The sequence below is a fragment of the Buchnera aphidicola (Aphis nerii) genome (genome assembly GCF_005083105.1).
GTDB lineage: Bacteria > Pseudomonadota > Gammaproteobacteria > Enterobacterales > Enterobacteriaceae > Buchnera > Buchnera aphidicola_AS.
The window spans coordinates 1-57671 of the sequence record NZ_CP034885.1; the positions used below are offsets into that span (position 1 = coordinate 1).

A 57671-nucleotide genomic window follows, 5' to 3' on the forward strand; every position below is an offset into this window, starting at 1 on the left:
GTTCTTTTATTATCAATGCTGCACATGACTTATCCACAGATTTTGTGTTTACTAATAATAATAATATATTATTATATATATATATATATTATTTTTTTATTAAACATATTAATAATTAATCTTTAATAAATTTTTATGTTTTGTTATTTACATGTGTTATCTTGATTAAAATATTAATACTGTATAAAATAATTTTAACATTTAAAGGGTTTTGATATGTTGCAGTCAAATTGTAAAAATTTTGATGTGATTATTATTGGAGGAGGACATGCTGGAACTGAAGCTGCATCAGCTTCTTCAAGAATGGGATGTAAAACATTATTATTAACTAAAAATATAACAGATATTGGTGTTTTATCTTGTAATCCAGCTATTGGAGGAATTGGAAAAAGTCATTTGGTTAAAGAGATAGATGCGTTAGGTGGTATCATGGCTCGAGCAATTGATCATTCAGGTATTCAGTTTCGAATTTTAAATAGTAAAAAGGGTCCTGCAGTAAGATCTACTCGAGCGCAAGCTGACAGAATACTTTATTCTAAAAATGTAAAAAAATTGTTAGATAAAGAGAATAATTTATCAATTATAGGAGAAGAAATAAAAGATTTAATTGTTAAAAATTATACAGTTATTGGTGTATTAACACAAACTGAAATAAGTTTTTATGCTAAATCAGTAGTTTTATGTACAGGTACTTTTTTAGGAGGTAAGATACATATAGGTTTAGATAGTTATACTGCTGGTAGAAGAGGTGAAAAAGCTTCGTTAGATTTAGCATATCGTTTAAGAGAGTTGCCTTTGCGCGTTAATCGATTAAAAACAGGAACTCCTCCTAGAATTGATATTCATACTATTAATTTCAAAGATTTATTAATACAAAACGGAGATCTTCCTACTCCAGTTTTTTCTTTTATAGGGAAATCTTCGGATCATCCTCGTCAAATACCATGTTACATTACGCATACAAATGAAAAAACACATCAAATAATACGTGATAATTTAAATCAAAGTCCTATATATCAAGGAATAATAACTGGTTTAGGACCTCGATATTGTCCTTCTATTGAAGATAAAATAATGCGTTTCCCTAATAAGACTTCGCATCAAATTTTTTTAGAACCAGAAGGTCTATCTACTTTTAAAGTGTATCCTAATGGGATTTCAACTAGTTTACCAATAAAAATTCAAGAAAAAATAGTTAAATCTATTAAAGGTTTAGAAAATTCTAAAATTGTTGATCCAGGATATGCAATAGAATATGATTTTTTTGATCCCAAAGATTTAAATTTAACATTAGAGAGCAAATGGATTAAAGGACTTTTTTTGGCAGGTCAAATCAATGGTACTACTGGATATGAAGAAGCAGCTTCTCAGGGGCTATTAGCCGGTTTAAATGCTGCACTTTATGCATTAGGTCGGCAACAGTGGTTTCCTAGGCGTGATCAAGCTTATTTAGGTGTTCTTATAGATGATCTTACTACACAAGGAACTCAGGAACCATATCGAATGTTTACTTCACGTGCTGAGCATCGATTAATTTTACGAGAAGATAATGCTGATATACGACTTACTGAAATTGGTTATAAATTTGGTTTAATAGATGGTTTTCGATGGTCTTTCTATAATGAAAAATTATTAAAAATTAATTCTGAAATAAAATATTTAAAAAAAACAAAAATATATCCTACATCTTTTCAATCTGATCTTTTAAATAGTTTTTTTAATATTTTATTAACTAAGGAAATAAATATTTTTAATTTATTAAAACGTCCAGAAATAACTTTTAAAAATTTATCTTATTTAAATATTTTTCATTCACAAACATCTAATTTAGAAGTTATTAATCATATAGAAAATGAAATAAAATATGAAGGTTATATTAAACGACAATTAGAAGAAATTAGTAGGCATTTAAAGAATGAAAATACTTTTTTATCCTCTAAATATGATTATACACAAGTAAAGGGTTTATCTAACGAAGCAATTTCTAAGTTAAATGATTATAAACCAGTTTCTGTTGGACAAGCATCGCGTATTTCTGGTATTACACCAGCATCTATATCTGTTTTATTGATACATTTAAAAAAAGAAGCGCAAAAAAAACTTATGCTATAAAAGTTTACTGTCTCATTTAAAATATAATATAATTAAATTTTTTAATATTTAAACTATTTTAATAGTTTTATTTATTAGTTAATTTTTTATAGTTTTGTGTTTTTGTATGAAATTTAATATAAAATATAATGAGAAGAAATTATGTTTTTAGAACAAATATCCAATCCTAAAAAATATATCAGTCATCATTTACATCATTTGCAAATAGATTTATTTAATTTTAATTTTATTAAACCTAATCATATTTCTTCGTATTTTTGGATTTTAAACATTGATTCGATAATGTGTTCTTTTATATTAGGATTTTTTTTTACAAGTATATTTTATATAGTAGCAAAAAAAGTTACGATTGGTGTTCCAAATAAATTACAAGCTTGTATTGAAATCATTTTTGAATTTATATCATCTAATGTAAAAACTATGTTTCATGGTAAAAGTCAACTTATTGCTCCATTATCATTGACAATTTTTATATGGGTTTTCTTAATGAATCTTATGGATTTAATTCCAATTGATTTTATACCGTTATTTTTTGAAACTTTTTTTCAAATACCAGCAATGCGTATTGTTCCATCTGCTGATGTAAATATTACTTTATCCATGTCATTAGGTGTATTTGTTTTAATTTTATTTTATAGTTTAAAAATGAAAGGATATGCTGGTTTTTTTAAAGAACTAACTTTACAGCCTTTTAATCATCCTGTATTTTTTATTTTTAATTTTTTATTGGAATTTGTTTCTTTATTATCTAAACCTATTTCCTTAGGATTGAGACTTTTTGGTAATATGTATTCTGGTGAAATGATTTTTATTTTAATTGCAGGTTTATTACCATGGTGGTCTCAGTGTTTTCTAAGTGTTCCGTGGGCTATTTTCCATATTTTAATAATTTCTTTACAAGCTTTTATTTTTATGGTGTTGACAATTGTTTATTTATCAATAGCTTCGCAATCTCATTGAGATAAAATTTAACTATAATTCTATTCAAAAACGGGGTTTATGATGGATAATGTAAATGTTGATATGTTGTATATAGCAGTAGCTATTATGGTCGGATTAGCTGCAATTGGTGCTGCAATTGGTATTGGTATTTTAGGGAGTAAATTTTTAGAAGGAGTTGCAAGACAACCTGATTTAGTTCCCTTATTAAGAACACAGTTTTTTGTTGTAATGGGATTAGTTGATGCAATTCCTATGATTGCTGTAGGTTTAGGTTTATACATGCTTTTTGCTATTTCTTAATTTTTTATTGGTTTGAAACAATATTTTTAATTTAAATAATCAGCAAAATCTTTACGTTTCTAAATGGCGTAAAGATTCATTGTTATTTTGATATAAGGTGCGTAATTGTGAATCTTAATGCAACAATTTTTGGACAAGCAATTTCATTTTTTTTATTTGTTTGGTTTTGTATGAAATATATATGGCCCCCAATTATCGCTGCTATAGAAACAAGACAAAAAAAAATTGAAGATACTTTGAGTGCTTCAAAAAAAATTGAACAAGAATATCTTATTATTCAAAAAAAAATGAATGAAACAATTAAAGATGCAAAAGAAAAGGCTTCTTTTATTTTAAATGAAGCTAATCGACAAAAATTATTAATTTTAGAAGATGCAAAAAGTAAGGCTATTAAAGAAACTGAAAAAATGTTATTAAATAGTCAGATAGAAATTGATATGCAATTTGTACGTGCTCGTGAAACTTTACATAAAGAAATTGTAGATTTGTCTATTTTAATGGCAGAAAAAATTATTAAACAAAATATTCAAGAAAATAAAAATAAATTTTTTATAAATAATATCATTACTTCATTATCAGATATAAAAAAATCTATCTAGAGGTAATATTGAATGTCATTTAATACTATTGCTAGACCTTATGCAAAAGCTATTTTTGAAATAGCAATAAAAAATAATTCAATTGAAAAATGGAAAAAAATATTAATTTTAATTAATGATATAGTTGCGATTAAAAACATTCAAAAATTTTTATCTGGATCTTTGTCTCCTAATTATTTATCGTCTTTTTTTATCTCAGTTATTGGCGAACATCTTGATGAATATTCAAAAAATTTAATAAAATTATTAGCTTATAATCGACGATTTAAAATATTTAATAACATATTAAAACAGTTTCTTAAATTAGAAGCTTCTTATCATAATATTATTACTATTGAATTAATATCTGCATTTGCTTTAAAAGACAACCAAATTATTAAAATACGTACTATTTTAGAACAAATTTTATCTACTAAAGTTAGACTTATATGTAAAATAGAAAATGATATAATTGATGGTTTACTTATAAAAATAAATAATCAAATTTTTGATTTCTCTATGCGAAATAATTTAAAACAATTATCTTCAGCATTAAATTTTTAAGAGAATAATATATGCAATTAAATTCAACAGAAATCAGTCAATTAATTAAAGAAAGAATTACTCAATTTGAGGTATTTAATCAATCTTATAATGAAGGTACTATTATTTCTGTCAATGATGGTATCATAAAGATTTATGGTCTTTCTGAAGTAATGTTAGGAGAAATGATTTTATTACCTAATAATGAATATGCCATTGCACTTAATATAGAAAGAGACACAGTTGCTGGTGTCGTTATGGGACCTTATATTAATATTACTGAAGGTATGAAAGTAAGATGTACAGGAAAGATTATAGAAGTTCCTGTTGGCATAAATTTTTTAGGTCGAGTTGTTAATGCGTTAGGTGAACCGATTGATGGTAAAGGATTAATAAAATATGATAATTTTTTACCGGTAGAAGCTAATGCTCCAGGAGTTATTGAACGTAAATCAATTGATCAACCAATACAAACAGGGTATAAGTCTATTGATGCCATGATACCTATTGGCAGAGGACAACGTGAATTAATTATTGGTGATCGACAAACAGGTAAAACTGCACTTGCAATAGATACTATTATCAATCAAAAAAAATCTGGTATTCGATGTATTTATGTAGCGATAGGACAAAAAATGTCTACCGTTATGAATGTTGTAAAAAAATTAGAAGAATATCATGCTTTATTAAATACTATTATTGTTGTTGCTTCTGCTTCTGAGGCTGCTGCTTTGCAATATTTGTCACCGTATGCAGGTTGTGCTATGGGAGAATTTTTCCGAGATCAAGGCCAAGATGCTTTAATTGTTTATGATGATCTTTCTAAACATGCAGTTGCTTATCGTCAAATTTCTTTATTATTACGACGACCTCCTGGAAGAGAAGCTTTTCCTGGAGATATATTTTATTTACATTCTCGTTTATTAGAAAGATCTGCTCGCGTTTCTAAGGAGTATATTGAATCTATTACTAAAGGCAAAGTAACTGGTAAAACAGGATCACTTACTGCTTTACCTATTATTGAAACACAGTCTGGAGATGTTTCTGCATATGTTCCAACTAATGTTATTTCTATCACTGATGGTCAAATATTTTTAGAATCGAATTTATTCAACTCAGGTGTTCGACCTGCTGTAAATGCTGGTATCTCTGTTTCTCGTGTTGGTAGTGCTGCTCAAACTAATATTATTAAAAAGTTATCTTCTGGAATTCGTACTGCATTAGCACAATACCATGAACTTGCAGCATTTTCACAATTTGCATCGGATTTAGATCCAGCAACACAAAAACAGTTATTTTATGGTCAAAAAATTACAGAATTACTTAAACAGAAACAATATAGTCCTTTTAGTATAGCTGAACAAGGATTAATGTTTTTTATTTCATCAAATCATTTTCTTGATGATATTTCTGTTGATAAGATAGCTCAGTTTGAAAAAAATATTTTAGCATATGCATATAATAATTATTTGAATTTAATGATAGAAATAAATGAAAATGGAGAATTTAATAAAAAAGTAGAAGATCAATTTATTGAATTAATAAAAAAATTTAAAAACTCTTAAGTTTATATAAAAATTTATTTTAAATAGAAATATAACTATAAAATGAGAAAATACTAGTGGGTATAAAAGAAATACAAAATCAAATAACTAGTGTTATAAGCACAAAAAAAATTACTAAAGCTATGGAAATGGTAGCTATTTCTAAAATGCGCAAGACAGAAGAACGGATGCGTCTAGGAAGACCTTATTGTGAAATTATTAAAAAAGTCATTCAACATGTTGTAAAAGGTAGTGTAGAATACAAACATTGTTATTTAGAAAATCGAGATATTAAACGAATTGGTATAATTATTATTTCAACTGATCGTGGTTTATGTGGCAGTTTAAATACTAATCTTTTTAAACAAGTACTATTAAAAATGAAAGAATTTATGTATATTAATGTTCCTTGTGATTTAATATTATTTGGTTTAAAAAGTTTATCTGTATTTAAATTATATGGAAGTTCTATTCTTTCAAAAGTAACTAATATAGGAGAAAATCCTGATTTATCGAGATTAATTGGATCTATACAAATTATTTTAGAAAAATATCAAAATAACAAGATTGACAAAATATTTATTGCTTATAATAAATTTCATAATAAAATGTCTCAATATCCAATAATTAATCAACTTCTTCCTTTATCTCCTGAAAAAAATACTTTAAATAAAGAAAAATGGGATTATTTATATGAACCAGAATCTAAATTAATTTTAGATACATTGTTTGATAGATATATTGAATCTCAAATTTATCAAAGTGTTTTAGAAAATATTGCAAGTGAACAAGCAGCTCGTATGGTGGCTATGAAAACAGCGACAGATAACAGCGGTAGTCGTATTAAAGAATTACAATTAATTTATAATAAAGTTCGTCAAGCAAATATTACTCAGGAGTTGACTGAAATTATTGCTGGAGCTTCAGCAGTATCAGTAGATTAAAAATTAGTTAGAGGTATGAAATGATTACTACTGGAAAAATTATTCAAATTATTGGTGCTATAGTAGATGTAGAATTTGAGCAAAATGCGGTACCAAAAATATACAATGCTTTGGAAGTAAAAAATCAAAATATAACACTTATTTTAGAAGTCCAACAACAATTAGGATCTGGTGTAGTTAGAACTATTGCCATGGGATCTACAGATGGATTAAAAAGAGGTTTAATTGTTATTGATCTCGGACATTATATTAAAGTACCTGTAGGGCAAGCTACATTAGGTCGAATCATAAATGTATTAGGTCAAACAATAGATAACAAAGGACCTTTAAAAAATATAGATGGTTCTAAAATAGAGAATTGGGAAATTCATAGATCACCGCCTAGTTATCAAGAACAAGATACTTCTCAAGAAATCTTAGAAACAGGCATTAAAGTTATTGATTTAATTTGTCCTTTTGCAAAGGGTGGTAAAGTTGGTTTATTTGGTGGTGCAGGTGTTGGAAAAACAGTAAATATGATGGAATTAATTAGAAATATTGCAATAGAACATTCTGGTTATTCAGTTTTTACTGGAGTTGGTGAAAGAACTAGAGAAGGAAATGATTTTTATTACGAAATGAAAGATTCCAAAGTATTAGATAAAGTATCACTGGTATATGGTCAAATGAATGAACCACCAGGAAATCGATTACGTGTTGCTTTTACAGGATTAACTATTGCAGAAAAGTTTCGCGATGAAGGTAAAAATGTTTTATTATTTATTGATAATATATATCGTTATACTTTAGCGGGAACAGAAGTATCAGCATTACTTGGAAGAATGCCTTCTGCTGTAGGATATCAACCTACTTTATCTGAAGAAATGGGTTTATTGCAAGAAAGAATTACATCAACTAAAAAAGGTTCAATTACTTCTGTTCAAGCAGTTTACGTTCCTGCAGATGATTTGACTGATCCATCACCTGCCACAACATTTGCACATTTAGATTCAACCGTAACACTAAGCCGTCAAATCGCATCTTTAGGTATTTACCCAGCTATTGATCCTTTAAACTCTACAAGTCGTCAATTAGACCCCAATATTATTGGAGAAGAACATTATAATACAGCACGTGGAGTTCAGTCAATATTACAAAGATATCAAGAACTTAAAGATATTATTGCAATATTAGGAATGGATGAACTTTCAGAAGAAGATAAAAAATTAGTTTCGAGAGCCCGAAAAATACAGAGATTTTTATCGCAACCATTTTTTGTAGCAGAAGTATTCACTGGTTTTCCAGGAAAATATGTGTCTTTAAAAGATAACATTCGTGCTTTTAAAGGAATAATAGAAGGTGAATTTGATGACTTACCAGAACAAGCATTTTATATGGTAGGTTCAATTGAAGAAGTTCAAGAAAAATCAAAAACATTATAAATTACAATAAATATTTTGGATATATCTATGGATTTTTATTTAGATATCGTAAGTTTTGAAAAACGTATTTTTTCTGGTTTAGTTGAAAAAATACGAGTTTCTGGTAGTGAAGGAGAAATGGGAATTTATCCCGGTCATACACAATTATTGAGTATAATTAAACCAGGAATAGTATATATATTTCATCAAAATAAAACAGAAGAATGTCTCTATATATCAGGAGGAATTTTAGAAGTTCAACCTTCTATTATTTCTATATTAGCAGATATTGCTATTCGAGGTGTAGATTTAGATCGAAAACGTATTTTAGAAGCAAAAAAACAAGCTGAAGAATTTTTTAAATATAAAGATAAAAAAATAAAACAAGATGATGTTTTATTAAAAATATCAAAAGAAATTGCAAAACTTCGTGTTCTTGAAATAATGGATAAATTTAAATAATAGAATGCGATATATATTCGCGGCTGGTTTTTCCTGCCGCAATTGATTATAAAAAATATAAACATTGTAAAATAGTAAAAAAATATGTATTAGAATTTTTTAAATATCTATATTTTCAGCTTTTAATGCATTTTTTTCTATAAATTTCCGTCTAGGTTCAACTGCATCGCCCATTAATGTGTTAAACAAGTCGTTTGCTGAAATTGCATCATTTATTGTCACTTGTAACATATTTCTTGTCTCAGGGTTCATTGTTGTTTTCCATAGTTGATCTGGATTCATTTCTCCAAGTCCTTTATAGCGTTGTACAAATAAATCATTTTGAGATTCATTAATTAGCCATTTTATGGTATTTTTTATATCATTTATTATATATTTTTTATCTCCTTTTTCTATAAAGTTATTATTTTTTTGAAATTTTTTAAATTTTTCTCCTAATTTAACAATAGAAATATATTCTTTACTTTTTATAAATTGATCTGTAAATTCATATCTATTATAATATTCATATCTAGACGAAGTTATAATTGGTTCAAATATATTTTCATTTTCTTTTTTGTTAATTTTTGATAGATAAAACGTATTGTTTTTATCTTTTTCATTTAGTTTTTTTGTTAATGTTTCTATCCATATAATAACTTTTTCTTCATTTTTTAAGTTATTTAAATATGGTTGATAAATTAATTCATTTAATATTATTTCAGGAAAGTGGTTTTGATTTTTTTTTATATTAATTTGAATTTTATTAAATTCAGAAATTATTTGTTTAAATATTTTTGTGTTGTTTTCAATGTCATTGTTTTGTTTATTTTTTACAACAAGGTTTTTTAAAGCTATTTTAATTTTATATTTTTTCATTTCTTCATCGTTTTTAATATATTTTTCTTTTTTACCAATTTTAATTTTATATAAAGGTGGTTGAGCAATATAAATATATCCTTTTTCAATTAGTTCAGGTAATTGACGGTAAAAAAATGTTAGTAACAATGTTCGAATATGTGCACCATCAACATCTGCATCAGTCATTATAATAATGTGATTATATCTTAATTTTTCTAAGTTATATTCATTTTTTCCAATTCCACACCCCAAAGCTGTAATTAAAGCTGCTATTTCTTGAGATAAGATTATTTTATCAAATTTTGATTTTTGTACGTTTAATATTTTCCCTTTAAGAGGTAAAATTGCTTGATTTTTTCTATTTCGTCCTTGTTTAGCAGATCCTCCAGCAGAATCTCCTTCTACTAAATAAATTTCTGATATTGTAGGATCATTTTCTTGACAATCAGCTAATTTTCCAGGTAATCCTCCTAAATCTAGTATTCCTTTTTTTTTGTTGATTTCTCTTGCGCGTCTTGCTGCTTCTCTTGTTTTTGCTGTATTTATGATTTTGTGAATTATAGCTTTTGCATCAATTGGATTTTCTAAAAGATATTCAACAAGATGTTCATTAATTAATGATTCTATTACTGATTTTGCTTCAGATGATACTAATTTATCTTTTGTTTGTGAAGAAAACTTTGGATCAGGCAATTTAATTGATATAACAGCTGTTAGTCCTTCTCTTGTATCTTCTCCTGTAATAATAGTTTTATGTTTTTTATTGTATCCTTCACGTTCAATATGTAAGTTTAATGTACGTGTAACTCCAGATCTAAAACCAGCTAAATGGGTGCCGCCATCTTTTTGAGGTATATTATTTGTAAAACAATATATATTTTCTTTATGTGATTCATTCCATTGTATAGATACTTCTAATTCAATATTATTTTTAGTTGATTTAAAATAGAATATATTTGAATGAATTACTGTTTTATTTTTATTTAAAAATTTAATAAAAGCTTTTATTCCGCCTTTATAATGATAGTAATTTTCAATATTATTTCTATTGTCTTTTAAGTAAATGGAAATATTAGAGTTAAGAAAAGATAATTCACGTAAACGTTGAGATAAAATTTCATATTGAAATTTTGTTTTATTTGTAAAAGTTTGATAACTAGGCCAAAATCTAATATATGTTCCTGTTTTATTTGTTTTTCCAATTATTAATAAAGGTGATTCTGGTATGCCATTTTTGTATATTTGTTTATATTGTTTTTGATTTTTATGTATTATTAATTCTAATTTTTCTGATAAAGCGTTCACAACTGAAATTCCTACACCATGTAATCCACCTGATATTTTATATGAAGAATTATCAAATTTACCACCTGAATGTAATACTGTCATAATAACTTCTGCAGCTGAAATTTTTTCCTCATTATGTATATCTGTTGGAATTCCTCTTCCATCATCTTCTATTGAAACAGAATTGTCTTTATGAATAATAACTATAATTTCCTTGCAAAATCCTGCTAGTGCTTCATCAATGGAATTGTCTACAATTTCGAAAACCATATGGTGTAATCCACTTCCATCATCAGTATCTCCAATATACATTCCAGGTCTTTTTCTTACTGCATCTAATCCTCGTAAAATTTGAATATTCGAAGAATTATATGTGTCATTCATAATTATTCCTATTTGTTATTTTTTAAATTTTTTATAAATTAACTATTTTTTATTTATTTTTTTATATTTATATATTTTTATAAATTAACGTTTTAATAACATTATAACGTAAACAGTTGGAGAATTATTTTCTGATTCAATTTGTATTGAAGATTGATTTTTATTGAGAAATAATAAAATATTTTTAGTATTAATCGCATTAAGAACATCTAATATATAATAAGCATTAATTGATATATTTATTGTATTACCAAAATATTCAACATTGAATCTATCTTCTGCAGTTTCGTCTTCTTGATTATCAGATATTGTCTTAATTTCACCATTATGAATATTTATTTCAATTCCAGAAAATTTTTCATGCGATAAAATAGAAGTTCGTAATAATGATTTTTTTAGTAAATCATTATTAATAACAATAGGTTTTTTCGGATTTTTTAACAAAACACTATTATAATCAGGATATTTTCCTTCAATTAATTGTGTAGTAAAAATTAAATTATTTATATGTATTCTAATATTATAAGTACCAATTAAAATATGTAATAATGTATCTTTTATGTTTAGTAATCTTAATATTTCTATTATTCCTTTATTTGGAATAATGATTGAAAAAGGATTAATTTTTTTGTTTAAAGAAATATATGATGTTGCTAATCTATATCCATCAGTTGCAACATTTCTTAGATAATTTTCTTTTTTTTCAAATAACATACCATTAAGATAATAACGAACATCTTGTTTACCCATAGCAAATTCAGTTTTTATTATCATATTTTTCAAAGTATCTGATGATATATGAAAATCAGAAATATAATTGAAATCTTGATGATTTGGAAAACTTTCAGCTGGTAATGTTACTAATGTATAATTGCTTTTTTCAGAATAAATATATATTTTATTATTTTTTAATTCTATTTGGATATACGATGTTTTTGGTAAATTTTGACAAATATTTAGCATTTTTCTACCTGAAATAGTTATCTTTCCTGGTATATATTTTGTTTCAATTTTAATTTTAGCAATTATTTCAATTTCTAAATTTGTCGTAGTTAAAGATAATATATCTTTTTTAATTTTTATAAGAATATTTTCTAAAATAGGGGCTGAAGTATTTTTAACTAATAGTCGACTAATTTTTTTTAAGTTTTCAATTAAAATATTATTTTGAATGATAAATTTCATATATTTACACTGATAGAGTCCTAATTAAATTTGAAAAGTCTTCTTTAATATCGTTGCTTTCTTCTCGTAATTGTTCAATTTTACGGCAAGCATGTAATACTGTAGTATGATCTCGTCCGCTAAATGCATCTCCAATTTCTGGTAAACTATGATTAGTTAATTCTTTTGCCATAGCCATAGCCATCTGTCTTGGTCTTGCTACTGATCGAGATCGTCTTCTAGATAATAAGTCTGAAACTTTGATTTTATAATATTCTGCAACTGTTTTTTGGATATTATGAATTGTAATAAGTTTTTCTTGTAAAGCTAATATATCTCTAAGTGCTTCTCGTACAAATTCAATTGTAATAGTTTTATCACTGAAATTAGCATTAGCGATAATTCTATTTAAAGCTCCTTCTAATTCACGAACATTAGAACATAAACGTTTTGCAATAAAAAAAGCGACTTCATCAGGTAATATAATATTTTTTTCATCAGCTTTTTTTATTAATATAGCCACACGTGTTTCTAATTCCGGTGGATCTATAGCTACAGTTAAACCCCATCCAAATCTTGATTTTAATCGATCTTCAACTCCATTTATTTCTTTTGGATAACGGTCTGAAGTTAAAATAATTTGTTGATTTCCTTCTAAAAGTGAATTAAATGTATGAAAAAATTCTTCTTGAGAACGTTCTTTATGTCCAAAAAACTGAATATCATCAATTAATAATGCATCAACTGAACGATAGTGTAGTTTAAATTTTTCAATGGCGTTATTTTGCAATGCTTTTACCATATCTTGTACAAAACGTTCAGAATGCATATAAATTATTTTCATATTATGTTTATATGTTAATATTTCATTTCCAATTGCGTGTAGTAAATGTGTTTTGCCTAATCCTGTACCTCCATATAAGAAAAGTGGATTATAAGAATTACCAGGATTATTAGCAACTTGAGAAGCAGCTGCTCGTGCTAATTGATTAGATTTTCCTTCTATAAAATTTTCAAATTTGTTCTTTTTATTAATATTTGAACGATAATATAATTTGTTTAAAATAGGTATTTTATTAGATTTCTGTTTGATATTTATTTTCTTTATGTTATTTAAATTATTTTTTTTAAATTTTTTTTCTTTTGAAGTTTGATATACTTTGAATGTTACCAATGGTGTATTTAGTCCACAAAAATCTTTTAGTATATTTTTAAAAGTAATTAAATATCTATCTTTTATCCATTCTAATATGAATTGATTTGGAGCATATATTTCTAAAACGTTATTATTTAATTTGGCTTTTAGAGAGCGTATCCACATGCTAAATTCTGCACATGGTAACTCATCCTGTAACCGGTCAAGACACTGTTTCCAAAGACAAAGTGACACGATAGACTCCAAGCAAATAAAATTAATATTTAAATGTTTTATTTGTATATAAAAAAAATATATTTTTTGCATTACAAGTTATACTATTTAAAATAGTTCATCATAACGAAAGGGTTTAATTTAATTTGGATATTTTACATACAATAGTTTTTATGTATATTTTGTTTTTATAAATAATAATTTACTTGTATACTCAAAATAAAACATCAAAATACTATTAATATATTTCGATTTTTAAAAAAATAATAAGGTAAAGAACTTATTTAAAAACAATTTTAATTTTTAAAAAATATTACCTTATGTTTTATACTTAGATCATCATCCTATCTTAATTAATTTTTTTTAGGTAAATATTAAAATGAAACGTACTTTTCAACCATCAATACTAAAACGTAATCGTTCACATGGATTTAGAACTCGTATGTCAACTAAAAATGGTCGTTATATTTTATCACGGCGACGTGCTAAATTAAGAGCACGCTTGAGTGTTTCTAGTAAATAACAGGTTAAATATAGTGTTAAATTATTTTTTTAAAAAAAAATCAAGATTATTGAAATCTATAAATTTTAAATATGTTTTTAAAAAATATTATATTCAAAAAAAAGTTGAAATAGTTGTTTTAGGACGTCCTAATTTATTAGGATACCCCAGACTGGGTATTAGCATATCGAGAAAAAATATAAAATATGCATACAAGCGTAATATAATTAAAAGATTAATTCGAGAAACTTTTCGTTTATTACAACATAAATTGATTTCCATGGATTTTATAGTAATAGCTAAAAAAAATATTATTTTTTTAAGTAATAAAAATATAATTAATATATTGGAGAATTTATGGTTAAATTATCATCAATAATTATATGCTGTTTAAGTTTTTTTATTTTAATTTATCAGTATTGTATTAGTCCCTTTATGCGATCAAATTGTCGATTTTATCCTACTTGTTCAACATATATGCTATTATCTTTACGTAGATTTGGTGTAATTAAAGGTATAATATTAACAATTGTTCGTTTATTGAAATGTCATCCATTTCATTTAGGTGGATGTGATTTAATACCTTTAAATACAAAAGATAAAAGCGAATATTAATTATGGAAGTACAGCGTAATTTTTTTATTTTTGCATTTTTATTTATTTCTTTTTTAGTATGGCAGGCGTGGAAAAATCAATCATTTTTAAAGAACAATAAAATTGAAAAAAATAATATAAATTTAAATATTTATCCTACAAAAAAAAATAATCAAAACAAAATTACGATTAATAATGATGTAATTAGTTTAGTTGTTAATATGTATGGAGGTGATATAGAAGAAGCTAGTTTGTTGTCTTATAAAAATAAATTAAATTCCTCTAAACCATTAAAATTATTAGAAACAGCATCAGATTTTATTTATCAAGCGCAAAGTGGTTTAATTGGAAAAGATGGACCAGATAATGCAGAAAACAACAATAAAAGACCACTTTATCATTCAAAAGATGTTTTTTTTGCTTTGAAAAATAATGAAAAAGAATTACGTGTTCCAATAACTTTTATTAAAGATAATATTATTTATACTAAAACTTTTATCCTCAAACCAGGTAAATATGATATTCAAATAGAATATAATATAGATAATTTTAGTAAAAATAATTTGCAATTATATATGTTTGGACAACTTAAACAAACCATTAAACTTCCTAAAAAACGTGATATTTATAGTAGCAATTTCGCTTTACAGACATATCGAGGAGCTGCTTATTCTAGCACTGATGTAAAATATAAAAAATATAAATTTGATAAAATTTCTGAAAATCAACAATTACATATTTTTACAAAAAGCGGTTGGGTTGCAATGTTACAACAATATTTTTCTGTAGCTTGGATACCTGAAGATAACGTAAATTTCAACACTATTTATACATCTTATATTAATCATAATATTGCTACTATTGGATATAAATCTCCTCTTATTAATATTCCTTCCAACTCTCAATCTGTTATAAAATCAAAATTATGGATAGGACCAGCAATACAAAAAGAAATGGCATTAGTAGCTCCAAATTTAGATTTAACCGTAGATTATGGATGGCTTTGGTTTTTATCTCAACCATTATTTAAATTATTAAGTTTTTTACATAATATTGTAGGTAATTGGGGTTTTTCTATTATTTTGATTACATTTATTATGAAAGCTATAACTTATCCTTTAACAAAAGCACAATATATTTCTATGGCAAAAATGCGTCAATTACAACCTAAAATTAATGAAATAAAGAAAAATTTTGGTAATAATAAACAGCGTATGAGCCAAGAAATGATGAGTTTATATAAACAAGAAAAAATCAATCCGTTAGGTGGCTGTTTACCTGTTTTTATACAAATGCCTATTTTTTTGTCTCTTTATTATATGTTAATTGGATCAGTCGAACTCCGTCATGCCCCGTTTTTATTATGGATTAAAGATTTATCTGATCAAGATCCTTATTATGTTTTACCAGTTCTTATGGGTATTACAATGTTTTTAATTCAAAACACTTCATCTAATAATATTTCTGATCCATTGCAAAAAAAAATAATGTATTTTATGCCTATTATTTTTACAGTATTTTTTTTATGGTTCCCTGCAGGATTAGTTTTATATTATATAATTAGTAATTTAGTTACTATTATACAACAAAAAATTATTTTATTTAATTTTAAAAAGAAGAAGTAGTTTAAATAAAGATTTTATTTTAAATAAGAAAGTATTCTATGATACAAGATGATACCATTATTGCTCAAGTTACTTATCCAGGAAAAAGTGCCGTTGGAATATTACGAATTTCTGGAATTCATGCAAAACAAGTTGCTATAAATATTTTGGGTAAAATACCTAAACCAAGGTTTGCTACTTATTCAAAATTTTTCAATAAAAACAATGAGGTTTTAGATCAAGGGATATCTTTATGGTTTCCCGGTCCTTACTCATTCACTGGTGAAGATGTATTAGAGTTACAAGGTCATGGTAGTCCACTTGTAATGGATTTATTAATTAAAAGTATTCTATCTATAAAAAATACAAGATTAGCTAAACCAGGTGAATTTTGTGAGCGTGCATTTTTAAATGGAAAAATTGATTTAATTCAAGCAGAGGCAATTGATGATTTAATTAATTCCGAAACTGAATCTATGCTGAAAGCTTCATTAAATTCTTTACAAGGAAGATTTTCATCTTATATACGAAAATTAATAAAAGTGCTTATTAATTTTCGTGTTCATATTGAATCTAGTATAGATTTTTCAGAAGAAGAAATTAATTTAAATGTTGATAGTGTTATTTATGATCATTTTCATAAATTAAATAGTCATTTTTTACAAATAAAAAAAACAGTTACAAATGAAAGTGTTATACGAGAATCTAAAAAAATAATCATTGTAGGCCCTCCTAATGCTGGAAAGTCTAGTATATTAAATGTTTTATCTTCACGTGAACGAGCAATTGTTACCAATATTCCTGGAACAACACGTGATCTTCTTTATGAATATATTAATATTAATGGTTTTGTATGTGAAATTATTGATACTGCAGGTTTTCATGAAACTAAAGATGAAATTGAAAAAATCGGAATTACGCGTGCTTGGGAAGCAATTAAAAGTTGTGATCATATTTTATTTGTAATAGATAAAACCATTAAACTTGAAAATCAAAAAAAAATATCAGATGATTTTATCAAAAAAATTACTTCTTATAACAACTCTATACAAATAACTTTTGTTTTAAATAAAATTGATTTATTAAAAGATAATTTTGGAATTAAAAAAATTGGCAATTTTTATTTTATTAGTGTTTCTGCACTTACAGGTCAAGGTATAGATATATTAAAAAAACATATTATAAAAATAGAAAAAAACAAAGAAAAAGAAAGTTTATTTATTGCTAGACGACGTCATATTCATCAAATTGATTTATCTTATAATGAATTTTTAAAAGCACAAAAAAATTGGTTTAAATATAAAAATATTGAATTACTAGCAGAATCATTAAGTTTGATAAATAAATTAATGGGAGAGATAACGGGTTCTTTTTCTTCAAATGATTTGTTAAATTGTATTTTTTCTACATTTTGTATAGGTAAATAATACAATTTATGCCCGGAGGCGGAATTGAACCACCGACACGGGGATTTTCAGTCCCCTGCTCTACCGACTGAGCTATCCGGGCATTTTCTACATTAAATCATCAAAGATAAAACTTTGTCAATACTTTTTTTATAACAAGCAAACTTTAGTTTTGCTTATTTAGAACCCTTGTTTAATAAATATTTAAAAAAAAATCATTAAAAATAATTTTTACCCTTGAAAGTTTCATAAAGATCCCTATATTTAGTATTAAAGATAAAACATCAAAAAAAGAAAAAATAATTTTTTTAAAATAAACAGGATTATTGACAGGAGTATTATATGAAAATTCGTCCATTGCATGATCGTGTGCTTGTAAAACGTCAAGAAGCAGAATCTAAATCTGCAGGCGGCATTGTTCTTACAGGTTCTGCGGCAAGTAAATCTAATCGCGGGACAGTTACAGCAGTTGGTAATGGTCGTATTTTAGACAACGGTGAAATTAAACCATTAGATGTTAAAGTTGGTGATGTTGTAATTTTTAATGAAGGTTATGGTGCAAAAACAGAAAAAATTGATAACGAAGAATTATTAATTTTAACTGAAAGTGACATTTTAGCAATTGTTGAATAGTAAACTATGCTTATCCATAAAAAATAATATATTTAAGGAAATGTTAAAATGGGCGCTAAAGATGTAAAATTTGGAAATGAAGCTAGAATTAAAATGCTTCGTGGAGTCAATGTATTAGCTGATGCAGTTAAAGTAACTTTAGGACCAAAAGGTAGAAATGTAGTTTTAGATAAATCTTTTGGAGCACCTAGTATTACTAAAGATGGTGTTTCAGTTGCTCGTGAAATCGAATTAGAAGATAAATTCGAAAATATGGGAGCTCAAATGGTAAAAGAAGTTGCATCTAAAGCCAATGATGCAGCAGGAGATGGAACTACAACAGCAACATTATTAGCACAATCAATAGTTAATGAAGGTTTAAAAGCAGTAGCTGCTGGAATGAATCCTATGGATTTAAAACGAGGTATTGATAAAGCGGTTATTAATGCTGTTGAAGAGCTAAAAAATTTATCTGTACCATGTTCTGATTCTAAAGCAATTACACAAGTTGGTACTATTTCTGCTAATGCTGATGAGAAAGTAGGTGCTTTAATTGCTGAAGCAATGGAAAAAGTTGGTAACGATGGAGTTATTACAGTAGAGGAAGGTACAGGTTTACAAAACGAACTTGAAGTTGTTAAAGGAATGCAATTTGACCGAGGTTATTTATCTCCTTATTTTATCAACAAACCAGAAACTGGAATTGTTGAATTAGAAAATCCATATATTTTAATGGCTGATAAAAAAATTTCTAATGTTCGCGAAATGCTTCCAATATTAGAATCTGTTGCGAAATCTGGAAAACCATTATTAATAATTTCAGAAGATTTAGAAGGAGAAGCATTAGCTACTCTAGTAGTTAATTCTATGCGCGGAATTGTTAAGGTTGCTGCTGTTAAAGCTCCTGGTTTTGGTGATAGAAGAAAAGCTATGCTACAAGACATTTCTATTCTAACTGGTGGTTCTGTAATATCAGAAGAGCTAGCAATGGAATTAGAAAAATCGACTTTAGAAGATTTAGGTCAAGCAAAACGTGTTGTTATTAATAAAGATACAACAACTATTATTGGTGGCATCGGAGAAAAAAATGCTATCCAAAATCGTATTGCTCAAATTCGTCAAGAAATTCAAGAAGCTACTTCTGATTATGATAAAGAAAAATTAAATGAGCGTTTAGCTAAATTATCAGGTGGTGTTGCAGTACTTAAAGTAGGAGCTGCGACAGAAGTAGAAATGAAAGAGAAAAAAGCTCGTGTTGAAGATGCTTTACATGCAACTCGTGCTGCTGTAGAAGAAGGTGTTGTAGCTGGTGGAGGTGTTGCATTAGTTCGTGTTGCTGGAAAAATATCTAGTTTACGTGGTCAAAATGAAGATCAAAATGTTGGAATTAGAGTGGCTTTACGTGCAATGGAAGCTCCTTTACGTCAAATTGTATCTAATTCTGGAGAAGAACCCTCTGTAGTTACTAACAATGTGAAAGATGGAAAAGGTAACTATGGTTATAATGCTGCTACTGATGAATATGGAGATATGATTGATTTTGGTATATTAGATCCTACTAAAGTAACAAGATCTGCTCTTCAATATGCTGCATCTGTTGCTGGTTTAATGATTACTACTGAATGTATGGTCACAGATTTACCAAAAGATGAAAAGTCTTCTGATATAAACCCTTCTCCTGCTGGTGGAATGGGCGGAATGGGTGGAATGATGTAAAAAATTTTTAGTTAATCAAGATTAGAATTAATTTAAAAATTTCTTTCCTCAGATATGCTTTTCTGAGGAAAGAATGTATTTTAAACAAAAAATACTACATTTTTAAAAATTAATTAATTTTTAATAATCAAAAATATCTTAAAATTTTTTAAATATATTAAAAAATATTTACTAATATTTTTTTTATAGAGGTTGTATGAGAGTATATAAAAGTAATAATTTTCGTATTGGTTGTAAAATTATTTTTGAAAAAGAGCCATGTTTAATAGAATCCAGTGAGTTTGTTAAACCTGGTAAAGGTCAAGCATTTGTTCGCGTAAAATTAAAAAAATTATTAAAAAATCAACTAATAGAAAAAACATTTAAATCAACAGATTCATTAGAAATAGCTGATATTTTAGAGTGCAAATTATCTTATTTGTATAATGATGGTAATTTTTGGTATTTTATTGATGATAATACTTTTGAAGATTTTTCAATAGAAAAAAAAATTGTAGGATCAAGTGCAAAGTGGTTATTAGAGCAAGATACTTGTATTGTTACATTTTGGAATAACAAACCAATTTTTATTACACCGAATATTTTTGTGGAATTAAAGGTAGTAGATACAAGAGTAACTTTAAAGGGTGAGGCTATAAATGCTAGTACTAAGCTGGCAAAATTAAGTACAGGAGCAATTGTAAAGGTTCCATTATTTATTCAAGTTGGATCTTTTATTAAAGTAGATACGCGATCTGGTGAGTATATATCAAGAATAAAATAAAAACAAATAAACTAATATTCATCACCTTTAACATATTGCCTATAACTATCCCATTCAAAGGTTAACCATAAACTATTTCCTAGTCGCATTCTATCAATTACCCTCTCTCCTAATAAATTTTTCATACCCTTGTGATCTAAGTTAGAAAGCATACCAGTTGATCGTTTTGATGATGATCGTCTATCAACAATTTGATTTATAATTACTTTTTCATATCTGGATTCAGTTTGCATACCAATTTCATCAATCATTAACAAATCTACGCTACTGAGATGATTTAATAAATTTTCTTCAGTAATATTACTCGTCCCACTAAATGTACCTTTCATGTTAGACATTAAATCTGCCACTGTTACAATTAAAATACTTTTTCCGTGTAAAATTAAGTAATTTCCTATAGCTGATGCTAAATGATTTTTACCAGTTCCAGGACGTCCTGAAAAAATAAAACTTGCAATATTTTCATGAAATTCCTCAGCATATCGTTTTGCTGCTTTAAGTACTTTTCTTTGACCTTCATGTTCAATTTTATAATTTTCAAAAGAACAATTCATATATAATTCACGAATTCCAGATCTTCCTAATACTCTTTGCATTTTCATTGCTTTATTTTCACGTGATATCGATTCAGAAGATATTCTTCCTTGTTCCTGATTCCAAGCTAATAAATCTTGATCATTTTCAAATTTAGGTTTAATATTTTTAGGCATAATTCGTTGTAAACGTTTAAAAAAATCAGCATAAAATGTCATTATTTTCCTCTAAATCCTTCAGGTGTTTTTTGATCAGGTTCTGGTATATAAGTTATATCCTTCTGTTTTTTAAGTATATTAAAAGAACGAACTCTTTGTAAGCTTCTTGCTAATTTTTGTTCCCATTGTACATGGTAAAAAAAACAACCTTCAACTTCCCAATAATTAATAAAAGCATTAAGTTCATGTTTAGATACTTCTTCTTCTAAAATTATTCCCCATAATGCTGCTTTTTGAATAAAATCTTTATCAGGGGTCCATGTTGAATACATAGAAAACTTTTTTTTCATTTTTTGTTCTTTTTTTATATCTTCTTTTTGAAAATTATATTCAATATTAAATATTTTTTTTAATATTGATGGAGTAATAACATAAAACAAAATTTTTTTATTTTCTGATATTGATAAAGTACTATTTTCATTTGACTTTATAATTTGAGTAGGATTTTTACAAAATAGATCTAAACTTATATTTTTTGAGACTAAAATTTTCATAAAAATTTATATCCTATTAAATTAATTAATATTTTTTAATTTTATATTTTCGTGTTAAAAATATAAAGATAGCATGCGATGTGACGGGTAATTTTTTTTTTATATAAAGTGAAATGATTTGATATTGTTACAAATTCATTTTTTTTTGTTTCTATATAAATCATTGATTGATTTTTTATCCATTTTTTTTTCTCTAATAAAACAATTGTTTTTTCTATTAACTTTGCGTTATATGGTGGATCTATAAATATTATATCATATGTTTTTTTTGGTTTTTTTAACCAATTTAAAGTATTTGTATGTATAATTTCTATATTATATATATTTAATTTTTTTACGTTTTGTTTTAAATAAATTATATTATTTTTTTCTATTTCTAATAAAGTAACAAATTTAGCATTACGAGATATAGCTTCTAAAGCTAATGCACCGCTACCTGCAAAACAATCCAAACAACTAGCGTTTTCAATGTATTTAGAAAGCCAATTAAAAAGTGTTTCTCTTATTCTGTTAGTTGTTGGGCGTATCTTTGAGTCATTTTGAAAAGATAATTTTCTTCCTTTTAGCGCACCTGAAATAATATAAACCTTTCCTTTTTTTTTAAAAAAAGAATTATACATTTTATTAGATTATATAAGTTAGTGATATAATTTATTTTATTATTAAATATAATTTAAATAAATATTTAATTTTTAATTTTTTAAAATAAAAGTAAAAAATTTAATTTTTTAATTAAGGAGTTAGTCAAATGAATGACAACAAAAAAAATAATTTATTTTCTTGGATTAATTCAAAAATAATCAAAAAAAATAAAGTTAATTTAAATAAAGATAATACAGATAATGCTACAGATTCTATTACCAAAGACAATTCTAATATAAAAATGAATTTTTTTTTTAAATTAAAAGAAAGTTTAAAAAAAACTAAAAATTTTTTTGGAAATAAAATTAATCGTATTTTTTCTCTTAAAAGTATAGATAAAGCTTTATTTGAAGAATTAGAAGATACTATGATTTTATCTGATATTGGTATTAATACTACTGAAAAAATTATTCAAGGGCTTATTAATGATACTAATCGTAAACAATTAAAAGATCCAAAAGAAGTATATTTTATTCTAAAAGAACGAATGCATTTTATTTTAAAAAAAGTAGAAAAACCTCTTATCATCAGGAATAAAATTCCGTTTGTTATATTATTAGTTGGTGTAAATGGAACAGGAAAAACTACAACTGCTTTAAAATTAGCAAAAAAATATAAGTTAGATGGAAAATCTGTTATGTTAGCAGCAGCAGATACATTTCGTGCTGCAGCAATAGATCAATTAAAAATATTAGCAAAAATGCATGATATTCCAGTAATAGCACAAATTTTTAAAGCTGATCCAGCTGCAGTAGCATTCGATGCATTAAAATCTGCTATTTCTAAAAAAACTGATGTTTTAATTATCGATACAGCGGGAAGATTACATAATAAGCAACATTTATTGGAAGAATTAAAAAAAATAGTAAGGGTTATAAAAAAATTAAATACATCTGCTCCAGATGAAATAGTTTTAGTAATTGATGCATGTAATGGACAAAATACAATTAATCAGACAGAAATGTTTCATAAATCACTAAATGTAACTGGCTTAATTATTACAAAGTTAGATGGAACAGCTAAAGGAGGAGTAATTTTTGCGTTATCAGATAAATTTTCTATTCCTATTCGTTATATTGGTATTGGTGAAAAATCAACTGATTTAATTGTTTTTAATAGTGATGATTTTATTAATTCTATTTTTAATGACATGAAATAATCATTTTTTAAAATTTTAAAATATGAATAATTTATATTATTAATTTTATTTTAATATTAATATAGTTAATATTTATATAAGTTTTTGATTTTAAATTTTAATCAAAGTATGATTAAAATATTTAATATACTTATAATTGATTTAATATTTTTTTATTCGGGAATTAACATGATTAATAAAGTACAGATTTTGTCTGTAACATCATTAGGTAATTTGGAAGCTTACATTAGAATAGCCAACTTATGGCCTATGTTATCTATTGAAGAAGAAAAATTATTAACTCAACGTTTACGTTATAATAGTGATTTAGATGCTGCTAAAACTTTAATTCTTTCTCATCTTAGATTTGTTATTCATATTTCACGTAATTATTCTGGATATGGTTTGCTTCAAGCCGATTTAATACAAGAAGGAAATATAGGTTTAATGAAAGCAGTTCGTAGATTTAATCCAGAAATTGGAGTACGTTTAGTTTCTTTTGCTGTTCATTGGATTAAATCTGAAATACATGAATATGTACTTAGAAATTGGAGAATTGTAAAAGTAGCAACTACTAAGTCTCAAAGAAAATTATTTTTTAATTTAAGAAAAAGTAAAAATAGATTGGGTTGGTTTAATCAGGAAGAAATTGAAATAGTTGCACGGGAGTTAGGTGTAAGTACTGCAGATGTTAAAGAAATGGAAGCTCGTATGTCAGCTCAGGATGTAACTTTTAATCCATTTCCAGATGAAGATTTGAAAGATGGTAAATATAATAATTCAAATATGTTATATTTACAAGATAAAAAATCTGATTTTGCAAATGGATTCGAACAAGATAATTGGGATGAACATGCAACGCATAAATTAAATAATGCTTTGTTAAGTTTAGATAAACGTAGTCGTGATATTATTCAATCTAGATGGCTTAACAATAGTAAAAAAAATACTTTACAAGTGCTAGCAAATAATTATGGAATTTCTGCAGAACGTGTACGTCAATTAGAAAAAAATGCTATGAAAAAATTAAAAATAGCTATAGAAAATTAAATTGAATATAAAAATCACTAGTTTTATTATATTTTTATATAGAGTATGAGACTATTTTATAAAACTAAAAACTCATACTCTTTTATATATAAAATAAATATAAATTTTTTATTCTACTGTAACAGATTTTGCAAGATTTCTAGGTTGGTCTATATTTGTTCCTTTAATTAGAGCAATATAATATGCAAGTAACTGTAACGGAATGATATAAAAAATAGGGGCTATGATTTCTTCAACATATGGTAATTTTAAAACTGTTATATTTTTTTCTAAATTTATTTCTTCATCAGAAAAAATGTATATTAAACCGCCTCTTGCACATATTTCTTGAATGTTTTGTTTTGTTTTTTCAAGTAATGAATTTTTTGGAGCTGTAATAATAATAGGTACGTTTTTATCAATTAACGCAAGAGGTCCATGTTTTAATTCTCCTGAAGGATAAGCTTCAGCATGAATATAAGAAATTTCTTTTAATTTTAATGCTCCTTCCATAGCTATAGGATATTGATCACCTCTTCCAAGAAATAGCATATTTTTTTTATTATATATTTTTTTAGCTAAGTTTTTAATTTCTTTATTTTTTTTTAAAATTTCTTCAATTCTATACGGTAAAATAGTTAATATTTTTACAATTTGTTTTTCAATATTATTTTCTTTTTTTTTAATACCGACTATTTTTGCTACTAGCATTAATAAAACAGTTAATTGTGTAGTAAAAGATTTTGTAGAAGCAACTCCTATTTCAATTCCAGCTTTAGTTAACAAGCACGTATCAGATTCTTGTACTAAAGATGAACCTTGCATATTGCATATAGTTAAATTTCCTAAATATCCTAATTTTTTAGAAATTCTTAATGCTCTTAAAGTGTCTGCGGTTTCACCCGATTGAGATAAAGTAATAAAAAAACTTTTTTTTCTTACTGCTAATTTGCGATAAGAAAATTCAGATGCTACTTCAACATCACATGGAATATTAGCAATTGATTCAAACCAATGTTTAGATACCATCGCAGCATGATAAGACGTTCCACATGCAACTATTTGAATATGTTCTAAATGTAAAAAAATGTTTTTTTCTTTTAATCCTAATTCTGGAAAATATATAGTTGTATTGTTTTTTAAACGGTTTTTCAAAGTATTACGAATAGATATAGGTTGTTCATATATTTCTTTTTCCATATAATGTTTATATTTTCCTTTATTAATACATTCATATTTAATGTTAGATTTAACTATTTTTCTTTGAATTATTAAATTATTTTTGTCAAAAATTTTAATTTTTTCTGATTTTATAATAGCAATATCTCCCTCTTTTAAATATATAAAACGTTTTGTAATATTTAACAATGCAATTTGATCTGAAGCTATAAAATTTTCTTCTACACCTAATCCAATGATTAATGGGCTTCCAGAACAAACAGCAATTAATTTTGATGAATTATTGCTATCCATAATAACCATACTATAATTTCCATGTAATTTTATTAAAATATTGCTTATAACTTCTAAAAGAGGTTTGCCTGTTTTTTTTTGTTCCCAATGTAACAAATGCACAATAACTTCAGTATCTGTTTCAGAATAAAATATATAACCTTTTTTTTCTAAGAATGATCGAAGTTGTAGACTATTTTCAATAATACCATTATGGACAATGGCAATATGTGAAGAGATATGTGGATGTGTATTTTCTTCTGAAACTTTACCATGAGTAGCCCATCTAGTATGAGCTAGACCAATGGTTCCAAACAGTTTTTTATTTTTTATTTTTTTTATTAATTCATTGACTTTTCCTACGGATCTAAATCGGATAAAATTATTATTTTTATTTATTAGAGCTAATCCAGAAGAATCATATCCTCGATATTCTAATCGTTTAATACTTTGAAGAAGACAATTAATTATATTACGTTGTGTTACTGCAGCAACAATACCACACATATACATCTACCCTTATTTTATTGTAAGATAATTTTTATTAATTAGGAGTTTTTTTGGCGTTTTTACTAGAATTAATCCAATTTTTTTTATATTTTTGTTCCTTATTATTATAAACTAAACATGGTTTATCTACATTTTTTATTACTGTAGTTCCTGCTGCAATAGTTGTATTTTTTGAAATTTCAATAGGGGCAATTAATTCTGTATTTGAACCTACAAAAACATTATCACCAATGATAGTTTTTGATTTTTTAAAACCATCATAATTACATGTAATACTACCTGCACCGATATTTACTTTAGAACCAATTTCAGAATTACCAATGTAACTAAGATGTTTTATTTTTGTTTTTTTTTCTATAATACTATCTTTGATTTCAACAAAGTTACCTATATGTGTTTCGTTTTTTAATATGGTATTATTTTTTAGATGACAAAAAGGTCCTATTATACAATTTTTTCCTATTTTGACATTTTCTATAATTGTATATTCTTTAATACAAGAGTTGTTATTAATAAAACTATTTTTAATTACAGAACCTACTCCAATTTTGATATTATTTCCTAAAATAACATTGCCTTCCAATATAACACCAGTATCTATTTCTATGTTTTTCCCGTGTTTTAATGTTCCTCTTAAATTAAAATGAGATGGATCTTTTAACATAACACCAGCAATCATTAAATTTTTTATTCTTTCTTTTTGAATGATTTTTTCTAAAGCAGATAATTGTAATTGATTATTTATACCTAATATTTCTTTATGATTTAAAGTTTCTACTGTTTTAATAATATTTCCTTCTAAATTAGCCCAGTAAACAATATCTGTAGCATAAATTTCTTGACTAATATTATTTGTATTAATTTTTGATAGCCATCTTTTTAAATCTTTTCCATTTGCTATAAATGTTCCTGAATATACTTCTTTAATTAATTTCTCTTTATTATTTGCACATTTAGTTTCTATGATACTTATTACTTTATTGTTTTTTCTTAAAATTCTCCCATATCCATCTGGATTTTTTAAATTACTAATTAGCAAACTTAGATTTGATTTTTTTTTAGATTTTTGTAGTTTTTTTATAGATTTATCTGAAATAAATGGCATGTCTCCGTAAAGAACAATAATGTTTTCATTGTCTGAAAAATTTTTTGATGCTACAATTATGGCGTCTCCTGTACCCTTTTGCTGTTTTTGAACTACTAGTTCTACAGGGATATTTTTGTTTATAGATAATATTTTTTTCAAATCATTTGTACAAACCAATATTATTTTTTTAGGTTTAATAGATTTTGCTGTATTTAACACATGTTCTAATATTGTTTTCCCGCCTAATACATGTAATACTTTTGGGTAATTAGATTTCATTCTACTACCTTTTCCAGCAGCTAATATAACAATAGTTGTTTCAGTTTTTGACATATATATCCTTTTAAATATTTTATACTAGTACAATATATATTTTTTTAATTTACTTTGTTTAAAATATTATTAGAGTTATAAAATTATGATAAGTATTTTATAAGTATGAATTAATTATCAAAGTATTTTTGGCATCAAATATATTATTTATATTAAGGTTTATTATGTATCGAATTATTACAGTAGATCTAGATGGAACTTTGTTATCCCCAGAAAATAAAATAACAAAATACACTAGAAAAATCATAAAATTATTAATAAATAAAGGTTTTTATATTATTTTTGCATCAGGTCGTCATCATATTGATATGATGCGTATTCGAGACAATTTAAATATTAAAATTTTTATGATTACTTCTAATGGTGCTAAAGTCTATAACTTAGATGACAAATTAATTTTTGAAAACAATCTAAATATGAATATTGCTTCAAAACTTACTTTTTTAAAATTTTCAGATTTAGATATTATTACGCAAGTATATAGAGATAATCAATGGTATATAAATAACACTAAAACTCAAAATAATTTTTGTCCAAGTTTGTCATCACTTAAATATGAATATTTTCATCCAGATAGATTTGATTTTAGAAAAATTAGCAAAATATTTTTTACAAGTAATAATTTTAAAAAATTATTTAGACTTGAAAAAGATATTATTAGTTTGTTTGGTAACAAAGTAAATATTAGTTTTTCTTCGAAAGGATGTTTAGAAGTCATATCTGGAAAAACTTCTAAAGGATATGGGTTAAAATTAATATCTAATATTTTAGGTGTTTCTTTAAAAGAATGTATTACTTTTGGTGATGGAATGAATGATTATGATATGTTGAATATTTCTGGAAAAGCATGCATTATGCAAAATGCTGATCTACGTTTAAAAAAATCCTTACCACATGCTCAAGTTATTGGTAGTAATAAAGACGATGGTGTAGCAGTATTTTTAGATGAAATGTTTATTTTATCAAATAGTTAAATATATAAAAAATTTTATTTTATTAATATTTAAAATTTTTAAAAAATTCAGGTTGTAATATATTACGAATAAATTTTAAATGAGTATTAGCATGTGAGCATATAGAAAAAATAAAATTTTGTATAGTTGATTCCTTTTGCTCACCATTTCTTACAGCAGCATATAGTCTTTTCCATATACCCTTCCCTATTTTTTTAGATACAATTAAGTTTTGTTTTTCAAAATTATTTACTATCCAATGTGGTAAAGCAGCAATTCCCATTTTTGCCGACACCATTTGTATAAGAAGAGAAGTGTTGTTTACATTTTTAAATATGGGAATTATTCCTGCTGGTTTTAAAAATAACTTCCATATGTCTAATCTTTGACGTTCTACCGGATATATCATTAATACTTCAGATGCCAAATCTTCTGGAGTAATTTCTTTTTTCTCATTAGCTAAAGGATGACTTGGAGATAAAATTAATCTAACCTCAAAATCAAACATAGGTATATAAATTAAATCATTTTTAGGTAAAACCTCAGAAGTTAATACAACATCTAATTTTCCTTGTTGAAGAGAAGGTTGGGGACTGAAAATCATATCAGAATAGAAGTCTATTTTAACTTTAGGCCAATTTTTATGAAAAATTTTCAGTGCTGGTGTTAACCAATGAATGCAACTATGACACTCAATGGAAAGTTTAATAACGGTTTGATAAGCATATTTACATTTTTTTATTGCTTTGTCTATTTTAGGTAATATTTCTTTAGAAAGTTTTAGTAAAATTTTCCCTTGAATAGTAAATTTTAAAGGTTTTGTTTTTCTAATAAATAATTTAAAACCTAATCTTTTTTCTAATTCATTACATTGATGAGAAATAGCTGACTGTGTTTGATGTAATTGAATTGCAGCAGAGCTTAATGAATCGCTATTTTTTAAAATTTGTAACGTTCTTAAATGTTTTATTTCAATCATGAGACTCCTTCATATCGAGAATTAAATATTTGCGCTTGCGTATTTTATTTAATACTAGAATTATAAGAGATCTATTTTAAATAAATCAATTATTAATAACACTAAATGATTTTTTAGTAAATATTTATTTAATAATTAAAAAACATGAGGTAAAAATGATTATTTCAAATCATATCCTTGGATTTCCAAGAATAGGTGTGAATAGAGAACTTAAAAGAGGTCAAGAATCTTATTGGTCTGGTAAAATTAAAAAATCAGATCTATTTTCTATAGGAAAAAAATTAAGAGAAAATAATTGGAAAAAACAAAATGATATTGGAATTCAATATATATCAGTTGGAGATTTTGCTTGGTACGATCATGTTTTAAGTACTAGTATGATGTTAGGAAATATACCAGAAAGACATCTCGATCCTAATTGTTCTATTGATTTAGATTGTTTATTTCGTATTGCTAAAGGTGCTTATCCAGATATTGCTGCTTCTGAAATGACTAAATGGTTTAATACCAATTATCATTACATAGTTCCAGAATTTAATAAAAATAGGATTTTAAAATTTTCTTGGAATCAACTTTTAGAGGAAACAGATGAAGCTTTAGCATTAGGTTATCAAGTGAAGCCTGTTATTTTAGGACCTATTACATATTTATGGTTAGGTAAAGTAAGAGGTAAATATTTTGATCGTCTAGATCTACTTGATAGTATACTACCAATATATAAGCATGTTTTAAATGAACTATCTAAAAGAAATATTAGTTTTGTTCAAATAGATGAACCTGCTTTAGTTTTAGAACTTCCAGAAAAATGGAAACAAGCTTATTTTCATGCTTACAAATATTTACATGGAAAAACAAAAATATTATTAACAACATATTTTGATAGTATTGATCATAATATTGAATTTATTCGAAATCTTCCTATACATGGAATTCATATTGATTTAATTTTTGGAAAATATAATTTATTTGAATTTAATCAAAAAATTCCTAAAGAATGGATGTTATCTTTAGGTGTTATTAATGGGAGAAATATTTGGAAATCAGATCTTTTAAAGTGGTTTAAAATCATTTCTAAAATTATCAAATTTCGTCAAAATTTGCTAATTAGTTCATCTTGCTCATTATTACATTCACCTATTGATTTAGATATGGAAAAAAATTTAGATCCAGAAATTAAAAAATGGTTTTCCTTTGCTGTTCAAAAATGCTTTGAGTTAAAACTATTATTGGAAGCATTGAAAAATAACAACACTAATTTAATTCAACAATGGTGTGATCCAATTTATAAACGTAATTTTTCTGAAAAAGTCCATAAATTTGATGTTGAAAAGCGTGTTTCTAAAATTTTAAATACTAATTTTAGTCGAACTAGTAATTATAATGTTCGTTCAAAAGAACAAAAAAGTAAATTTAAATTACCTATTTTACCTACAACTACAATTGGTTCTTTCCCGCAAACTATAGAAATAAGAAAATTGAGAAAAGATTATAAAGATAATTTAATTAATATTGAAAAATATCAATCAGGTATTAAAAAGAATATTAAAGAAGTTATAAAAATACAAGAAGAACTAGATATTGATGTTCTTGTACATGGTGAAGCTGAAAGAAATGATATGGTAGAGTATTTTGGTGAACATTTAGATGGTTTTGTATTTACAGATAATGGATGGGTGCAGAGTTATGGTTCACGCTGTGTAAAACCACCTATTATCATTGGTGATATTAGTCGTCCAAAATCTATAACTATAGAATGGTTAAAATATGCTCAATCTTTAACAAAAAAGCCAGTTAAAGGTATGTTAACAGGACCAGTAACTATTTTATTTTGGTCTTTTCCTAGAGAAGATATTTCATTAGAAATGATTTCCAAGCAAATTGCGTTAGCATTACATGATGAAGTTTTAGATTTAGAAAAAGAAGGAATTGAGATTATTCAGATTGATGAGCCTGCATTACGTGAAGGTTTACCTTTGAAAAAAAGTTTATGGAAAAAATATTTAACTTGGGCAGTAGATGCTTTTCGTTTAACTTGTTTTGATGTAAAAAACACTACTCAAATTCATACACATATGTGTTATTGTGAATTTAATGATATTATGTACTCTATTTCTTCATTAGATGCTGATGTTATTACAATTGAAACAGCGCGTTCTGATATGGAATTGTTAGAATCATTTAAAGAATTTAAATATCCAAACGAAGTAGGACCAGGTGTATATGACATTCATTCTTCAAATATACCTAATATTCAATCAATTATTGCTTTGTTAACAAAAGCAATGAAATATATACCGTTAGATCGTATTTGGATTAATCCAGATTGTGGTTTAAAAACAAGAAATTGGAATGAAACAGTGGCTTCATTAAAAAACATGGTAGAAGCTGCTAAAAAAATACGAAGAAAATTTGAATAAAATCTTTAAAACTATAAAAATTTTTTATTAAAAAATTTACAATATTAAATCATCTTTTAGATTATTTTGAAGAAATGAAAATCTAAATGATGATTTAAATAATATAAGAATTAATGTTTAAAATGACGTTGACGAGTAAAAATCATTGCTATATTGTATTTATTCGCGCATTCAATTACTTCTCGATCTCTAATTGAACCACCTGGTTGAATAATACAACTGATACCAATACAAGCAGCTTTTTCAACTCCGTCTTTAAAAGGGAAAAATGCATCAGATGCCATGGTAGCTCCTTTTGTATTAAACCCTCGATTTTTTGCTTTGTAATTTGCTAATTGAGTTGCGTCCACTCTACTTGTTTGACCAGATCCTATACTGATAGTTGTTTTATTAAGACCATATAAAATTGCATTTGATTTAACATATTTAACTATTTTCCAACAAAATATAGCATCTTCTAATTCTTTTTTAGTAGGTAATCTTTTTGTAATATAATCAAATTTTTTTATATCTATTTTATCATTGTTATATTCTTGTAATAATAACCCATTAGTTATTTTTTTAAAATCTGTTTGTTCATTACTTTTTTTAAATTTCCCTGTAATTAATATTCTTATATTTTTCTTTTCTTTTAAAATTTCTAAAGATATATTATTTATTTCAGGTGCAATGATTACTTCGATAAATTGTGTTTTGATAATCTCCTTAGCTGTTTCTATATCTATCATAGAATTAAATGCAATTATTCCTCCAAAAGCAGAAATTGGATCTGCTTTATAAGCAGATATATATGCTTGTAACAAAGATGTATTTTCAGAAACTCCACAAGGATTACCGTGCTTAACAATAACACAAGCTGGTTGAGAAAATTCTTTTACACATTCTAAAGCTATGTCTGCATCACATATATTATTATAAGATAATTTTTTACCATTTACTTGATATGATGAACTAATTGTTCCAGATATTAAAATCTCTTTTTGTATATATAAAGCAGATTTTTGATGTTGATTTTCTCCATACCGTAAATTTTGTTTTTTAGTAAATGTTAAATTTATTTGATTTGGAAATAATACGTCTTGATTTTTTGTATTTAAAATATGTTTATTTTTAAAATATTGTTCAATACTTTTTTCATAATTCGATGTATATGAAAAAGCTTGACTTGCTAAATATAATCTTTTTTCAATACTTATATAATTATTTTTTAATGAATTAAAAACTAATTTAAAGTCAAAAAAGTTTACTATAACTATTACATCTTTATAATTTTTAGCAGCTGATCGAACTAATGTTGGTCCTCCAATATCGATATTTTTAAGGATTTCTTCTATGTTTTCTTCTTTTTCAAAGTTTAATTTATCAAATGGATAAAAATTTACAATTACTATATCTATTGGTAGTATATTATATAATTCCATAGTTTTTTTGTCTTGATTTCTTCTTCCTAAAATTCCCCCTATTATTTTAGGATGTATAGTTTTTATTCGACCATCCATTATTTCTGGAAATTTAGTATATTCCGAAATCTCAGTTACGGGTATATTATTATTTTTTAAATATTTTGCTGTTTTTCCTGTTGAAAATAAATTGATTTTTTTTTCTAATAAAATTTTAGACATTTCTAGTAAATGTGTTTTATCAGACAGACTAATTAGAGCATTTTTTAATATATTATTTGATAACATAATCCTAGTTCTTTTATATAAGAAAGATTTTTAATAAAATTTATTGATAATTTTTTACATATTTAATTGTATAGGGGCATTTAGCCCCTTAAAAATTTTTATATAATATTTTTTTATTTAATTGCATTTTTTAATGTTTTTCCAGATATAAAACTAGGCACCTTTGTTGCAGGTATAATAATTTCTTTGCCTGTTTGCGGGTTTCTTCCTGTTCGAGAAGCTCTCAAATTTACTTTAAATGTACCAAAACCAACTATTTGTACTGATTCACCTTTTTTAAGAGAATCAACAATAGTTGATAATGTCGATTCCAAAGTAGACTTTACTTGTATTTTTGGTAAGTTAGATTTTTTAGAAATAATATTAATTAGTTGGGTTTTATTCATTATTTTTCCTATTTATTTTAAAAAACAATAATTAATTTAAATTATCTTGATATAAATTTTAATAAAAATAAGTTTTTTGTAATATAAATTTTTATATTTTGAGAAAAACTCAAAAATGTATTTAAGTTAATGTTTCATGTAATTTAAATTGAAATTTGATTGATATTACATTTTTAAAAATTGATTTAAAACGAAAAAAGATTAATTTAGTGAATTAAATAAAATTAAAATATATAATATATATAAAAAAAAATAAAAAGATAGTCTAAATAAAGTATATATTATTACTTAAAGAAAAATTTATTTTTAAGATATTTTAAAAATATTAAATTAATTAATGAAAATAATATTCAATTTACTATAATCATTTTTATTATATTTTTACAAAATTAATTATTTTTTAAAATATATGTAGTTTTTGTTAAATATTTATATAAAAATGAATTTTAATATTTTATAAATTATTTAGGCTGCTTTTATAGAGCAGCCATGTTTTTTAATATTTAAATAAATTATTGTTATCGATATAATTATTATGTAAGAGTAGAATTTAATAATTCGGATAAACTTGCAGATGCTTCTTCAGCACTGACTTGTGAAGATAAATTACTATTATTTAATGTATTGTTATTTATATTTTTACGACGATCTAAACGTTCTTTATGATATGCATATCCAGTACCTGCTGGTATTAAACGACCAACAATAACATTTTCTTTTAGTCCTCTTAATTCGTCTTTTTTTCCTGCTACTGCTGATTCTGTTAATACTCTAGTAGTTTCTTGGAACGATGCAGCGGATATAAATGATTCAGTTGCTAATGATGCTTTAGTAATTCCTAGTAGATCTCTTGAGAAAGTAGCTGGTGTTTTATCTTTTTTGTTTAATATTCGATTTGAAATCTTTATTCTTGAATATTCAACTTGTTCTCCTTCTAAAAAGTCTGAATTTCCTGCTTTAATTATTGTTGCTTTTCTAAGCATTTGTCTTACAATAACTTCAATATGTTTATCATTAATTTTTACGCCTTGTAAACGGTATACTTCTTGTACTTCATTTACAATATATTTAGTTACAGCCTGTACGCCTCTGAGACGAAGAATATCATGTGGTGATTCAGGTCCATCAGATATAACATCACCTCGTTCTACTCGTTCACCTTCAAAAACATTTAACTGTCTCCATTTCGGGATCATTTCTTCATATGAATCATGTCCATCTACTGGAGTAATAATTAGTCTTCTTTTACCTTTTGTTTCTTTTCCGAATGAAACAATACCGCTAATTTCAGCTAGAATAGCTAGTTCTTTCGGACGTCTTGCTTCAAATAAATCTGCAACTCTGGGTAATCCTCCAGTTATATCTTTTGTTCCTCCAGATTCCTGTGGTACTCTTGCTAAAGTATCACCGGAGCTAATTTTAACACCGTCGTTTAATTGTACAATCGTTTTCCCAGGTAAAAAATATTGAGCAGGCATTTCTGTTCCTGAAATAAGCACATCATTTCCTTTTTCATCGATGATTTTTAATGAAGGTCTTAAATCCTTTCCAATAGACATTCTTTCTGCTGTATCTAATACTACTATTGAAGAAAGTCCAGTTAATTCATCGGCTTGTCTTGTTATGCTTTGACCATCTATCATGTCTATAAATTTAACAAATCCATTTACTTCTGTAATTACAGGTATAGTATGAGGATCCCATTTTGCTATAGTTTCTCCGGAATTTGCTTCTTCTCCATGTTTTTTAGCCATTATAGATCCATAAGGTATTTTATAGCTTTCTTTTGTACGACCAAATTTATCAATAATATTTAATTCTACATTTCTCGATGTTATAACTATTTTACCTGAAGAATTAGTTACAGATTTCGCATTATTAAGATTAATAATACCTTTATTTTTAATTTGAATACTAGATTCAGTTGCTGCCCTTGAAGCAGCTCCGCCAATATGAAATGTTCTCATGGTTAATTGCGTACCCGGTTCTCCTATAGATTGAGCGGCAATTACACCTATTGCTTCTCCTTTATTAACTAAGTTTCCTCGTGCTAAATCTCTACCATAACAATATGCACATACACCAAAATCAGTTTCACAATTAACAACTGATCTTACTTTTATAGTGTCTATAGAATTTTCTTCTAAAAGATCGCACCATTTTTCATTTAATAAAGTATTTCTTTCAATTAATATTTTTTTTGTTTTTGGATTAAATATATTTTCGGCAGTTACGCGACCTAAAACTCGTTCACGCAATGGTTCTTTAACATCTCCACCTTCTATTAATGGAGTCATTAAAATCCCTTCATGTGTTTTACAGTCATTTTTTGTAACAACCAAATCTTGTGCTACATCTACAAGACGACGTGTTAAATATCCAGAATTAGCAGTTTTTAATGCTGTATCAGCTAATCCTTTTCTAGCACCATGAGTTGAAATAAAATACTGTAGTACATTTAAACCTTCTCTAAAGTTAGCTGTAATAGGAGTTTCAATAATAGATCCATCAGGTTTTGCCATTAATCCACGCATCCCCGCTAATTGACGTATTTGAGCTGCAGATCCTCTTGCTCCGGAATCTGCCATCATAAATATACTATTAAAAGAAATTTGTTTTCGAGATTTTCCTTGTTTAGTTATAGCTAACTCCGTAGACAAGTTTTCCATCATTGCTTTTGCAACTCTTTCATTTGCTGCAGCCCAAATATCAATAACTTTATTATATCTTTCCCCTGCTGTAACCAAACCAGATTGAAATTGTTCTTGTATTTCAGCAACTTCAATTTCTGCTTCTTGAATAATATTTGATTTTTTTTCTGGTATCACCATATCATTAATGCCTACAGATGCTCCGGACCTTGCTGCATAAGCAAAACCTGTATACATAATTTGATCTGCAAAAGTTACAGTAGGTTTTAAACCTAAAATGCGATAACATATATTTAGCATTTTAGAAATGTCTTTTTTACCTAATGTTTGATTGACTATATCAAATGGTAAACCTTTAGGCACAATCATCCATAAAATTGCTCTTCCTACAGTGGTATTTACTATTTTTTTTATAGGAATAAAATGATCTTCTTCGTTTTTTTGATATTCTATTATTCTAACTTTAACTAAAGAATGTAGTTCAGCAATACCTAAGTGGTATACTTTTTCGGCTTCATTAGAACCGTTTAAAAACATACCTTCTCCCTTTCCATTTATTTTTTCTCGAGTCATATAGTACAATCCTAAAACTACGTCTTGAGAAGGTACAATAATTGGTTCCCCGTTAGCTGGTGATAAAATATTATTTGTAGACATCATTAATGCTCTAGCTTCTAATTGTGCTTCTAATGTCAATGGTACGTGAACAGCCATTTGATCACCATCAAAATCAGCATTATAAGCCGCACAAACTAACGGATGTAATTGAATAGCTTTTCCTTCGATTAAAATAGGCTCAAATGCTTGAATACCTAGCCTATGTAAAGTAGGAGCTCTATTTAATAACACTGGGTGTTCTCGAATAACTTCATCTAATATATCCCATACTACAGCTTCTTCTCTTTCTACCATTTTTTTTGCAGCTTTTATAGTGGTTGCTAAACCCCTTACTTCTAATTTTCCATATATAAATGGTTTAAACAGTTCTAAAGCCATTTTCTTAGGTAAACCACATTGGTGTAATCTCAGATAAGGACCGACAGTAATCACAGATCTACCTGAATAATCTACACGTTTTCCAAGTAAATTTTGACGAAATCTACCCTGTTTACCTTTTATCATATCAGCTAAAGATTTAAGAGGTCTTTTATTAGATCCAGTGATAGCTCTTCCACGTCTACCATTATCTAATAAAGCATCTACTGCTTCTTGCAACATTCTTTTCTCATTTCGCACAATGATATCTGGTGCTGCTAAATCTAATAGTCTTTTTAATCGATTATTTCTATTAATAACACGTCTATATAAATCATTTAAATCAGATGTTGCAAATCTACCACCATCTAATGGTACTAACGGTCTTAAATCTGGAGGTAATACTGGTAAAACAGTAAGAATCATCCATTCTGGTTTATTGTGAGATTGTATAAATGATTCGATTAATTTAATTCGTTTGGTTATTTTTTTTCGTTTTGTTTCAGAATTTGTTTCATTTAGTTCTGTTCTTAAATGTTCACATTCTTTGATTAAATTCATCTCTTTAAGTAATAATTGAATTGCTTCCGCTCCCATTGTTGCATTAAATTCATCTCCAAATTCTTCTAGTGCATCTAAATATTGTTCTTCTGTTAAAATTTGATTTTTTTCAAGATAAGTCATGCCTGGATTAACGACAACATAAGATTCAAAATAGAGTACTCGTTCAATATCTCTTAATGGCATATCTAATAGTAATCCTATACGTGACGGTAGAGATTTTAAAAACCAAATATGGGCTGTAGGAGAAGAAAGTTCTATATGACCCATACGTTCACGTCTTACTTTGCTCTGTGTAACTTCAACACCACATTTTTCACAGATAACACCTCGATGTTTTAATCTTTTATATTTTCCGCATAAACATTCATAATCTTTAACTGGACCAAAAATTCGAGCACAAAATAATCCATCTCTTTCTGGTTTAAATGTACGATAATTAATAGTTTCTGGTTTTTTGACTTCGCCGAATGACCAAGATCTAATTACATCTGGTGATGCTAATGAAATTTTAATAGCATCAAAATCTTCAGTTTTAGTTTGGGCTTTTAAAAATTTTAGTAAATCTTTCACGCATAAGCTCTCATTGGAATGAAACTTTTGAAGTTTTTAAATTGATATATTCACTTAATATATTAAATATTTTTATTCGTTTTCTAATTCAATATTAATTCCTAGTGAACGAATTTCTTTTAATAACACATTAAATGATTCTGGCATTCCAGGTTCCATTTGATGATTACCATCTACAATATTTTTATACATTTTAGTTCTTCCATTGACATCATCAGATTTAACAGTTAACATTTCTTGTAATGTATACGAAGCTCCATACGCCTCTAATGCCCAAACTTCCATTTCACCAAAACGTTGTCCACCAAATTGTGCCTTCCCACCCAATGGTTGTTGAGTTACAAGACTATATGAACCAGTGGAACGAGCATGCATTTTATCATCTACTAGATGGTTTAATTTTAACATGTACATATAACCAACAGTAACAGGTCTTTCAAATTTTTCACCTGTTCTTCCATCGAATAAAAAAATTTGCCCAGATACAGGTAAGTTTGCAAATTCTAACATTTTTTTTATTTCATTTTCTTTCGCACCATCAAATACTGGTGTTGCAATAGGTATACCTTTTCTTAAATTTTTTGCTAAATTTAATATTTCTTCGTTTGAAAATTCTTTTAAATTTACTTCTTGTCGTAAATTTTCTCCTAAATCAAAAGTTTTTTGAATAAATTTTCTTAATTGAGATATTTGTTCGTGTTTTTTAAGCATATTATTAATCTTGTCGCCAATTCCTTTAGCAGCCATTCCTAAATGTGTTTCTAATATTTGTCCAATATTCATACGTGATGGTACTCCTAAAGGATTTAATACAATATCTACTGGTATACCATTTTCATCATATGGCATATCTTCAACAGGATTAATTTTAGAAATTACTCCTTTGTTACCATGTCTACCAGCCATTTTATCACCGGGTTGTATTTGACGTTTTACTGCTAAATATACTTTTACTATTTTTAATACGCCTGGTGCAAGATCATCGCCTTGTGTAATTTTACGACGTTTTATTTCTATTTTTCTTTCAAATTCTTTTTTTAGTTCATTATGTTGTTGAATAAATTTTTCCATTTCATTATTTGTATCTTTTTCTTTTATATTAATTGTAAGCCATTTTTCAAAAGGTAATTTATTCAAATAGTCTATTTCAACATTATAAGATAAAAGAGTTTTTTTTATTTTTAAAAATAAGCTTAATTGAAATATTTTAAATTCTTCTGTAAGATCCTTTTTTGCTTTTTTAAGTTGCATATCTTCAATTTCTAAAGCTCTTTTATCTTTTTTTACACCCTCTCTCGTAAAAATTTGAACATCAATTACGGTTCCAGATACTCCGTTGGGAACTCTTAATGATGAGTCTTTTACATCAGATGCTTTTTCACCAAAAATAGCACGTAATAATTTTTCTTCGGGTGTTAATTGTGTTTCACCTTTGGGTGTTACCTTTCCTACTAAAATATCGCCACCGGTTACTTCAGCTCCAATATATACAATTCCTGATTCATCTAATTTACATAATGCGGCTTCTCCTACGTTAGGTATATCTGAACTGATTTCTTCAGGTCCTAATTTTGTATCTCTAGAAATACAAGATAATTCTTGAATATGAATTGTAGTGAATCGATCTTCTTGTACAACTTTTTCTGAAACTAATATAGAGTCTTCAAAGTTGTATCCATTCCAAGGCATAAAAGCTACTCTCATATTTTGTCCTAATGCCAGTTCACCTAAGTCAGTAGATGGACCATCTGCCAAAACATCGCCTTTGTTTATTTTTTCATTTAATCGAACACATGGTTTTTGATTAATGCAAGTATTTTGATTTGAACGAGTATATTTAGTTAAGTTATAAATATCTATACCTGCTTCTCCTAAATATGTTTCATTTTCATTAACTTTAATAATAATTCGAGATGCATCAACATATTGAACTAGACCACTTCTTTTTGCTACAATTGTTACTCCTGAATCTACAGCAACAGCTCTTTCCATTCCTGTCCCAACTAAAGGTTTATCAGTTTTTAGAGTTGGTACTGCTTGACGTTGCATATTAGCTCCCATTAAAGCTCTATTTGCATCATCATGTTCAAGAAAAGGAATTAAAGATGCTCCAACAGAAACAATTTGTTGTGTAGAAACATCCATATAGTTGACTTGGTTAGAACTAAATAAGCTAGATTCTCCTTTATGTCGACAAGTTACTAAGTCATCAATAAAAAAATTATTTTCATCTATATTTGTATTGGCCTGAGCAATAATATAATTTCCTTCTTCTATAGCAGATAAATAGTGTATTTCATTTGTAACTAATCTATTTTTTACTTTTCTATATGGTGTTTCTAAAAAACCATATGAATTAGTGCGCGCATATACTGATAAGGAATTAATCAATCCAATATTAGGACCTTCTGGGGTTTCTATTGGACATACTCGTCCATAATGTGTTGGATGAACATCTCTAACTTCAAAACCAGCTCTTTCTCTAGTTAATCCTCCCAATCCTAATGCTGAAATTCTTCTCTTATGTGTAATTTCCGATAAAGGATTATTTTGATCCATAAATTGAGATAATTGACTAGATCCAAAGAATTCTTTTACAGCTGCAGATATTGGTTTTGCGTTGATCATATCTTGTGGCATTAAAGTTTCTAAATCTCCTACTGATAATCTTTCTTTTACAGCTCTTTCTACTCTAACCAAACCAAGTCTAAATTGATTTTCTGCCATTTCGCCTACTGATCTAATTCTTCTGTTTCCTAAATGATCAATATCATCTACTTCTCCCTTTCCATTTCGTATATCAATTAATTTTTTTATTACATCAATAATGTCTTCTTTATTTAAAGTTCCTGGGCCTTCGATTTTTTCACGTAATAAGGATCTATTGAATTTCATACGTCCAACAGATGAAAGATCATATCGATCTTCAGAAAAAAATAAATTTTCAAATAAATTTTCTGTAGCTTCTTTTGTTAGTGGTTCACCAGGTCTCATAACGCGATAAATTTCCATTAATGCGCTTATTCGATCATTTGATGAATCAATACGTAGTGTTTCAGAAATATATGGACCATGATCTAAATCATTAGTAAAGAGTGTTTCAATATATGAAAAATTTAGTTTTCTTAATTTTTTTAATATTTCTAAAGATAATTCTGTATTAGCTGAAATAATTATTTCTTTTGTTATTGGATGTAAATAGTTTTTTGATACTATTCTTCCTAAAATATATTCTACTGGCACAATAATAGATTTAATTTTAAATTTATTTAATTCTTGAATATGACGCGCAGTAATACGTCGTCCTTTCTTAATGTATATTTTTCCATTTTTTTGAATATCAAAAGAGGCAGTTTCTCCTCGTAATCTTTCTGATACTAGTTCAAGTTCAATTTTATTATCATCTATTTTAAAAATATTTTTTTCAAAAAATAAATTTAATATTTCTTCAGTATCATAATTGAGTGCACGTAAAATAATAGTGACTGGTAATTTTCTTCGTCTATCAATTCTAACAAATAAATTATCTTTCGGATCAAATTCAAAATCTAACCAAGATCCTCTATAAGGAATAATTCGAGCGTTGTATAATACTTTTCCTGACGAGTGTGTTTTTCCTTTATCACTATCAAAAAATACTCCAGGACTTCTATGTAATTGAGATACAACTACTCTTTCTGTGCCATTAATTATAAAAGTACCATTGTTTGTCATTAATGGTATTTCACCCATATATACTTCTTGTTCTTTAATGTCTTTTACAGTAGGTTCTAATATATCGCGTTCATAAATAACTAATCTTAATTTGACTCTTAATGGTGCAGAATAAGTAGCGCCTCGTATTTGACATTCTTTAACATCGAATGTTGTTTCTCCTAATCGATAACTTACATATTGTAATTCGGAATTACCATTATATCCACGTATAGGAAATACTGATTGGAAAGCTGCTTCTAATCCATGCTCTCCTGTTGGATCTGTTTTTATAAATTTTTTATAAGAATTTAATTGAATCGAAAGAAGATATGGTATATCCAAAATTTGAGGACGTTTTCCAAAATCTTTGCGAATACGTTTTTTTTCGGTGTAAGAGTAAACCATAGGGTTCCTAAGCTCGTTGACAGACAAATAAAGACTAATATTATTTATTGTCTTTAATCTGAAGAAGAGATATTTTTAGTTATTTAAATAATTTTAATTTTATAAATATTTAATTTGAATTTTTTAATCTAAATATTTTTTTGTATAAAAGGGCTGGTGAATTAAAAACACCAGCCATATGTGGAAGTTGATTAAATGAAAATATATAATATTTTATTTAATTTCGATTTCAGCACCAACATCTTCTAAAGTTTTTTTCAATAATTCTGCATCTTTTTTACTCATATTTTCTTTTATAACAGTTGGCGCAGATTCTACTAAATCTTTAGCTTCTTTAAGTCCTAAACCAGTTGAACTACGAACACTTTTAATAACTGAAACTTTATTCGGACCAATTACTTTTAAAAAAACATCAAATTCTGTTTTTTCTTCAGCTGCTTTGGTTTCATTATTACTATTAGATTGCATAGATATATTTGCAGAGACTCCGAATTTTTTTTCCATTTCTGAAATAAGTTCTACAACATTCATAATAGACATATTTGATACAGCTTCTAAAATTTGTTCTTTAGTAATAGACATGACAATAATTCCTAATAAAAATTAGAATTATTTTAGATGTTAATAATACATCAAAAATAATAACCTCTTTTAAGAGGTTTCTTTTTTCTGTTTTATAGCAGATAATGTATGAATAAGTTTACCAGCAGCTGACATTTTTAATACTAATAAAAGTTTTGCTATTGCTTCTTCATAAGTAGGCATATCTGCAAGTTGATTAATTTCTAATTTAGATAGTAGTTTACCTTCAAATACTGCTCCTGTAATTTTAAATTGTTTGTTTTTTTTTTGAAATTCTGAAAATAGTCTAGCTCCGCTTCCTGGATGATTAGTAGAGTAAGCTATGAAAGTAGAACCTTTTATAATTTTTTTTAAACATTCAAAAGCTGTATTTTTAATGGCTAAAGCTAAAAGAGTATTTCGAACAATACTCATTTTTACACCTAGTTTACGTCCCGACTTTCTTAACTGATTTATTTTATTAACAGAAATTCCTTGAGAATTTGCAATTACAGCTGATAGAGCTGAATTAGAAATTTGATTTATTTTAGAAACAATTGTTTTTTTTTTATTAAGGTTTAATGCCATTTTATCGTATTCTCCTATATTTTTAATGAGAGAAAAGATTTTTAATTATACTAATTGAAAGTAATGATTGGGATTAGTATTATTGTTTCTTTGTGATTATAAAAAATTTAATAAAATAAACTTTGAATTTTTTAAAAAGGGGGTTTCATTATAAATAATTTTTTTTCTATCGTAAAGCAAAAACATTTTATTAAAAAGATAGATTTGATTGATCTATAGTTAAACCTACTCCCATAGTAGTAGATAAAATAATTTTTTTTATATATATTCCTTTAGATTGAGGTGGCTTTGCTTTTTTTATTGATTCTAAAAAAGTATTAAAGTTTTCCTTAATCTGATCTTTTGTAAAGTTAGTTCTTCCGATAGTAGCATGAATAATTCCATTTTTATCATTTCGATAACAAATTTGTCCTGTTTTTGCATTTTTAACTGCGTCTGCAATATTTGTTGTTACTGTTCCTAACTTAGGATTTGGCATTAATCCTCGAGGTCCTAGTATATGTCCTAATTGAGTAACAACTTTCATGGCATCAGGTGATGCAATAACAGTATTGAAAATTAAATTACCTTTTTTTATTTTTTCAGATAAATCTTCCATTCCAATATATTCTGCTCCAGCTTGTTTAGCTTTTTCAATATTTTCACCTTGAGTAAATACGGCTACTTTAATATTTCTTCCTGTACCATGTGGTAATATAGTAGTTCCTCGAATATTTTGATCTGATTTTTTTGGATTTATTCCTAAATTAATAGCGACATCAATGCTTTCAATAAAATTTACTTTTGATGATTTTTTTAATAATGTAATTAATTCATCAATATCATATGATTTTTCAATATCAATGCTTTTTTTTATTGAATTCATACGTTTACTAATTTTAATCATAATTAATCCTCGATTATTAAACCCATAGATTTAGCTGTTCCTTTAATAGATTGAATTATATTTTGAATATTTGAGCCAGTCATGTCTTGTTTTTTTATTTTTGCTATTTCTTCAACTTGTAGATTTGTGACTTTGCCTTTAATTTCTATTTTTGGTTTACTTGATCCGGATTTGATTCCAGCGGCTTTTTTTAATAATATAGAAGCTGGAGGTGTTTTAGTAATGAATGTAAATGAACGATCAGAATATACAGTTATAACTACTGGTATAGGTAGTCCTTTTTCTATATTTTCTGTTTTTGCATTAAATAATTTGCAAAATTCCATGATATTTAATCCTTTTTGTCCTAATGCAGGACCTATTGGTGGACTTGGATTAGCCATGCCTGCAGATACTTGTAATTTTATGTAAGACTGTATTTTTTTTGCCATAATCAAGATCTCTTAATAAAAATATTTTTAATTTTTTTCAACTTGTCTAAAATCTAACTCTACTGGAGTAGATCTTCCAAAAATAGAGACAGATACTTTTAACCTGCTTTTTTCATAATCTACTTCTTCTACTACTCCATTAAAATCTGCAAAAGGACCATCATTTACTCGAATCATTTCCCCAGGTTCAAATAAAGTTTTTGGTCTTGGTTTATCTCCAATTTTACGAAGTCTATTAATAATAGTTTCTACTTCTTTGTTACTAATTGGTGATGGTTTATCTGATTTTCCACCAATAAAACCTAATACTCTAGGAACATTTCTAATTAAATGCCATGTTGTATCTGTCATAATCATTTGAATTAAAACATAGCCAGGAAAAAATTTATATTCGCTTTTTCTGCGTTGTCCTCTTCTAATTTCTATTACTTCTTCAGAAGGAACCATGACTTCTCCAAAAAATTCTTGCATTTTATTTAATTTTACGTGTTCTCGTATTGATTGAGCGACACGACTTTCAAAACCAGAAAAAGCTTGTAATACATACCATTTTTTTTTTGGGTTTTCTTGCATTTTTATAACCTTAAACTAATAATAAATGCTATTAAACGAAATATAATACTATCTAGACCCCATAAAAATAGTGACATAAATATTGTTACAAAAATAATTACAAATGTAGTATATAAAGTTTCTTTATATTTAGGCCATATTATTTTTTGTATCTCACTTTTTGATGAATTTATATATAATAAAATAGATTTTCCTTTTTCTGTACAAATAAAAATACTAATTGTACAACTAATTAAAAAAATTATTAATGAAATTCGAATTAAAGTATTTATTTTATTTAAATAAAAATCAATTAGTATACATAAAAAAAAATTTATAAATATAAAAATCCACTTTATTTTTTCTATATTTTTACATTTTTTTTGATTGGGAGTGTGTATATTCATAGTTTCTCCTACAAAATTATAAAAAAATAAACAATAAAAAGAAAAAACATTTTAGAATTTTTAGTATTTAATTATTTATAACATATTTTAAAAAATATTTTGAAATATAAACATCTTTTAGAGATTATTAATCTTGGAGTTTAGAAAATTTTAAATATTAGGTGAGATTTTTTTGGATTGAATATTATTTATTGATTGTTTACTAATTTTTATTCAATGCTGATACCCAGAATTGAACTGGGGACCTCACCCTTACCAAGGGTGTGCTCTACCTACTGAGCCATATCAGCAGTAATTTTTTTAGCGGTCAGCGGGAATTGAACCCGCATCATCAGCTTGGAAGGCTGAGGTAATATCCATTATACGATGTCCGCATTTTTTTATTTTTGGTGGGAGAAGGATTCGAACCTTCGAAGTCTTAGACGGCAGATTTACAGTCTGCTCCCTTTGGCCGCTCGGGAACCCCACCTTGATGATCTTTTGCCGGCTACCGGAATCGAACTGGTGACCTACTGATTACAAGTCAGTTGCTCTACCTGCTGAGCTAAGCCGGCTTTATTTAAATATTATTTTTAAAATAAATTAAATACGTTTTGCTCTTTAATACTATATGTTTTTTATTTTTATTGCAAGTTTTTTCAAAAATAATTATTAAATTAAACAATTAATAAATATAATCTTTAGTAGATTTAAAAATTATTTTTTTTATTTAATAATTTTATTTTTCCTAAAGAATTAATAAATTCTATTTCAGGTTCTAACCATATTTTAAATTTTTTTAAAATAGATTTTTGTATTATTTTTGCTAATTTTAAAATGTCTCTTGGATTTGCTTTTTTTAGATTAACTAATATAAGTTTTTGTTTCTTATAAATAGCTGCATCTCCAATTTGAATATTATTGAAATTATATTTTTCAATCAACCAAGCAGCTGAAATTTTTATATATCCATTAATTTGTGAATAATATGGTATATTACTATATAAAGATAAAATTTGTTTTGCATCTTTTTTAGAAATAACAGGGTTTTTAAAAAAACTACCTGCATTTCCTAATTTATTAAGGTTAGGTAATTTCTTTTTTCTAATTTTACAAATATTATTATATATCCTATAAGGATTTATTTTACTTATATTGATATTTTTTAGAAGTGATGTAAAAATAATAGGATTCCATTTTTTTAATATTTTTATACCAACGGCAAGTATTGCATATTTTTCTTTATATTTGTATTTGAAAATACTATCACGATAAGAAAATTTGCATAATTTTTTTTCAATTCTTATTATTTTAGCATTTTCTAAACAAATAATATCAACATATTGACATATATTTTTAAATTCTAAACCATATGCACCAATATTTTGAATTGCTGCAGATCCTAAGCAACCTGGGATTAATGCTAAATTTTCTAATCCAAAAAATCCCATTCTTAATGTATATTTAACTAAATCGTGCCATTTTTCACCTGAAAAAACATGTAATAACCAAGAATGTTTTTTTTCTTTTACTGTAATTCCTTTAATTCTATTAATAATAACTATTCCTTTATAATTTTCTAGAAATAGCACGTTGCTACCTTCTCCTAAGATTATATAAGGAATGTTAAATAAATTACATTTTTTATAAATTTTAATTAATGACTGAATAGTTCTGACAAAAATAATTTTTTTTGCTATTACATCTATAGAGAATGTATTTAAATCTTTTAAAGATTTTTGATAAATTCGATTTTTATTCATATAAATTTCTTAAATATCATTCAAATGATTAAAGATATTCTATTTTCAATATAAAAGTTGTATATTTATTTGTGATATTATATGAAATAAAAACAATTTAATGGAGTTTTAAAATGAGTTTTTTAAAAAACAAATATCATCAAGATATTATTGATCAAAAATTAAATAGTTTGAATAGATTAGTACAGTGTTCTTTTGAGTTTTTCCCGCCTAAAAATATACATTTAGAAGACAAGTTATTTTCTTCTGTAATGAAATTAAATGAATTACGGCCATTTTTTTTTTCTGTGACCTATGGAGCAAATAGTGGCGAACGTGAAAAAACATATAAAATTGTAAAACAAATACATGAAAAAACAAGTGTTACAACAGCTCCTCATTTAACTTGTGTTGATTCTACACCAAATGAATTAAAAAAATTAGCAAAATATTATTGGAATAATGGCATACGAAGTATATTTGCATTAAGAGGTGATTCTAATAATAAAAATCATTTACACAAAATGCATGCTTACGATTTAGTTGTTTTATTAAAGAAAATAGCTGATTTTGATATTTCTGTTGCAGCGTATCCAGAAATACATCCAGAAGCAAAAGATGCTCAATCTGATATTTTAAATTTAAAAAAGAAAGTAGATGCAGGTGCTAATAGAGCTATTACTCAGTTTTTTTTTAATACCGAAAGTTATTTGCGTTTTCGAGATAGTTGTATTAAATATAATATAAATGTTGAAATTATACCTGGTATTTTACCGATTTACAATTTTGAACAATTAAAACGATTTGCTAATATGACTAATGTTAGTATTCCATATTGGATGTTTGAGATTTTTGATGGATTAACCAATGATTTAGTCACTCAAAAAATTATAGGTGCAAGTATAACAATAGATATTGTAAACATTTTATTTAAAGAAGGTGTAAAAAATTTTCATTTTTATACTTTGAATCAAGCAGAAGTAATATATTCTATATGCCGGTTATTTGGTTTATAAAATCTTAAATTATACTATTTTTTTTAATAGCAAAATTTTGTTATTAATTTTTTTATAATATGTTTTGTAGGAGCAATAAATTCACAATTTAAATATTCATTTGGACGATGTGCTTGTTCAATTGATCCTGGTCCTAAAATTAATGTAGGTGCAATTTCTTTTAAAAATGGTGCTTCTGTACAATAATTTACAGTTGTAGACTCAATATTACAGAAATTTTCTATTTTTTTTATTAGTAGTTCATGTTTTTTAGATAGTTCATATGAGGGTACAGGAAAAAAAAGATTATTTAAAAAAATTCGATTTGGCCATTTTTTTTTAATTTTTTTTAGTTTTTCTTTTAATAATATTTCAAGTTTTTTTAATCCTAATTTTGGTATAGGTCGTATTTCTAAAGTTATGCTACATAATGAACAAATTTTATTAACTGCATTACCACCATGTATAGAACCAAAATTCATTGTTGGATACGCGATAGAAAAATCTTTATGTAAATATTTTTCTTGTAGATATTTTTTCAAATCAATTAATTGTTTGATTATTTCATATGCGATTTCAATACTATTAATACCATTAGGACTGCTAGAATGTCCAGTATCACCAATAATATCAATTGTATATGAAATATGACCTTTATGAGCTTTTACAAGTTTTAAAGATGTTGGTTCACCAATAATAATACAGTCTGGTGTAATATTTGTATTTTGAGAAAAATATTTTGCTCCAGACATGTCAGTTTCTTCATTAGCAGTAGCAACTATATAAAGTGGTTTTTTAATTTTTTTCATGTTCATAGAAGATATAACGTCTAATAAAAAAGCAAAAAATCCTTTCATATCTACTGTACCTAATCCATATATTTTATTATTTTTTTCAATTAATTTAAAAGGATCTTTAGTCCATGTTTTTTCATCGTAGTCAACAGTGTCTGTATGACCAGATAATAATAAACCTCCAGGTCCTACTCCAAATGAAGAAATCATATTAAATTTATTTGTATTGGGTATATTTTGTATGTTTATTGAAAAATTAAATTCTGATAAATAATTTGCTAATAAATCAATCAAAATTTTATTACTTTGATCTATTAATTTATTTTCACTACTGATAGTAGGTATTTTAATTAACGATTCATATATTTTGATAAAAGAAGGTATCTTTCTTTTCATTTTTGAAATATTCATTAAAATTTTTTATATTAAAACATATATCATTTATAAAGTAAAAAGATGAATAAAATAAAAAATAAGTTTATTATGGTTTTTTATTTATATAATTTAGTTAATTAATTTTTTAAATGATCTTTTATTTTAAGGTTTTTAAATTTATGTTAAATGTTTTAATTGTTGGTGCTAGTGGATACTCTGGAGCAGAGTTAGTTAATTATATTAATCGTCATAAATTTGCTAAAATAATAAAGATATTTGTTTCTAAAGATAGTATTAATATAGGTAAATTATTTTCCAACTTACATCCTGAATATACAAATATTATAAATTTGTCGTTTGAATCTATTGAAAATTTTAGCTTGGTTAAAGAACATATAGATGTTGTATTTTTAGCTACAGATCACAAAGTTAGCCATAATTTAGTACCTTTTTTTATTAAACACAATTGTGTTATTATAGATTTATCTGGTGCTTATAGAATGAGTAATATTGATGTTTATTTAGAATATTATGGTTTTATTCATCAATATAAAAATATTTTAAGAAAATCTGTTTATGGTTTGGCTGAATGGAATAAAGAAAAAATTCAAGAAGCAAAAATAATTGCTGTTCCAGGTTGTTATGCTACCTGTATACAATTAGCATTAAAACCTTTAATAGAATCAAGCGTACTATCTAAATCGTATCCTCCTGTAATTAATGCTATTAGTGGTGTTAGTGGAGCTGGTAAAAATCCTAATATTCATAATAGTTTTTGCGAAGTGAGTTTATCTCCATATAATATTTTTACTCATCGACATACCCCAGAAATTATAGAACATTTAGGTGTTCCAGTTATTTTTATACCGCATTTAGGTTCATTTTCTAGGGGTATTATTGCAACTATTACATGCAAATTAAAAACAAATCTTAAATTATCTGATATATATGATATATATAATACTTTTTATAAAGAAAAACGATTAATAAGAATATATCGAAATACACTTCCAAGTATTAAAGGAATAGTAAAGTTACCATTTTGTGATATTGGATTTACTATTGATAATAAATATCTTGTTATTGTGACTGCTGAAGATAATTTATTAAAAGGCGCAGCTGCTCAAGCAATACAGTGTTTTAATATTCGTTTTGGATTTTCTGAAATAGAATCAATTATTTAACGAGGTATTTTAATGATTAATCCATTAGTTATTAAATTAGGTGGAGTTCTGTTAGAAAGTAAAAATTCAATGATGGGTTTATTTCAAGCGATTTATGACTATCAAAAGTCTAATAAAAGAAACATTTTAATTGTTCATGGAGGAGGCCGATTAATAGACAATTTAATGAATAAATTATCGTTACCAGTGAATAAAAAAAATGGTTTACGAATTACTCCTTCTGAACATATTAATATTATTACAGGTGCATTAGCTGGAACAGCAAATAAAATTCTTTTAGCGTGGGCATTAAAAAATAAAATTAATGCTGTAGGACTATGCTTATCTGATGGATTGAGTACAAACATAGAAATATTAGATAAAGATTTAGGACATGTAGGAAAAGTTAAACCTGGATCCCCAATTTTTTTGTTGAATTTATTTGAGCAAGGCATTTTACCAATTATTAGTTCTATAGGTATTACTAATGATGGTGAGTTAATGAATGTAAATGCAGATTTAGCTGCAACAGCATTAGCAAGGACTTTAGAAGCTAATTTAATTTTATTATCAGACATTAGTTCAATATTAGATGGTAAAGGACAAAGAATTAAAGAAATCAATAATATTCAATCTAAAAAATTGATTTCTCAAGGAATTATTACTAATGGTATGATTGTGAAAGTAAATGCAGCTTTAGATGCATCTAAAAAATTAAATCGTTCCGTAGATATAGCTAGTTGGCAAAATATAGAAGATTTAAAGTTATTGTTTAATGGTATAAATATTGGGACACGAGTATTAGCATAGTTTAATTAAATTACAGGTATTTTAAAAATGACAAGAAATTTTGAAAAAGTTGTACTAGCATACTCAGGTGGATTAGATACTTCTGCAATTATTCCTTGGTTAAAGGAAAATTATAAAGTTGATGTTGTTGCTTTTGTTGCAGACATAGGTCAATCACAAGATGATTTAAATGGTATTAATGAAAAAGCCTTGCAATCCGGTGCATCTAGTTGTCATGTTTTTGATTTAAAAGGTGAATTTATAGAAAAATATGTTTTTCCAATCCTAAAAACTGGTGCTTTATATGAAGGTACTTACTTATTAGGTACAGCTTTGGCCAGACCTATTATAGCCAAAAAACAAGTAGAATTTGCTTTAAATATTGGAGCAAAATTTTTATGTCATGGTGCTACTGGAAAAGGTAATGATCAAGTTCGTTTTGAAATGGCTTATGCTGCATTAGCTCCTGAGCTTACAGTAATTGCTCCTTGGCGTCAATGGAATTTAAACTCAAGAGAATCATTACTCGATTATTTGAATAAAAAAAATATCCCTACTACAGCTACTTTAGAAAAAATTTATAGTAAAGATGAAAATGCTTGGCATATTTCTACAGAAGGTGGTTTACTTGAAAACCCTTGGAATAAAAGTAATGTAGATTGTTGGAATTGGACTGTAGAACCAGAAAATGCTCCTGAACAACCAGAATACATTTTATTGCATATAGATAAAGGGCTTGTAGTTTCTATTAATAATGAAAATGTTGATCCCTTACAATGTATTAATCAATTAAATAAAATTGGTTCTAATCATGGTATAGGAAGAGTAGATATTATTGAAAATAGAATTGTTGGAATTAAATCTAGAGGTTGTTATGAAACCCCAGGCGGTACAATTATTAATACTGCTTTAAGAGCTATTGAACAATTAGTTTTAGATCGAGAAAGCTTTCATTGGAGAGAAAAAATTGGTCTAGAAATGTCTTCGGTAGTTTATGATGGTCGTTGGTTTACTCCTGTTCGAGAATCATTGCAATGTGCTGCTGATGCATTAGCGCTTTCATTAAATGGGAAAGTCGTTTTAAAATTATATAAAGGAAGTGTAACTGCTGTTCAAAAAGCATCTATAAATTCACTATATTCTGAAGAATATGCGACTTTTAGTCAAGATGAAGTCTATAAACATTCAGATGCAGAAGGATTTATTCGTTTATTTTCTCTTTCTTCTAGAATCCGTGCTTTAAATAAGTTAAAATAATTTTTGAAATAAATAGTTATTATCAAATTGATTAATTTTATCAGAGAAAATATATGTCGCTTTGGGGTGGAAGATTCCTTGATGAATCTAATAAGTTATTTAAAAAATTTAATACTTCTTTATCATTTGATTATATTTTAGCTAAAGAAGATATATTTGCTTCAATTGCTTGGTCTAAATCTCTTGTTGAAACTGGAGTTTTAACTAAAAACGAGCAAAAAAGAATAGAAACTGCATTGATTTCTTTAAAAGAAGAAATTTATAAAAATCCAGAATCTATTCTTCAAAGTGATTGTGAAGATATTCATAGTTGGATAGAAGTAAATCTAATTGAAAAAGTAGGAGAATTAGGAAAAAAATTGCATACAGGAAGAAGTCGTAATGATCAAATTACAACTGATCTAAAATTATGGTGCAAAAGCAATATTCAGATTTTATTAGAAAATATTTTAAATTTACAGAAAAGTTTTATTTTAACTGCTGAGTTATATCATGATGTTATAATTCCCGGATATACTCATTTACAACGTGCTCAACCTATTACTTTTGCATATTGGTGTTTGGCTTATGTAGAAATGTTAAAACGTGATTTTGATCGTTTAAAAGATACTTTAAAAAGATTAAATATTAGTCCATTAGGATCAGGTGCTTTATCTGGTACAGGTTGGAATATAAATCGTGAAAAATTAGCATTATCTATGGGTTTTAGTTGTGCTACAAACAATGCATTAGATAGTGTTTCGGATAGAGATTATATTGTAGAGTTATTATCTTCAGCTTCAATTAGCATGATGCATTTATCAAGATTTTCTGAAGATTTAATTTTCTTTAATTCTAGTGAATCAAATTTTATTGAATTATCTGATTCTATAACATCAGGTTCATCATTAATGCCTCAAAAGAAAAATCCTGACCCTTTAGAACTCATACGTGGTAAATGTGGACGTGTATATGGATCTTTACTTTCTATTTTAGTTGTTTTAAAGGCTTTACCGTTATCTTATAATAAAGATATGCAAGAAGACAAAGAAAATCTTTTTGATGCAATTAAAACTTGGAATAATTCTTTATCTATTGCTAATTTAGTTTTAAATAACATAAAGTTAAATCGTTTATCTTGTTATCAAGCGGCAGAAAAAGGTTATTCTAATGCTACAGAAGTTGCAGATTATTTAGTAAAAAAAGGAGTTACTTTTAGAGAAGCGCATCATATATCTGGGAAAATTGTATTACAAGCTATAAATGACAATAAAGCTTTAAAAGATTTGGATTTATCTAAATTTCAATTATATAGCAATCTTATTGAAAACGATATATATAGTCATATTACTTTAGAAGCATGTATTAAAAAACGTAAATCAAAAGGTGGGGTTGCATTCAGTCAAGTTGAACAAGAAATTATAAAAGAAAAAATTCGATTAAATATAGTGTAATTATTTTATACAAAAGTAAAATAGTAATTTTTAAATTCTATATTTAAAGGCATTTAAATTTTTTTTAAATGCCGAAATTAATATTATCTAAATATACAATTATTTAAATTTATAAAAAATAGGATTTTCTATGAATAATATATTATTTTTTATATCTAATAATTTAGTACTTAGTGGCATGTGGTTTTTTTTCTTAAATATTATTATTTTTTTAATTTTTAAACAATTTTATTTGAAAGCAAAGATTATTAATAATTTTGATGCAATAAAATTAATTAATAAAAAAAATGCAAATATCATTGATACAAGATCTTTAGAATTATATAATACAGGTCATATTTTAAATGCAATTCATCTTCCGTTAAAAGATCTTTCTTGTGAAAAAATTAAAAAATTAAATTTGTCTATTATTACTCCTATTATCCTTATAATACATTCATCAAATAATAATAAATATATTAAAAAATTTATTGACAATGGAATAAATGATATTTATGTATTAAAAAATGGGATGAATACTTGGACTTTAGAAAATCTTCCTACTATTAAAAATAAAAATAATAATTTTAAAAAATTATAAAATATTAATTTCAATATGAAATTATGGAACATCTTATGTCAAAAGAAAAGTTAAAAGAACAAGTATTTTTAATTCATCGTATTTATGTAAAAGATATTTCTTTTGAAGCACCTAATACACCTCAAATTTTTGAAAAAGAATGTATACCAAATATGAAATTTAATATAAACACAGACGTTAAAGAATTAAAATTAAATGTTTTTGAAGTTACTTTGAAAGTTAGAGTAATTGTTCAAAGTGAAAAAGATTTAGTTTTTTTGTGTGATGTTCATCAAGCGGGTGTATTTTTTATTTCTAATTTGAATGAACAAGAATTAAGACATTGTGTAAGTTCATATTGTCCGAGTATTTTATTCCCGTATGCTAGAACATGTATATCTACTTTAGTTACTTATGGAAGTTTTCCACAATTAAATCTCGTACCTATTAATTTTGATCATTTTTTTAATAAACATAAAAAATTCAAAAAAGATGATGTTATCATAAATTAATATTTTAAATATTTTATAATAAATAATTTATTTAAGATTCTATTTCAAGGAAAAACTATGTGTTTTATAAAAATTTCAAATATATGGAATAAAATTATACATGAAGCTAAAATTGCATCGAAAGAAGAACCAATTTTATCAAGTTTTTATGATGAAAATATATTAAAACATCAAAAATTAAGTAGTTCTTTAAGTTATATATTATCGACTAAATTATCTACTTCAATGGTGTCTAAAAATAGTATAGAAAATATTTTTAATGCAATATATTTAGATGATTTCTTTATGTTGAATACAGTTATTAAAGATTTAAAAGCTATTTTACAAAGAGATCCAGTTTCAAATAATTATTTAGTTCCTTTTTTGTATTTTAAAGGATTTCATGCACTACAATCTTATAGAATTAGTCATTATCTTTGGAATAAAAAAAAATATTCTTTATCAACATATTTACATAGCAGAATTTCTACTATATTTGCAGTTGATATTCATCCTGCAGCATCTATTGGTTCTGGTATTATGCTTGATCATGCAACTGGTATTGTTATTGGAGAAAGAGTTATTATAGAAGATGATGTTTCAATTCTACATTCTGTGACTTTAGGGGGTACAGGTAAAAATAATAGTAAAAATAGGCATCCAATAATTAGAAACAAAGTTAGTATAGGTGCAGGAGCTAAAATATTAGGTAATATTGAAATTGGTTCTAAAACAAAAATAGGTGCTGGCTCAGTAGTTTTAAAAAATTTTCCATCAAATGTTACAGTTGCTGGAGTTCCGGCCAGAATTGTAAAAAAGTTTGATAATACAACTTCTTTTTATTCAGAAAATCAAAATAATATTTTAGATTATACAGAACAA

At 26.1% G+C, this 57671-nt stretch carries 50 protein-coding genes and 5 tRNA genes (1 of these 55 running past the window's edge); 29 read left to right on the forward strand and 26 right to left on the reverse strand.

Annotation, left to right across the window (positions count from 1 at the left end; genetic code table 11):
• Positions 1 to 216: 216 nt before the first annotated feature.
• The 9 genes from mnmG to D9V64_RS00045 all read left to right on the forward strand — a co-directional run bounded on the left by mnmG (position 217) and on the right by D9V64_RS00045 (position 8825).
• Positions 217 to 2112 (forward strand): tRNA uridine-5-carboxymethylaminomethyl(34) synthesis enzyme MnmG, encoded by a 1896-nt coding sequence (gene mnmG, locus D9V64_RS00005; protein WP_158366205.1) that lies wholly within the window; start codon positions 217 to 219, stop codon positions 2110 to 2112.
• Positions 2113 to 2253: 141 nt separating this feature from the next.
• Positions 2254 to 3072, forward strand: coding sequence for a F0F1 ATP synthase subunit A (atpB, locus tag D9V64_RS00010; RefSeq protein ID WP_158366206.1), 819 nt, complete (start codon positions 2254 to 2256; stop codon positions 3070 to 3072).
• Positions 3073 to 3114: 42 nt separating this feature from the next.
• Entirely contained in the window at positions 3115 to 3354 is a 240-nt protein-coding gene (gene atpE / locus D9V64_RS00015; protein WP_158366207.1) for a F0F1 ATP synthase subunit C, read from the forward strand.
• 107 nt (positions 3355 to 3461) lie between these two features.
• Positions 3462 to 3953: a F0F1 ATP synthase subunit B gene (locus D9V64_RS00020; RefSeq protein WP_158366208.1), complete on the forward strand. Its 492-nt coding sequence runs from the start codon at positions 3462 to 3464 to the stop codon at positions 3951 to 3953.
• A 12-nt stretch (positions 3954 to 3965) separates the two neighbouring features.
• The gene (gene atpH / locus D9V64_RS00025) at positions 3966 to 4496 is read left to right on the forward strand and encodes an ATP synthase F1 subunit delta (RefSeq protein WP_158366209.1); all 531 of its coding nucleotides are present in this window, start codon (positions 3966 to 3968) and stop codon (positions 4494 to 4496) included.
• A gap of 11 nt (positions 4497 to 4507) precedes the next feature.
• Entirely contained in the window at positions 4508 to 6040 is a 1533-nt protein-coding gene (gene atpA / locus D9V64_RS00030; protein ID WP_158366210.1) for a F0F1 ATP synthase subunit alpha, read from the forward strand.
• Between the two features lie 50 nt (positions 6041 to 6090).
• Positions 6091 to 6963: a F0F1 ATP synthase subunit gamma gene (gene atpG, locus D9V64_RS00035; RefSeq protein ID WP_158366211.1), complete on the forward strand. Its 873-nt coding sequence runs from the start codon at positions 6091 to 6093 to the stop codon at positions 6961 to 6963.
• Between the two features lie 23 nt (positions 6964 to 6986).
• Positions 6987 to 8384, forward strand: a complete 1398-nt coding sequence (gene atpD, locus D9V64_RS00040; protein WP_158367239.1) for a F0F1 ATP synthase subunit beta — start codon at positions 6987 to 6989, stop codon at positions 8382 to 8384.
• A gap of 21 nt (positions 8385 to 8405) precedes the next feature.
• Complete coding sequence (locus D9V64_RS00045) at positions 8406 to 8825, forward strand: F0F1 ATP synthase subunit epsilon (protein WP_261979816.1); 420 nt, start codon at positions 8406 to 8408, stop codon at positions 8823 to 8825.
• Between the two features lie 99 nt (positions 8826 to 8924).
• Here D9V64_RS00045 and gyrB read toward each other — a convergent pair whose 3' ends face one another.
• The 3 genes from gyrB to dnaA all read right to left on the reverse strand — a co-directional run bounded on the left by gyrB (position 8925) and on the right by dnaA (position 13962).
• Positions 8925 to 11336, reverse strand: a complete 2412-nt coding sequence (gyrB, locus tag D9V64_RS00050) for a DNA topoisomerase (ATP-hydrolyzing) subunit B (RefSeq protein ID WP_158366213.1) — start codon at positions 11334 to 11336, stop codon at positions 8925 to 8927.
• Between the two features lie 84 nt (positions 11337 to 11420).
• Positions 11421 to 12521 carry a DNA polymerase III subunit beta gene (dnaN, locus tag D9V64_RS00055; RefSeq protein ID WP_158366214.1) on the reverse strand — a complete coding sequence of 367 codons (1101 nt, stop codon included), beginning with the start codon at positions 12519 to 12521 and terminating at the stop codon, positions 11421 to 11423.
• A 4-nt stretch (positions 12522 to 12525) separates the two neighbouring features.
• Positions 12526 to 13962, reverse strand: coding sequence for a chromosomal replication initiator protein DnaA (gene dnaA / locus D9V64_RS00060; protein WP_410051765.1), 1437 nt, complete (start codon positions 13960 to 13962; stop codon positions 12526 to 12528).
• Between the two features lie 286 nt (positions 13963 to 14248).
• Here dnaA and rpmH point away from each other — a divergent pair, with 286 nt between their 5' ends.
• Genes rpmH through mnmE form a run of 5 tightly spaced genes read left to right on the forward strand, consistent with a single transcriptional unit; the run spans position 14249 to position 17996 of the window.
• The gene (rpmH, locus tag D9V64_RS00065; protein ID WP_158366216.1) at positions 14249 to 14392 is read left to right on the forward strand and encodes a 50S ribosomal protein L34; all 144 of its coding nucleotides are present in this window, start codon (positions 14249 to 14251) and stop codon (positions 14390 to 14392) included.
• A gap of 13 nt (positions 14393 to 14405) precedes the next feature.
• A complete protein-coding gene (gene rnpA / locus D9V64_RS00070) occupies positions 14406 to 14750 on the forward strand; it encodes a ribonuclease P protein component (protein WP_158366217.1) in 345 nt (114 codons plus the stop codon).
• On the forward strand, positions 14729 to 14986 hold the full coding sequence (gene yidD, locus D9V64_RS00075) for a membrane protein insertion efficiency factor YidD (RefSeq protein ID WP_158366218.1): 258 nt from the start codon (positions 14729 to 14731) through the stop codon (positions 14984 to 14986). The genes rnpA and yidD overlap by 22 nt, the downstream gene beginning before the upstream one ends.
• 2 nt (positions 14987 to 14988) lie before the next feature.
• Positions 14989 to 16590, forward strand: a complete 1602-nt coding sequence (yidC, locus tag D9V64_RS00080) for a membrane protein insertase YidC (protein WP_158366219.1) — start codon at positions 14989 to 14991, stop codon at positions 16588 to 16590.
• A 38-nt stretch (positions 16591 to 16628) separates the two neighbouring features.
• A complete protein-coding gene (gene mnmE / locus D9V64_RS00085; RefSeq protein ID WP_158366220.1) occupies positions 16629 to 17996 on the forward strand; it encodes a tRNA uridine-5-carboxymethylaminomethyl(34) synthesis GTPase MnmE in 1368 nt (455 codons plus the stop codon).
• A 9-nt stretch (positions 17997 to 18005) separates the two neighbouring features.
• Here mnmE and D9V64_RS00090 read toward each other — a convergent pair.
• Positions 18006 to 18078 (reverse strand) — tRNA-Phe (locus D9V64_RS00090).
• A gap of 239 nt (positions 18079 to 18317) precedes the next feature.
• On the opposite strand from D9V64_RS00090, the gene D9V64_RS00095 reads away from it, so the two are divergent.
• The 3 genes from D9V64_RS00095 to efp all read left to right on the forward strand — a co-directional run bounded on the left by D9V64_RS00095 (position 18318) and on the right by efp (position 21066).
• Positions 18318 to 18608, forward strand: coding sequence for a co-chaperone GroES (locus tag D9V64_RS00095; RefSeq protein WP_158366221.1), 291 nt, complete (start codon positions 18318 to 18320; stop codon positions 18606 to 18608).
• A gap of 48 nt (positions 18609 to 18656) precedes the next feature.
• Complete coding sequence (groL, locus tag D9V64_RS00100) at positions 18657 to 20303, forward strand: chaperonin GroEL (protein ID WP_158366222.1); 1647 nt, start codon at positions 18657 to 18659, stop codon at positions 20301 to 20303.
• 196 nt (positions 20304 to 20499) lie between these two features.
• Complete coding sequence (gene efp / locus D9V64_RS00105; RefSeq protein WP_158366223.1) at positions 20500 to 21066, forward strand: elongation factor P; 567 nt, start codon at positions 20500 to 20502, stop codon at positions 21064 to 21066.
• 11 nt (positions 21067 to 21077) lie between these two features.
• Here the strand turns inward: efp and dnaC are convergent, their stop codons facing one another.
• Genes dnaC through rsmD form a run of 3 tightly spaced genes read right to left on the reverse strand, consistent with a single transcriptional unit; the run spans position 21078 to position 22932 of the window.
• A complete protein-coding gene (gene dnaC, locus D9V64_RS00110) occupies positions 21078 to 21818 on the reverse strand; it encodes a DNA replication protein DnaC (RefSeq protein ID WP_158366224.1) in 741 nt (246 codons plus the stop codon).
• Positions 21818 to 22312 carry a DnaT-like ssDNA-binding domain-containing protein gene (locus D9V64_RS00115; RefSeq protein ID WP_158366225.1) on the reverse strand — a complete coding sequence of 165 codons (495 nt, stop codon included), beginning with the start codon at positions 22310 to 22312 and terminating at the stop codon, positions 21818 to 21820. The genes dnaC and D9V64_RS00115 overlap by 1 nt, the downstream gene beginning before the upstream one ends.
• 41 nt (positions 22313 to 22353) lie before the next feature.
• Entirely contained in the window at positions 22354 to 22932 is a 579-nt protein-coding gene (gene rsmD, locus D9V64_RS00120) for a 16S rRNA (guanine(966)-N(2))-methyltransferase RsmD (RefSeq protein WP_158366226.1), read from the reverse strand.
• 128 nt (positions 22933 to 23060) lie between these two features.
• Here rsmD and ftsY point away from each other — a divergent pair, with 128 nt between their 5' ends.
• Positions 23061 to 24113, forward strand: coding sequence for a signal recognition particle-docking protein FtsY (ftsY, locus tag D9V64_RS00125; protein ID WP_158366227.1), 1053 nt, complete (start codon positions 23061 to 23063; stop codon positions 24111 to 24113).
• Between the two features lie 168 nt (positions 24114 to 24281).
• Positions 24282 to 25142 (forward strand): RNA polymerase sigma factor RpoH, encoded by an 861-nt coding sequence (gene rpoH, locus D9V64_RS00130; RefSeq protein WP_158366228.1) that lies wholly within the window; start codon positions 24282 to 24284, stop codon positions 25140 to 25142.
• A 108-nt stretch (positions 25143 to 25250) separates the two neighbouring features.
• Here rpoH and glmS read toward each other — a convergent pair whose 3' ends face one another.
• Together glmS and glmU are read right to left on the reverse strand one after the other, a co-directional pair.
• Entirely contained in the window at positions 25251 to 27080 is a 1830-nt protein-coding gene (glmS, locus tag D9V64_RS00135; RefSeq protein ID WP_158366229.1) for a glutamine--fructose-6-phosphate transaminase (isomerizing), read from the reverse strand.
• 37 nt (positions 27081 to 27117) lie between these two features.
• Positions 27118 to 28503 carry a bifunctional UDP-N-acetylglucosamine diphosphorylase/glucosamine-1-phosphate N-acetyltransferase GlmU gene (gene glmU / locus D9V64_RS00140; protein WP_158366230.1) on the reverse strand — a complete coding sequence of 462 codons (1386 nt, stop codon included), beginning with the start codon at positions 28501 to 28503 and terminating at the stop codon, positions 27118 to 27120.
• Between the two features lie 164 nt (positions 28504 to 28667).
• On the opposite strand from glmU, the gene D9V64_RS00145 reads away from it, so the two are divergent.
• Positions 28668 to 29477 (forward strand): Cof-type HAD-IIB family hydrolase, encoded by an 810-nt coding sequence (locus tag D9V64_RS00145; RefSeq protein ID WP_158366231.1) that lies wholly within the window; start codon positions 28668 to 28670, stop codon positions 29475 to 29477.
• A 22-nt stretch (positions 29478 to 29499) separates the two neighbouring features.
• On the opposite strand, the gene metR is transcribed toward D9V64_RS00145, so the two are convergent.
• The gene (gene metR, locus D9V64_RS00150) at positions 29500 to 30435 is read right to left on the reverse strand and encodes an HTH-type transcriptional regulator MetR (protein ID WP_158366232.1); all 936 of its coding nucleotides are present in this window, start codon (positions 30433 to 30435) and stop codon (positions 29500 to 29502) included.
• A gap of 155 nt (positions 30436 to 30590) precedes the next feature.
• Here metR and metE point away from each other — a divergent pair, with 155 nt between their 5' ends.
• On the forward strand, positions 30591 to 32852 hold the full coding sequence (gene metE, locus D9V64_RS00155) for a 5-methyltetrahydropteroyltriglutamate--homocysteine S-methyltransferase (RefSeq protein WP_158366233.1): 2262 nt from the start codon (positions 30591 to 30593) through the stop codon (positions 32850 to 32852).
• Positions 32853 to 32962: 110 nt separating this feature from the next.
• On the opposite strand, the gene purH is transcribed toward metE, so the two are convergent.
• From purH to murB, 15 genes are all read right to left on the reverse strand, one after another.
• Positions 32963 to 34540, reverse strand: coding sequence for a bifunctional phosphoribosylaminoimidazolecarboxamide formyltransferase/IMP cyclohydrolase (gene purH / locus D9V64_RS00160; RefSeq protein ID WP_158366234.1), 1578 nt, complete (start codon positions 34538 to 34540; stop codon positions 32963 to 32965).
• Positions 34541 to 34653: 113 nt separating this feature from the next.
• Positions 34654 to 34926 (reverse strand): HU family DNA-binding protein, encoded by a 273-nt coding sequence (locus tag D9V64_RS00165; protein WP_158366235.1) that lies wholly within the window; start codon positions 34924 to 34926, stop codon positions 34654 to 34656.
• A gap of 533 nt (positions 34927 to 35459) precedes the next feature.
• The gene (gene rpoC / locus D9V64_RS00170; protein WP_158366236.1) at positions 35460 to 39686 is read right to left on the reverse strand and encodes a DNA-directed RNA polymerase subunit beta'; all 4227 of its coding nucleotides are present in this window, start codon (positions 39684 to 39686) and stop codon (positions 35460 to 35462) included.
• A 72-nt stretch (positions 39687 to 39758) separates the two neighbouring features.
• Complete coding sequence (gene rpoB, locus D9V64_RS00175; RefSeq protein WP_158366237.1) at positions 39759 to 43787, reverse strand: DNA-directed RNA polymerase subunit beta; 4029 nt, start codon at positions 43785 to 43787, stop codon at positions 39759 to 39761.
• A gap of 213 nt (positions 43788 to 44000) precedes the next feature.
• Positions 44001 to 44369, reverse strand: a complete 369-nt coding sequence (gene rplL, locus D9V64_RS00180; RefSeq protein WP_158366238.1) for a 50S ribosomal protein L7/L12 — start codon at positions 44367 to 44369, stop codon at positions 44001 to 44003.
• Positions 44370 to 44438: 69 nt separating this feature from the next.
• Positions 44439 to 44936, reverse strand: a complete 498-nt coding sequence (gene rplJ / locus D9V64_RS00185; protein WP_158366239.1) for a 50S ribosomal protein L10 — start codon at positions 44934 to 44936, stop codon at positions 44439 to 44441.
• A 190-nt stretch (positions 44937 to 45126) separates the two neighbouring features.
• Positions 45127 to 45822: a 50S ribosomal protein L1 gene (gene rplA / locus D9V64_RS00190; RefSeq protein WP_158366240.1), complete on the reverse strand. Its 696-nt coding sequence runs from the start codon at positions 45820 to 45822 to the stop codon at positions 45127 to 45129.
• Positions 45823 to 45824: 2 nt separating this feature from the next.
• Positions 45825 to 46253: a 50S ribosomal protein L11 gene (gene rplK, locus D9V64_RS00195; protein ID WP_158366241.1), complete on the reverse strand. Its 429-nt coding sequence runs from the start codon at positions 46251 to 46253 to the stop codon at positions 45825 to 45827.
• Positions 46254 to 46280: 27 nt separating this feature from the next.
• Positions 46281 to 46826: a transcription termination/antitermination protein NusG gene (gene nusG / locus D9V64_RS00200; RefSeq protein ID WP_158366242.1), complete on the reverse strand. Its 546-nt coding sequence runs from the start codon at positions 46824 to 46826 to the stop codon at positions 46281 to 46283.
• Positions 46827 to 46828: 2 nt separating this feature from the next.
• Positions 46829 to 47212 (reverse strand): preprotein translocase subunit SecE, encoded by a 384-nt coding sequence (gene secE, locus D9V64_RS00205; protein ID WP_158366243.1) that lies wholly within the window; start codon positions 47210 to 47212, stop codon positions 46829 to 46831.
• Positions 47213 to 47429: 217 nt separating this feature from the next.
• A tRNA-Thr gene (locus tag D9V64_RS00210) sits at positions 47430 to 47502 on the reverse strand.
• A gap of 12 nt (positions 47503 to 47514) precedes the next feature.
• Positions 47515 to 47586: transfer RNA gene (locus D9V64_RS00215), tRNA-Gly, on the reverse strand.
• Between the two features lie 13 nt (positions 47587 to 47599).
• Positions 47600 to 47681: transfer RNA gene (locus D9V64_RS00220), tRNA-Tyr, on the reverse strand.
• A 12-nt stretch (positions 47682 to 47693) separates the two neighbouring features.
• Positions 47694 to 47766 (reverse strand) — tRNA-Thr (locus D9V64_RS00225).
• 135 nt (positions 47767 to 47901) lie between these two features.
• Positions 47902 to 48954 (reverse strand): UDP-N-acetylmuramate dehydrogenase, encoded by a 1053-nt coding sequence (gene murB / locus D9V64_RS00230; protein ID WP_158366244.1) that lies wholly within the window; start codon positions 48952 to 48954, stop codon positions 47902 to 47904.
• 113 nt (positions 48955 to 49067) lie between these two features.
• Here murB and metF point away from each other — a divergent pair, with 113 nt between their 5' ends.
• Positions 49068 to 49949 carry a methylenetetrahydrofolate reductase gene (gene metF / locus D9V64_RS00235; RefSeq protein WP_158366245.1) on the forward strand — a complete coding sequence of 294 codons (882 nt, stop codon included), beginning with the start codon at positions 49068 to 49070 and terminating at the stop codon, positions 49947 to 49949.
• Between the two features lie 23 nt (positions 49950 to 49972).
• Here metF and argE read toward each other — a convergent pair whose 3' ends face one another.
• Positions 49973 to 51118 carry an acetylornithine deacetylase gene (gene argE, locus D9V64_RS00240; RefSeq protein ID WP_158367242.1) on the reverse strand — a complete coding sequence of 382 codons (1146 nt, stop codon included), beginning with the start codon at positions 51116 to 51118 and terminating at the stop codon, positions 49973 to 49975.
• Between the two features lie 158 nt (positions 51119 to 51276).
• On the opposite strand from argE, the gene argC reads away from it, so the two are divergent.
• From argC to cysE, 7 genes are all read left to right on the forward strand, one after another.
• Entirely contained in the window at positions 51277 to 52281 is a 1005-nt protein-coding gene (gene argC / locus D9V64_RS00245) for an N-acetyl-gamma-glutamyl-phosphate reductase (RefSeq protein WP_158366246.1), read from the forward strand.
• A gap of 15 nt (positions 52282 to 52296) precedes the next feature.
• Entirely contained in the window at positions 52297 to 53070 is a 774-nt protein-coding gene (gene argB, locus D9V64_RS00250) for an acetylglutamate kinase (protein WP_158367245.1), read from the forward strand.
• Between the two features lie 27 nt (positions 53071 to 53097).
• Positions 53098 to 54306 (forward strand): argininosuccinate synthase, encoded by a 1209-nt coding sequence (locus D9V64_RS00255; protein ID WP_158366247.1) that lies wholly within the window; start codon positions 53098 to 53100, stop codon positions 54304 to 54306.
• A 53-nt stretch (positions 54307 to 54359) separates the two neighbouring features.
• On the forward strand, positions 54360 to 55739 hold the full coding sequence (gene argH / locus D9V64_RS00260) for an argininosuccinate lyase (RefSeq protein ID WP_158366248.1): 1380 nt from the start codon (positions 54360 to 54362) through the stop codon (positions 55737 to 55739).
• A gap of 130 nt (positions 55740 to 55869) precedes the next feature.
• Positions 55870 to 56319 carry a rhodanese-like domain-containing protein gene (locus D9V64_RS00265; RefSeq protein ID WP_158366249.1) on the forward strand — a complete coding sequence of 150 codons (450 nt, stop codon included), beginning with the start codon at positions 55870 to 55872 and terminating at the stop codon, positions 56317 to 56319.
• Between the two features lie 35 nt (positions 56320 to 56354).
• Positions 56355 to 56810 (forward strand): protein-export chaperone SecB, encoded by a 456-nt coding sequence (secB, locus tag D9V64_RS00270; RefSeq protein ID WP_158366250.1) that lies wholly within the window; start codon positions 56355 to 56357, stop codon positions 56808 to 56810.
• Positions 56811 to 56867: 57 nt separating this feature from the next.
• Positions 56868 to 57671 carry the 5' portion of a serine O-acetyltransferase gene (gene cysE, locus D9V64_RS00275; protein WP_158366251.1) on the forward strand. Its footprint extends 24 nt past the window's final position, so the window shows 804 of its 828 coding nt (coding positions 1-804); its start codon is at positions 56868 to 56870; its stop codon lies off the right edge, out of view.

Coding starts and splice junctions, on each gene's coding strand:
- mnmG (WP_158366205.1), top strand. CDS start 217: ATGTTGCAGTCAAATTGTAAAAATTTTGATGTGATTATTATTGGAGGA.
- atpB (WP_158366206.1), top strand. CDS start 2,254: ATGTTTTTAGAACAAATATCCAATCCTAAAAAATATATCAGTCATCAT.
- atpE (WP_158366207.1), top strand. CDS start 3,115: ATGGATAATGTAAATGTTGATATGTTGTATATAGCAGTAGCTATTATG.
- atpH (WP_158366209.1), top strand. CDS start 3,966: ATGTCATTTAATACTATTGCTAGACCTTATGCAAAAGCTATTTTTGAA.
- atpA (WP_158366210.1), top strand. CDS start 4,508: ATGCAATTAAATTCAACAGAAATCAGTCAATTAATTAAAGAAAGAATT.
- gyrB (WP_158366213.1), bottom strand. CDS start 11,336: ATGAATGACACATATAATTCTTCGAATATTCAAATTTTACGAGGATTA.
- dnaN (WP_158366214.1), bottom strand. CDS start 12,521: ATGAAATTTATCATTCAAAATAATATTTTAATTGAAAACTTAAAAAAA.
- dnaA (WP_410051765.1), bottom strand. CDS start 13,962: ATGCAAAAAATATATTTTTTTTATATACAAATAAAACATTTAAATATT.
- rpmH (WP_158366216.1), top strand. CDS start 14,249: ATGAAACGTACTTTTCAACCATCAATACTAAAACGTAATCGTTCACAT.
- yidD (WP_158366218.1), top strand. CDS start 14,729: ATGGTTAAATTATCATCAATAATTATATGCTGTTTAAGTTTTTTTATT.
- yidC (WP_158366219.1), top strand. CDS start 14,989: ATGGAAGTACAGCGTAATTTTTTTATTTTTGCATTTTTATTTATTTCT.
- mnmE (WP_158366220.1), top strand. CDS start 16,629: ATGATACAAGATGATACCATTATTGCTCAAGTTACTTATCCAGGAAAA.
- D9V64_RS00095 (WP_158366221.1), top strand. CDS start 18,318: ATGAAAATTCGTCCATTGCATGATCGTGTGCTTGTAAAACGTCAAGAA.
- groL (WP_158366222.1), top strand. CDS start 18,657: ATGGGCGCTAAAGATGTAAAATTTGGAAATGAAGCTAGAATTAAAATG.
- efp (WP_158366223.1), top strand. CDS start 20,500: ATGAGAGTATATAAAAGTAATAATTTTCGTATTGGTTGTAAAATTATT.
- dnaC (WP_158366224.1), bottom strand. CDS start 21,818: ATGACATTTTATGCTGATTTTTTTAAACGTTTACAACGAATTATGCCT.
- D9V64_RS00115 (WP_158366225.1), bottom strand. CDS start 22,312: ATGAAAATTTTAGTCTCAAAAAATATAAGTTTAGATCTATTTTGTAAA.
- rsmD (WP_158366226.1), bottom strand. CDS start 22,932: ATGTATAATTCTTTTTTTAAAAAAAAAGGAAAGGTTTATATTATTTCA.
- ftsY (WP_158366227.1), top strand. CDS start 23,061: ATGAATGACAACAAAAAAAATAATTTATTTTCTTGGATTAATTCAAAA.
- rpoH (WP_158366228.1), top strand. CDS start 24,282: ATGATTAATAAAGTACAGATTTTGTCTGTAACATCATTAGGTAATTTG.
- glmS (WP_158366229.1), bottom strand. CDS start 27,080: ATGTGTGGTATTGTTGCTGCAGTAACACAACGTAATATAATTAATTGT.
- glmU (WP_158366230.1), bottom strand. CDS start 28,503: ATGTCAAAAACTGAAACAACTATTGTTATATTAGCTGCTGGAAAAGGT.
- D9V64_RS00145 (WP_158366231.1), top strand. CDS start 28,668: ATGTATCGAATTATTACAGTAGATCTAGATGGAACTTTGTTATCCCCA.
- metR (WP_158366232.1), bottom strand. CDS start 30,435: ATGATTGAAATAAAACATTTAAGAACGTTACAAATTTTAAAAAATAGC.
- metE (WP_158366233.1), top strand. CDS start 30,591: ATGATTATTTCAAATCATATCCTTGGATTTCCAAGAATAGGTGTGAAT.
- purH (WP_158366234.1), bottom strand. CDS start 34,540: ATGTTATCAAATAATATATTAAAAAATGCTCTAATTAGTCTGTCTGAT.
- D9V64_RS00165 (WP_158366235.1), bottom strand. CDS start 34,926: ATGAATAAAACCCAACTAATTAATATTATTTCTAAAAAATCTAACTTA.
- rpoB (WP_158366237.1), bottom strand. CDS start 43,787: ATGGTTTACTCTTACACCGAAAAAAAACGTATTCGCAAAGATTTTGGA.
- rplL (WP_158366238.1), bottom strand. CDS start 44,369: ATGTCTATTACTAAAGAACAAATTTTAGAAGCTGTATCAAATATGTCT.
- rplJ (WP_158366239.1), bottom strand. CDS start 44,936: ATGGCATTAAACCTTAATAAAAAAAAAACAATTGTTTCTAAAATAAAT.
- rplA (WP_158366240.1), bottom strand. CDS start 45,822: ATGATTAAAATTAGTAAACGTATGAATTCAATAAAAAAAAGCATTGAT.
- rplK (WP_158366241.1), bottom strand. CDS start 46,253: ATGGCAAAAAAAATACAGTCTTACATAAAATTACAAGTATCTGCAGGC.
- nusG (WP_158366242.1), bottom strand. CDS start 46,826: ATGCAAGAAAACCCAAAAAAAAAATGGTATGTATTACAAGCTTTTTCT.
- secE (WP_158366243.1), bottom strand. CDS start 47,212: ATGAATATACACACTCCCAATCAAAAAAAATGTAAAAATATAGAAAAA.
- murB (WP_158366244.1), bottom strand. CDS start 48,954: ATGAATAAAAATCGAATTTATCAAAAATCTTTAAAAGATTTAAATACA.
- metF (WP_158366245.1), top strand. CDS start 49,068: ATGAGTTTTTTAAAAAACAAATATCATCAAGATATTATTGATCAAAAA.
- argE (WP_158367242.1), bottom strand. CDS start 51,118: ATGAAAAGAAAGATACCTTCTTTTATCAAAATATATGAATCGTTAATT.
- argC (WP_158366246.1), top strand. CDS start 51,277: ATGTTAAATGTTTTAATTGTTGGTGCTAGTGGATACTCTGGAGCAGAG.
- D9V64_RS00255 (WP_158366247.1), top strand. CDS start 53,098: ATGACAAGAAATTTTGAAAAAGTTGTACTAGCATACTCAGGTGGATTA.
- argH (WP_158366248.1), top strand. CDS start 54,360: ATGTCGCTTTGGGGTGGAAGATTCCTTGATGAATCTAATAAGTTATTT.
- D9V64_RS00265 (WP_158366249.1), top strand. CDS start 55,870: ATGAATAATATATTATTTTTTATATCTAATAATTTAGTACTTAGTGGC.
- secB (WP_158366250.1), top strand. CDS start 56,355: ATGTCAAAAGAAAAGTTAAAAGAACAAGTATTTTTAATTCATCGTATT.